The following is a 56674-nucleotide window of genomic DNA, read 5'->3' on the forward strand; positions in this document are numbered from 1 at the left end:
AACGACGCGCTGCTCCCCGAGCTCAAGCAGGGCGATTGGTCCGGCGCCGCCGTGGCCTTCGCCGACGGGCTGACCCAGTCGCAGGCCCCGGTGGACCTCACCTGGCTGTGGATCCTGCTGCTCGTCGTGGTCGTCGGGCTCATCGTCGTGGTCCTGGTCATCCGGACCCGCAACAAGCGCCGCACCGCCGCAGCGACGAAGGCGCAGGAAGCCTCGCTCGCCGACCTCGAACGCACCGCCGGCGGTGCCCTGGTCACCATCGACGACGAACTCCGCACCGCCGAACAAGAGGTCGGGTTCGCGAGCGCGCAGTTCGGCCCCGACGCCGCCAAGCCCTTCGCCGACGCCGTGCAGGCCGCCCAGCGCGAGGTCCGCAAGGCCTTCACGATCCGGCAGCAGCTCGACGACGAGATCCCCGACACCCCGCAGCAGCGCGCCGAGTGGGCGAACCAGATCATCGTCATCTGCGAACGGGCGCACGCCGCGATCGAGGAGCAGACCGAGGCGTTCGACCAGCTCCGCTCGCTCGAGGACGGCATCGAGGACGCCGCCGCGTCGCTCGCCCAGGCCGTGGCCGCCGCGCCGGCCTCGGTCGGAGCCGCCGCCGCCGCACTCGACCGCGTCCGCGCCCGCTACACCGGCCGCACCCTCGCCACCGTGGCGAACAACGTCGACCAGGCCCACCAGGTGCTCGCCTTCGCCACCGAACGCTCCAACGCCGCCACCGCGTCGATCGCGGCCGGCGACAAGGGCGAGGCGGTCGTCGCCGTCCGCGACGCCCAGCACGCGCTCGCCCAGGTGCAGCAGCTCACCGACGGCGCACTCGCCGCCGAGCAGTCCTTCGACGAGGCCACCGCCCGCGCCGAGGCGATGCGCATCGACATCCAGGGCGACGTCGCCGCCGCCCGCAGCCTGCGCTCGGGCGGGCCGGACCTCGCCGCCGCGGTCACGCGCGCCGAGGCCGTGCTCCGCCAGGGGCTCGACCCGAAGGACCCGGTGGCGGCCGTCGACGCGCTGACCCGGGCGAACACCGAGATCGACCAGGCCATCGCCGCGGCCCGGGGTGCCGAGGAACAGCGCCAGCGCGCCACCCAGGCGCTCGACGCGGCCCTGCGCGATGCCCGGAACCGGATCAGCCAGGCCCGCGACTACGTGTCCCTGCACCGCGGCGGCATCGGCCCGACCGCCCGGACCCGGCTGTCCGAGGCCCAGCGCGCCTACGACGACGCCGTCGAACTCGCCCCGAGCAACCCCGGCCAGGCGCTCAACGCCGCCCGCGCGGCCGAGCAGTACGCGGCCGCCGCGATGGACGCTGCCAACGACGACCTCGGCGGCTGGGGCGGCGGCGGCTTCTCCGGCGGCGGCCGCTTCTGACCCGACGCACTCCCCCGGCACCCAGAACCAGACACGACCCGACAACACCGTCCACAGGACTTCCACGAAAGGGAACAGCAATGGCCAAGCAGACCATCTTCGGACGCATCTCCACCCTCGTGCGCGCGAACATCAACCAGATCATCGACGACGCCGAGGACCCGCAGAAGATGCTGGACCAGCTCGTCCGCGACTACACGAACAACATCGCCGACGCGAAGACCGCGATCGCGCAGACCATCGGCAACGTGCGCCTGCTCGAGCAGGACCACGAAGAGGACAAGAAGGCCGCGGTCGAGTGGGGCCAGAAGGCCGCCAACGCCTCCGCCGCCGCCGACAAGTACCGCTCCGAGGGCAAGTCGGCCGAGGCGGACAAGTTCGACAACCTCGCCAAGATCGCGATCGGCAAGCAGATCGCCGCCGAGCAGGAGGTCAAGGACGCCGAGCCGAACCTGGCGTCGCAGAACGAGGCCGTCGAGAAGCTCAAGACCGGTCTCGCCGGCATGGAGCAGAAGCTCGAGCAGCTCCGCGCGAAGCGGGACAACCTCGTCGCCCGCTCGAAGACCGCCGAGGCGCAGTCCCGCGTCAACGACGCCCTCGGCAACATCGACGTGCTCGACCCGACGAGCGACCTCGGCCGCTTCGAGGAGAAGGTCCGCCGCGAAGAGGCGAAGGTGCTCGGCCAGCAGGAGCTGCAGTCGTCGAGCCTCGACGCGCAGTTCGAGAGCCTCGAGGACGTCGGCAAGGACGCCGAGGTCGAGGCACGGCTCGCCGCGCTGAAGTCCGGTGGATCCTCGAGCATCTGACGAACGCCCTGACGACGCCGGACCCCAGCTGACAGACTGAGACGATGCACTTCCTCGTGGTCGGTCAGTGGCAGGGTTCGGCGTCGTCGCGCGCGATGCGCCTCGGGGACGGCGCGTCGGCGATCGCGGCCGACCTCCCCCGGGCGTCCACCACCGTGGTCGACGTCCCGGCCGGAGCGGGTGACCGCCTCGAGACCGCCGTCGCCCGCTACACGTCGGTGCTCGCGGTCGCCGAACGCGTCGCCGAGGAAACAGCCGTCGCCACCGAACCGGTGCTCGTCGTGGGCGGTGACGGCGCCAGTGTCCTCGGCGCGACCGCCGCCCTGGCACCGGACACCGCGTTCGTCCGCATCTCCGGGTCCAGCGGGTACCGCGCACTCAACCGGGCGCAGCCCGTCGCCGCCGAGACCGCCGCCCTGCGCCTGCTGGTCGACCGCCCCGACGACCTGTTCCCCGGCCTGCCCGTGGTGCCGGCGTCCTCGGTCGTCGTCGCCGGGGTCCGCGGGGTCGAGGACGCCGAACGAGCCGCCCTCGACAAGGCCGGGATCGTGCACCTCGACGTCGACGCCGCCACCCCGGACGCCCTCGCCGCAGCGGTCGAGCGGACCGGTGCCGCATCGGTCTTCGTGCACGTCGACCTCGACGTCCTCGACCCGTCCGAGGTCGACGGGCTGCTCGAACCCGTCCCGTTCGGCCTCGACGGCGCAGCGCTCGTCGAGCGCATCCAGGCCGCGACCCGCGGCCGGCGCCTGGTCGGCGCCGCGCTCACCGGATTCGCCCCCGTCGACCCGGACCGGGCGGTGGACGACCTCGGCGTGATCCTGCGCGTCGTCGGAGCGGTGACCAGCGCCTCCCGGGTGGGCTGACCACGGGCACGACGCGACCGGCGGAACCCATGCCGGTCCGCGTACGCTCGGCAGCATGACGGACTACGACCTCATCGTGATCGGAGCCGGCGCTGTCGGCGAGAACGTGGCGGACTACGCCAGGAAGCGCGACCTGTCGGTCGCGATCGTGGAGGCCGAGCTCGTCGGCGGCGAGTGCTCCTACTGGGCGTGCATGCCCTCGAAGGCGCTCCTGCGCAGCGGACACGCCCTCGCCGCCGCCAAGCGGCTCGACGGTGCGAAGCAGGCCGTGACCGGCACGCTGGACGCCGCCCACGTGCTCGCCCGCCGCAACTCGTTCACCTCGGACTGGAAGGACGACAGCCAGGTCTCGTGGCTCGAGTCCGCCGGCATCGACCTGATCCGCGGGCACGCCCGCATCACCGGCCCGAAGACCATCGACGTCGACGGCGAGACGCACACCGCGCGCGCCGCCGTCGCGGTCGTCACCGGTTCCCTGCACACGCTGCCCCCGGTGCCCGGTCTCGCCGAGGCGAAGCCGTGGGGCACCCGCGAGGGCACCAGCGCCCAGCAGGTCCCCGAGAGCCTGCTCGTCATCGGCGGCGGCGTCTCCGGCTCCGAGCTCGCGACCGCGTGGGCGTCCCTCGGCGCGAAGGTCACCCTCGTCGCCCGGCACGGTCTGCTCGGCGGCATGGAGCCCTTCGCCGGGGAACTCGTCGCCGACTCCCTGCGCGAACTCGGCGTCGACGTCCGCACCGGCGTCAACCCGGTCCGGGTCGACCGCGACGAGCACGGTCTCGTCACCACGGAGCTCGACGACGGCACAACGGTCATCACGAGCGAGGTGCTCGCCGCCACCGGCCGCGCCGCCCACACGCGTGACCTCGGGCTCGAGACCGTCGGCCTGACCGCGGGCGACTGGCTCGACGTCGACGACACCATGCTCGTGCACGGCACCGACTGGCTGTACGCCGTGGGTGACGTCAACCACCGCGTCCTGCTCACCCACCAGGGCAAGTACCAGGCGCGTGCCGCCGGCGAGGCGATCGCGGCCCGGTACCAGGGCACGCCGCTGCACACCGAGCCGTGGGGTGCACACGTCGCCACCGCCGACCACGCAGCCTCGCCGCAGGTCACCTTCACCGACCCCGAGGTCGCGAGCGTCGGCCTGACCGAGGCGAAGGCCCGCGAGCAGGGGCTGAACGTCCGCGCGGTCGAGTACGACCTCGGTGCGATCGCCGGGTCCTCGCTGCAGGCCGACGGCTACACGGGCCGCGCGAAGATGGTCGTCGACGAGGACCGCGGGGTCGTCGTGGGCGTCACGTTCGTCGGCCAGGACGTCGCCGAGATGCTGCACGGCGCCACCGTCGCCGTCGTGGGCGAGGTCCCGATCGACCGCCTGTGGCACGCGGTGCCGGCCTACCCGACGATGAACGAGATCTGGCTCCGCCTGCTCGAGACGTACGGCCGCCCGGCCTGAGCGTGCGCAACCCGCTGCTCGACTCCCCCGTGTCCCGGGCGGGGTGGGTCTGCGCGACCGCCGTCGGGCTCGCCGTGGGCGTCCCCCTGTCGACCGGGCGGATCCGGGTGGAGGACGGGCTCGTGGTCTGCACGGGGCTGCCGCGCTGGGTGTTCCGGCGCGGAGGCACCTGCGTCGGGTCGGTGTACCTGACCCGCGACAACGACGGCCCGCGGGTGCTCCGGCACGAGCGGGTGCACGTCGAGCAGTGGCGCCGGTACGGCATGCTCATGCCGCTGCTCTACGCCGTGGCCGGGCGGGATCCGCTGCGGAACCGCTTCGAGGTCGAGGCCGGCCTGGAGGACGGCGGGTACCGCTGACGCGTGCGGGTGCGCGTGCGGGGCGGGGCGGGGCGGGTGCGGCGCGGGTGTGCTGCGGTCGCACGACACGCCGCGTGCGCGTCGTCGTGGTCGCGCGAACCGTCGCCCCGACGCCGGCCGGGCGGCAGATCGTGCGACCTCGGCGCGTCTGCCGGCCGGGGCTCCGTCGGTCGCAACACCCCACCTACCCCGCGGCGAGCGGTCGCAGACCGTCGCCTGCGGCGCCGCCAACCGACAGTTCGTGACCGCTCGGCGCCCGGCCCACGACGTGTCGTGACCACTCGGCGGCGGGGCAGCCAGGCGACGGAACGCGACCGGTCGACGGCCTGGAGGCGCGTGGCGGCGCCGCCCCGGGCCTCCAGGCCGCCGCGCCCCACCCCACCGCGCCAGCCCGCCGGTCGCAACACCCCGCCGGGCGCGCGGCGAGCGGTCGCAGACCGTCGCCTGCGGCGCCGCCAGCCGACAGTTCGTGACCACTCGGCGCCCCACCGACGACGAGTCGTGACCACTCGGCGGCGGCACGTGACCGAAGTCGCGCGACACGCCGCGTCCACGTCGCCGCGGTCGCGCGAACCGTCGTCCCGACGCCGAGCAGGCGGCAGATCGTGCGACCTCGGCCCGGCCCGGCGCCAGCCGCCCGGCGTCAGGCCGCGCGCCGCCGCGGCACCACGAGGGGCGTGCCGGTCTCGGGGTCGGGGACGACGACGCACGGCAAGCCGAAGACGTCCTCGACGAGGTCCGCGGTGAGCACCGACGACGGCCTCCCCGCTGCGACGATCGCCCCGTCGCGCATCGCGATGACGTGGGTGGCGTACCGGGCGGCCTGGTTCAGGTCGTGCAGCACCGCGACGACCGTGCGACCGGCGGCGTGCAGCGTGGAGGCCAGCTCGAGCACGTCGTACTGGTGCGCGATGTCGAGGAACGTCGTCGGCTCGTCGAGCAGCACGATGTCGGTCTGCTGCGCGAGCACCATCGCGATCCACACGCGCTGCCGCTGCCCGCCGGAGAGCTCGTCGACGCTCCGGTCGGCCAGTTCGACCGTCGACGTCTGCTCGAGTGCGGCCTGCACGGCCTGCCGGTCGGACCCGGAGGACGGGTGCAGCAGGTCCTGGTGCGGGAACCGGCCCCGGGACACCAGGTCACGCACGGTGATGCCGTCGGGGGCGATCGGGGTCTGCGGGAGCATCCCGACGCGCCGGGCGACGGCCTTCGGGCGGTACGAGTCGATCGGCGCCCCGTCGAGGAAGACCGTGCCGGCTCGTGGCTTCAGGGTGCGGGCGAAGGACTTCAGCAGCGTCGACTTGCCGCAGGCGTTCGGCCCGACGATGACCGTCAGCTCGCCGTCGGGGATGTCGACGTCGAGCGTGTCCACCACGACCCGGTCGTCGTAGGCCAGGGTCAGCCCACGGGCCCCCAGCGCGGTGGTCGGGACCGGACCGAGCGCGGTGCCCGCGGTCGGCATCAGTGCTCGGCCTTGCCGTGCCGCCAGTACCCCATGAACGCGACCTGCTTGCGGTCGATGCCGACGCCCCGCACCAGGTGGCGGCGGAGTTCCTTGACGCAGCCGGCCTCGCCCGCGATCCACGCGTAGACGGGGCGCTCGTCGACGGGCGCGGGCACGTCCCACAGCACCTGCTCGTCGACGTCGACGTCGGTGAGCTCGGCGGCCGGCTCGCACGCGGCGGCGGAGGACGGCGCGACGGTGGAGGCCCAGGCGTGCACCTGGTCGGTCATCCGGACCCCGTGGGTGGCGCCGTTGCGGGCGATCCAGCGGACCTCGACCCCGGCGGGCGCGGTGACCGGCAACCGGTCGGCGTCGGTGGGCACCTCGATGAAGACGTGGCCGACGGTCGAGACGTCGAGGGCTTCGAGGATGGCGCAGATGGCCGGTGCGGCGGTCTCGTCCCCGGCGAGCAGGATCCGGTTCGCGTGCCCGGGAGCGAACTCGGCAGCCCCGGTCGGCAGGTCCTCCGGCGACTCGGGGACCCGCGGCCCGACGATGCGCAGCTCGTCACCGACGCGGCAGGCCGACACCCAGCGCGACGCCGGACCGGTGTCGCCGTGCGCGACGAAGTCGATGTCGAGTTCGCGGGCGTCCGGCCGGAACGAGCGGACCGTGTACGTGCGGAGCGGGTTGCGGGCGTCGTCCGGCAGCGCGCGCCAGGCGGCGTACCAGTCCTCGTCCTCCGGCAGTTCGGAGAAGCCGATGCCGGGCAGGGGCAGCACGATCTTGATCCGCTGGTCGAGACCGACCGAGGAGAAGTCGGCGAGCGCGTCGCCCGTCAGTGTCACCCGGACGAAGTTCGGGGTGAGCGACGTGACGGCGGCCACGCGGACGAAGAAGACGCGATACCGGGTTGCCACGGAATCGAGTATGGCATGCCTTACCTAACGTCTCCAGGCCCCCGGAACGGTGCGAGGATCGTCCCCGTGTCCGAAGCCCCCGACGACGAATTCGCCGACCTGCCCGCCCTCGCCAGCGCGAGCGGCGTGACCACGCCGCTCCGCGCCTCCAGGCAGGTGGTCCGCACCGCGGACGGGCAGGAGACCTCCGCGATCCGGTGGGGCGACGACGGTCAGGAGGCCCGGATCACCTACCTGCACGGGCTCGGCATCGACGCCCACAGCTTCGACACCACGGCACTCGCCGTGGGCGAGCCGGCGGTCGCCCTCGACCTGCCCGGCCACGGCCGGTCGTCGTGGCGGGAGGACGCCGACTACGCGGCGGCCGCGACGGCGCCGAGCGTGCTCGCCGCGCTCGACGCGCTCGCGGTGCCGGCGGGCATCGTCGTCGGCCACTCGCTCGGTGCCATCCTGTCCGCTCGACTCGCGGCCACCGCGCCGGAGCGGGTGACCGGGCTCGTGCTCGTCGACATGTCGCCGGACTTCGCGCAGCGTGCGGTGGACCGGATCGCCCGCGCGCTCGAGGCGGAGGAGCCGTTCGAGTCGCTCGAGCAGGTCGTCGACCGGGCGATCGAGGCGCGGGTCGGCGACGACCGGCAGGTGCTGCTGCGCGAGGCCCGGCACACCACGGCCCTCGGTGCGGACGGGCGACTCGTTCGCCGCCACCACTTCCCGCACCTGCCCGCCGGGCGGACGTCGTCGGTGGGACGCTTCGCCGATGCGTGGCCGGACCTCGAGGCCCTGCGCGTGCCGATCCTGCTCGTCCGGGGTGACCGTGGGTACGTCTCCCCGAAGCTGCACGCCGGGTTCGCCGAACGCCTGCCGGACGCCGAGATCGTGACGGTCACCTCGCGGCACGCGGTGCAGAACCAGGCACCCCTCGAACTGGCGTCGGCGATCCGGGCATGGGCGGAGCGGCACGGATTGTTGCACCCGATCGAAGAACCGTCGCCGGACGGCACCAGCCGCCGGTACCCTCGTGCGAGCGCGAGGCCCGATCCCAGCCCTCGTGCCCGGAAGGAACCCACCACCCCATGAGTCCGCTCCTGCCCCGTCGCACCGCGCGCGCCTCGCGCATCGGGCGCGCTGCCCTCGCCACCACGGCCGTCGCCGTCGTCTCCGCCCTGGCGCTGACCGGCTGCTCCGGCTCGTCCGACACCACCGGCGGCAAGGACGCCACGGTGCGCGTCGGGCTGGTGCTCGAGCCGACGAGTCTCGACATCCGCACCCAGTCCGGGGCGGCGCTCGACCAGGTGCTCATCGACAACGTGTACCAGGGGCTCGTCGGCCGGACCGCCGACGGCGACATCCGCGACGTGCTGGCCTCGTCGCACGAGGTCTCGAAGGACGGCCTGACCTACACGTTCACGCTGCGGGACGGCACGACGTTCCAGGACGGCAAGCCGGTCACCGCGGCCGACGTCGTGTGGTCGCTCGAGCAGGTCAAGTCGAACGACTCGTACGTCGACTCGGCCAAGCTCGCGGGCGTCACGTCGATCACCTCGCCGTCCGAGGACTCCGTCGTGCTGCAACTCGCGAAGCCCGACTCCGACCTGCTCTGGAACCTGACCGGCCGCTCCGGCCTGGTACTCGAGAAGGCGGCCGACAACGACCTGTCCGACAGCGCCAACGGCACCGGTCCGTTCGAGGTCGCGAGCTGGAAGCAGGGCGACTCGCTCACCTTCGACCGCAACGAGGACTACTGGGGCACGAAGGCGAAGGTCGCGAAGATCGTCTTCCGGTACATCACGGACCCGTCGACCGCCGTCAACGCGATGGCGAACGGTGACCTCGACGTCCTGAACCCCGTCGACGGCACGCTCAAGAGCCAGCTGCAGGGCAACGCCGACATCGCGCTGCACAGCGGCAAGACGACCGACAAGTACACGCTCGCGTTCAACGACCGCAAGGCACCCTTCACGGACGAGCGCGTGCGCCGGGCCATCCGGCAGGCGATCGACGCGAAGGCGCTCATCAAAGCGATCGGCGGCACCGGCGTGGAGCAGGGCGGCCCGATCCCGGAGCTCGACCCCGGCTACGAGGACCTCACCGACATCGACGCGTACGACCCCGCGAACGCGAAGAAGCTCCTGGCCGCCGCCGGCCAGCAGGACCTGAAGCTGACGCTCACCTACGCGAACATCTACCCGACCACGATCGGCGACGTGCTGAAGTCGCAGCTCGCCGACGTCGGGATCACCCTGACGGTCAAGCGTGTCGACTTCGCCACCTGGCTGTCCTCGGTGTTCCAGGCGCCGAAGTCCGGCGAGCGGGACTTCGACCTGTCGATGGTCGACCACGTCGAGGCCCGTGACTTCGGCAACTGGGCGAACCCGGACTACTACTTCGGGTACGACAACCCGAAGGTGCAGGCGCTCTACGCCCAGTCGATCGCGGCGACCGACGAGGCCACCAAGACCGAGGCACTCCGGAAGGCGGCACGGATCGTCAGCGAGGACGCGGCCGGCGAGTGGCTCTACACGGCGACCGAGATCACCGCGGTGCGCTCCGGCGTGACGGGCTTCCCGGTGGACGGCGGCAACTCGCGCCTCGACCTGGCGAAGCTCGCGGTCAAGTGACCCGGAGCGGCCGCGGCGGGGTGTCCGTCCCCGTAGCATCGGTGTCGTGACCCGGTTCCTCATCGGGCGGGTGCTCCTGCTCGTCGTCGGCCTGCTCGTGGCGAGCGTCATCATCTTCGCCACGCTCCGCGTGCTGCCCGGTGACGTCGCCCAGGTCGTCGCCGGCACGCAGTCGACCCCCGCGCAGGTGGAGCAGCTCCGGCAGCAGCTCGGACTCGACCGGCCCGTCGTGGTGCAGTACCTCGACTGGATCGGCGGGGTGTTCCGTGGTGACCTCGGCCGCTCGCTGGTGACGAACGGTGCCGTCGCACCGGAGATCGCGCAGAAGCTCGCGATCACCCTGCCGCTCGCCGCGATGTCCCTGGCGACCGCGCTGGTGATCGGTGTCCCGCTCGGGGTGGTCGCCGCGGTGCTCCGTCGCCGCCCGGGTGGTGCGGTGATCGGGTTCGCGGCGCAGGCCGTCGCCGCCGTGCCCGTGGTGTGGGCCGGCATGCTCCTCGTCGCCCTGTTCGCGGTGACGCTGCACTGGCTGCCGACGCAGGGCTTCCCGCTCGACGGCTGGTCCGAACCCGGGCGGGCGTTCGCGTCGCTCGTGCTGCCCGCGCTGACGATCGGTGCCGTCGAGGGCGCCGTGATCCTCCGGTTCACCCGCTCCGCCACGTTGTCCGTCCTCGACGCCGACCACCTTCGCACCGCCGCCGCCGTCGGACTCACCCGCACGCAGGCGCTGCTCCGCCACGGCCTGCCGAGCGTCGCCCTCACGGTGCTCGCCGTGCTCGGGGTGCAGATCGCCGGGCTGCTCGTCGGGGCCGTCGTCGTCGAGCAGCTGTTCTCGCTGCCCGGGGTCGGTCGGATGCTCGTGACCGACGTCGGCCGCCGCGACATCACGAAGGTGCAGTCGGAACTGCTCGTGCTCACCGGGCTCGTGCTGCTGGTCGGGTTCGCCGTCGACGTCGTGCACCGCACCCTCGACCCCCGACAGCGCGAGGTGCAGGGATGATCCGCCGTCTGGTGGCCCGCCCGACCGGGGTCTTCGCCGTCGTCGTGCTGGGCCTGTTGCTCGTGCTCGCCGCCGTGTCGCTCGTCTGGACACCGCAGAACCCGTTCCGCGCCGACCCGTTCCACCAGTGGGAGGGGCCGAGCGCCGCGCACTGGTTCGGCACCGACGCCGCCGGCCGCGACATCGCGAGCTACCTGCTCGCCGGCACCCGCACCACCGTACTCGTCGCCGTCGGCTCCGGGGTGATCGCGAGCGTCGTCGGGATCGTCCTCACCGCGATCGGTTCGCTCACCGCCCGCTGGGTGCGCGAGGGCACCGCGGTCCTGCTCGACATCCTGGTGGCGTTCCCGACCCTGCTCACCGCGATGCTCCTGACCGCGGTGTTCGGCGGGTCGCTCGGCGTCGTCATCGTCAGCGTCGGGCTGTCCTTCGGCGTGACGATCGCCCGCGTGGCCCGCGGCGAGATCCGGCGGATCGCCCGCAGCGACTACGTGACCGCGGCGCGGGCGTCCGGCGTCGGCGGTGCCGGGGTGCTCTTCCGCCACCTGGTGCCGAACGCGGCGCCGCTGTTCACCGTGCAGCTGTCGCTCGCGATGGCCACGGCCGTGCTCGCGGAGGCCGGGCTGTCCTACCTGGGCTACGGCGCCGGATCGGACACCGCGTCGTGGGGCAGCCTGCTGTCCGACCTGCAGACCTACATCGGCGTCCACCCGTGGAGTGCGACCTGGCCGGGAGCCGCCATCGCCCTCGTCGTCGCGGCACTGTCGTTGCTCGGCGACGCGGTGCGTGATGCCTCGGACCCGCGGCTGACGACGAGCGACCGGAGCGCCGACCCGGCGACGACCACGCCGGGGGTGACCGCATGACCGACCACGCCCCCGGCCCCACCGGCGCAGCCGGCACCACCCACGCCACCGCAACCTCCGGACTCGAGGTGCGCGGGTTGTCGGTCCGCATCACGGGGCGGACGATCCTCGACGACGTCACCTTCACCGTGCCTCCCGGCCAGCGCGTCGGCGTGATCGGCGCGAGCGGATCCGGCAAGTCGATGACCTCGCTCGCCCTGATGGGCCTGGAGCCCACCGGCGCCGTCGTGACCGGCAGCGTCCGCCTGGACGGCACCGAACTCGTCGGCCTGCCCGACCGTGAGCGCGCGCGACACCGTGGATCGGGCATCGCGATGGTGTTCCAGGAGCCGGGCACCGCGCTCGACCCGCTGCGGCGGGTCGGCGCGCAGATCGCGGAGCCGCTCCGGCTCCACCGCGGGCTCGACCGACGCGCGGCACGCGCGGCAGCCGTCGACCTGGCGGCGTCCGTGGGCCTGCCCGACCCGGAGTCGCTGCTGCGGCAGTACCCGCACCAGCTGTCCGGCGGACAGCGGCAGCGGATCTGCATCGCGATGGCGATGGCGGGCGAGCCGTCGTACCTGGTGGCCGACGAGCCGACCACGGCGCTCGACGTCACGACCGAGGCCCGCATCCTCGACCTGTTCGAGCGCCTGCCGGCGGGCATGGTGTTCGTCACCCACGACCTCGCCGTGCTCGCGCGCATCGCCGACACCGCCGTGGTGCTCGACGCCGGCCGGGTGGTCGAGCAGAGTCGCGTCGCGGACCTGCTCGCCGCACCGCGGCACCCCGCTACGGTCGCGCTCGTCGACGCCGCCCGCGCCACCGCCAGGAGGACCGCCCCGTGACCCTCCCCGTCCTCGAGGCCACCGGTCTCCACCGCACCTACCGACTCCCCCGCCGCGGCCCGTTCGAGCCCGGGCCGGTCCGCACCGCCGTCGACGGTGTCGACCTGACGGTCGCCCCCGGCGCACGGCTCGGCATCGTCGGCGAATCGGGATCCGGCAAGTCCACACTGGTCCGGCTGCTCGCAGGCCTGGAGGCCCCTTCCGCCGGCACCGTCGCCGCCTCCGGCCGTCCGGTGGTCGCGTCCCGGTCCGCGCGTGCGTTGCGCTGGTTCCGTCGCGAGACCGGGGTGGTGTTCCAGGACCCGTACGCGTCCCTCGACCCGCGGATGCGCGTCGGCGCGATCGTCGCCGAGCCGCTGCGGGCCCTGCAGGTCCCGGGCTCGCACGACGACCTGGTCCGTGCCGTGCTCGAGCGCGTCGACCTGCCCGCCGACACGGTCGACCGGTACCCGCACGAGTTCTCCGGCGGGCAACGGCAGCGGATCGCGATCGCCCGGGCTGTGGTGCACTCGCCGCGGATCCTGTTCGGCGACGAGCCGATGAGTGCCCTCGACGTGGTCGTCCGCGCACGGGTGATCGAGCTGTTCCGGTCGCTCGCCGACGACCTCGGGCTGACGCTCGTGCTGGTGTCGCACGACATCGGCGTCGTGCAGCGGCTGTGCGACACGGTCGCGGTGATGTCCGACGGCCGCATCGTCGAGCACGGGCCGGTGTCGCTCCTCGATGCGCCGCAGCATCCGGTGACGCGGGCATTGGTTGCGGCGGCGCCGACGCTGCCGTAGCGGGCGCGGGGCGGGCGGCGGGGCGGGCGGCGGGGGCGGGGCACGCGTGCTCACGTCGAACGACACCGTCGACGTCGTACGACACCGACATCGTCGCCCGCCCGCGCGTGCAACCGTTGCGGACGCGTTGGTGCGACAGGATCGCTGTCGTACGACGACGACTTCGTCGCACCGGTTCGACGCACCTGACGCACGAGCACGCCGCGCGCGTCGGGCGGGACCCTCGCGACGACCCGGCCCCGGGCCTCCCGTCAGGCGGTCCAGGCGGCCGGGTGCCGCCGCTGCCAGCGCAACCGGCGCTCGAGCTGCGCGCCGATCGCGAGCAGGACGCGTTCGCCGCCGGGGCGCCCGATCAGCTGCACGCCCATCGGCAGCCCGTCACCGTCGGGGTGGTCGTCGTCGGTCACACCGACCGGCAGGGTGATCGCGGGGAGCCCGGACACGTTCGCCATCGACGTCCACGGCGAGTAGGCGCACTGGCGGCGGAAGTCCTCGTCCGGGTCGTCGCCGTACCAGCCGATGGGCCGCGGCGTCATCGCGAGGGTCGGCGTGAGCACCGCGTCGAACCGGTCGAACGCGCCGATGAGCGTCGTCGAGAAGGCGTCGAGCGTCGACATCGCCTCGAGGACCTGCGTGCCGGAGAGCGCCTGTCCGCGCGCCACGAGCCACGCCACGAGCGGGGTCAGCGACGACAGGTCGATGCCGGGCACCTGCGGCAGGCGGGCGGCCGAGCTCTCCCACGCCACCCGGAACGCGCCGGCGTACGGCACGCGGGGCATCCGGACGTCCTCGACGCCGTGCCCGACCTCGCCGAGCACCCGCACGGCGGTCTCCACGGCGGCCCGGGCCGCGGGGTCGACGACCACATCGACGGTGTCGTCCCACGGCGAACCCTCGAGCACCCCGACGACGAACCGGCCCTCGCCGCGGACGGCCGCCGCGGTGAACGGCCCCTCGCCGACGTCGGGGGTGACGAGCGCGTAGGGCGACGGCTCGGGCAGCCCGGTCGGCGCGACCAGCGCGTCGAGGAGCATGCCCGCATCGGCGACGGACCGGGTGAGCGGCCCGGCCACGGACAGGCCACCGACGCCGGAGCGGCCGGGCATCGACGGCACGCGGCCGCGGCTCGGCTTCAGGCCGACGAGCCCGGTCGCCGCGGCGGGGATCCGCACCGATCCGCCGCCGTCCGACCCGACCGCGGCGGGCACGAGTCCGGCGGCGACGGCGACGGCCGCTCCGCTCGACGACCCGCCCGGCGCGCGCGCGGTGTCGTAGGGGTTCCGCGTCACGCCGAGCCGGGTCTCGGACGACGAGGACATGCCGAACTCCGGTGACGCGGTCTTGCCGAGGCTGACGGTGCCGGCCGCGTCGAGCGCGGCGACGAGCGAGTGGTCGGCCGACGCGGGACGCTCCGGCAGGCTCGCGGTGCCGTTCCGCGTGGGGACCCCGGCGCGGTCGTACAGGTCCTTGTCGGCGGACGGGAGGCCCCACAACGGTCTCGACGTCGGCACCAGGTGGCCGAGGCGATCGGCTCGGGCCCGGGCCGCGTCCGCGGTGACCGTCACGAAGGCGCCGAGTCCGGCGTCCAGGCGTTCCACGCGGGACAGGTAGTGCTCGGTGACCTCGAGGGCGGTCGCCTCGCCCCGGCGGATCCAGTCCCAGAGTTCCTGTGCGGAGAGGTGGTGGAGTTCGAACACGGCTCCGAGCCTAGGCGGCGGTGGCCCGTATCCTTCGACGGTGGACACCACTCTCCCCTCCGGCACGACGAAGCGCCGGATCGAACTCCGGCTCGTCCGGCCCCTGTTCGCCTGGTTCGCCCGGCCGACCGTCACCGTCGACGGGGTGGGACACCCGGCGCAGTGGGGCACCGGCACGTGGGCGGTGCCGGACGACGGCGACACGGTGATCGGCGTGTACCTGTTCAACCGCGCGTGGCGGTTCGGGGCGGCCTCGGTGTCGGTCGGCGGCGCGACGGCGCTCGAGTACCGGGGTGGCCTGCTGCCGGTGGGTGCGGGTCGGCTGGTACCCAGGGGCTGAGGGTCGCGCCCGGCCGGGCAGGGTCTGCTCGGGCGGCTACTCGAACATCTCGGCGAGGAGCGCGTGCGGGTCACCGTCGACCACGTGCGCCGATCGTCGCTCCGGCCAGTGCGTCGTGGCGTCGTCCGGCCAGCACGGCACGACGTGGAGGTGCAGGTGCGGCACGCTCTGACCGGCGTCCGGACCCGATGCCTGCAGCACGACGGTCCCGGTCGCGCCGAGGGCCCCCTTCATCGCGCGGGCGACACGCTGCGCCAGAGCCGTCGTGGCGGCGAGCGCCGCGGGTCCTGCACTGAGCAGGTCAGCCGTGTGCTCGACCGGCACGACCAGGGTGTGGCCCGGAGCGAGCGCCGAGTCGGGCAGGGGTGCGAAGGCGACGGCGTGCTCCTCGCGCTCGACCCACACGGCGGGTTGGTCACCGGCGATCACGGCACAGAAGACGCAGGAGTCCATCGGCCCAGTCTGCTGCACGTGGGGTGCCGCTCCCGCGTGGGACGATGGGCGCATGACCGCCACGCTCGTCGCCAAGGGCCTGTCCGGCGGGTACGCCGCTCGCACGCTGTTCGACTCCCTCGACCTGACGGTGGCGCCGGGCGACGTGATCGGGGTCGTCGGCGTGAACGGTGCCGGCAAGTCCACGCTGCTCCGGCTGCTGGCCGGGGTCGACGAGCCGCTGGCTGGCACGGTCTCCCTGGCCCCGACGGACGCGTTCGTGGGGTGGCTCCCCCAGGAGCACGAGCGCATCGCGGGCGAGACCGTCGCGGCGTGCCTCGGGCGGCGGACCGGCTGCACCGAGGCGACGGTGACGATGGACGCAGCGGCTGCGGCGCTCGGGGACCCCGATGCCGGCGACGCAGCAGCCGACCGGTACTCGGCGGCGCTCGACCGCTGGCTCGCCGCAGGGGCCGCGGACCTGGAGGACCGGATCCCGGCGGTGCTCGCCGACCTCGGCCTCGAACCCGGCACCGGCGACTCCGGAGCGGACGGCGTCGGCCCGGACTCCCTGATGACCGCGCTGTCCGGTGGGCAGGTCGCCCGCGTCGGGCTCGCCGCGCTGCTGCTGTCGCGGTTCGACATCGTCCTGCTCGACGAACCCACCAACGACCTCGACCTGGACGGCCTCGACCGGCTCGAGGCGTTCGTGCGCGGGCTGCGCGGCGGGGTGGTGCTCGTCAGCCACGACCGCGAGTTCCTGGCGCGCTCGGTGACCTCGGTGCTCGAGCTCGACCTGGCGCAGTCGTCGAACCGGCTGTTCGGCGGTGGGTACGACTCGTTCCTCGAGGAGCGGGAGATCGCCCGGCAGCACAAGCGTGACGCGTACGACGAGTTCGCGTCGACGAAGGCCGACCTGGTCTCGCGGGCACGGACGCAGCGCGAGTGGTCGAGCCAGGGTGTCCGGAACGCGATGAAGAAGAGCCCGGACAACGACAAGATCCGCCGTCGTGCCGCCTCGGAGTCGAGCGAGAAGCAGGCGCAGAAGGTCCGGCAGATGGAGTCCCGCATCGCCCGGCTCGACGAGGTCGAAGAGCCGCGCAAGGAGTGGCAGCTCGAGTTCACGATCGGCAGCGCACCCCGGTCGTCGGCCGTCGTCGCGACGCTGTCGAACGCCACGTTCACCCAGGGCGACTTCACCCTCGGCCCGGTCTCGCTGCAGGTCGACGGCGGTGACCGGATCGGCATCACCGGACCGAACGGCGCCGGCAAGTCCACCCTGCTGCGGGCGCTGCTCGGCAAGCAGGCGCCGACGACGGGCACGGCCTCGCTCGGGTCCAGCGTCGCGGTCGGCGAGGTCGACCAGGCGCGTGCGGCGTTCACCGGTGACCAGCCCCTGGCAGCGGCGTTCGAGGCGATCGTCCCCGAGTACACGACCGCCGACGTCCGGACGCTGCTCGCGAAGTTCGGGCTGAAGGCGGACCACGTCGGCCGACCGGCCTCGGCGCTCTCCCCCGGCGAGCGCACCCGGGCCGGACTCGCGCTGCTGCAGGCCCGCGGGGTGAACGTGCTCGTCCTCGACGAACCGACCAACCACCTGGACCTCACCGCGATCGAGCAGCTCGAGCAGGCACTGGAGTCCTACGACGGGACCCTGCTGCTCGTCACACACGACCGGCGCATGCTGGAGACCGTCCGACTCGACCGGCAGTGGCGGGTCGATGGCGGCACCGTCACCGAACGCTGACGGGTCTACCGAGGGGGGAAGCACCATGCGACGCAACACCTGGATCGCGACGACCGCCGGGGTGGTGGTGCTCGCCGTCGCCGCCGTCGTGGTGGGCGTGACCCTCGGGGCGCCGGCACCGGAGCCGACCCGTGCGGCCCGGGCCACGATGACACCGACCCCGAGCGCCACGCCGAAACCGAGGCCGACGCTCGCGGCCGTCCCCGCTGCACCGTCCGACGCGGCCCTGGCCGCGCTGCCGTTGGCGTTCCACGACGCCGTCGTGCCGCAGTTGCTCGACGGCGGGGACGTGGAGCCCGAGGACACGTGGCAGATCGCGACCCCGCGCACGCAGCTCGTCGCCCTGTACGCGAGCCCGTCGAGCCGCGCCCGGCCGGTGGCGACCCTGTCCCACCTGGTGTCGACGATCAACCGACCCGCGGCGACCGCGGTGTGGGGTCGCTCCCCCGGCAAGGACGGCGGGATGCTCCTGGTGTCGACGCCGTCCCGCAACCGCACCCCCGGTGACGGCGGCGACCCGGACGCCCCGAGCGCGACGTTCGCCTGGGCCCGGGCCGCCGACTTCACCGTGACGCGCACCGACCGGATGATCACGGTCGACGTCGCGGCGAGCACCGTGTCCGTCGTCACCCGGTCGGGCAAGGTCACCGCGACCGAGCCCGCGCGGCTCGGCACCCCGGAGGACCCGACACCGGCCGACACCGCCACCTACGTCGAGGCGGCGTACGTCGACACCCGCGTCGCGTACACGCAGGGCAACCCGATCATCCTGACCGGGGCGCACTCGTCCCGGATCCCGTCGTACGGCGGCAACGCTGCGCTCACCGCGTTGCACTACTACCCGGACCCGACCGGTAGTTCGCACGGCTGCGTCCGGATCTCGGCGGAGATGACGAAGACGCTCGCGGCGCTGCCCGTCGGCACCCCGATCCGGTTCAGCTGAGCACCGGCACCACCCGATCAGCTTCTCGGAGTCCGCACCAACCCGAGCCGTGCCACGACTTCGGCACTCTCCTCTTCCGGGGTGCGGTCGGCAGCGATCGTCACGTGGGCCTCGTCGGGCTGCGGCGGCTCGAGCGTGGCGAGCTGCGACTGCAGCAGCGACGTCGGCATGAAGTGCCCGGAACGCTGCGACATCCGCTCCTCGATGAGCGCACCGTCACCGGCCACGTGCACGAACACCACCCCGGGGGCCCGCAGCACGTCGCGGTACGAGCGCTTCAGGGCCGAGCAGGTCACGACGCCGTTCGTCCCGGCGGCCAGGTGTCCGCGGATCCAGTCGGCGACGACGTCGAGCCACGGCCAGCGATCTTCGTCGGTGAGCGGGGTGCCGGCGTGCATCTTGTCGACGTTCGCCGGCGGGTGCATCGCGTCGCCCTCGGCGAACTCCCACCCGACCTGCTCCGCCACCATGGCGGCGACGGTCGACTTGCCGGACCCGGAGACCCCCATCACGACCAGGACGCGGGCATCCAGCCCGGCGTCGGACGCACCGGCAGCAGCGGCCGCACCGAGGTCTGCGCCGCTCATCGGATGAACACCCCGGCCAGCAGGACCCCGAGCAGACCGAACACCGAGATGAGGCACTCGAGCACCGTCCACGTCTTGAACGTCTGCCCCACCGTGGTGCCGAGGTACCCCTTCACCAGCCAGAACCCGGCGTCGTTCACGTGCGACAGGAACACGGAGCCTGCACCGATCGCGAGCACGAGCAGCGACGTCATCGGCGTCGACAGGTCGGCGGCGATCGGCGCCATGATGCCGGCGGCGGTCACGGTGGCGACCGTGGCCGACCCGGTCGCCACGCGGACCAGGGCCGAGACGACCCAGGCGACGAGCAGCACCGAGACGCCGGAGTCCTTGACGGCGTCAGCGATCACGCCGCCGATGCCTGTGTCGATGAGCACCTGCTTGAAGCCACCGCCGGCACCGACGATGAGCAGCACCCCGGCGATCGGGGGCAGGGCGCTCTCGAGCGACTTCGACACCGCCGAGCGGTCCATGCCGCCGCCGATCGCGAAGAAGACCATCGCGTAGACGGCCGCGATGCCGATGGCGATCATCGGCGAGCCGAGGAAGTCGAGCAGGCTCACCCACGAGCCGGCGGCCTCGGGGGCGGTGGCCTCACGGATCGCCTGGGCGAGCATGAGCACGACCGGCAGCAGGATGCCGATCAGGGCGACGGTGAACGACGGGCTGCGCGGCTCGCTGATCACGCGCGTGAAGTCGCTCTTGCCGTTGGGTAGGGACGCGGTGTCCTGCGTGGCGGGGCCGCGCCGGGCCTCCCGTCCGGGGTGTGCCGGGTCGTCGGCGAAGGCGGCGGACCCGGAATCCGACCCCGAACCCGGGCCGGCGGTGGCGACCGCCCCGCGCGACCCGAACATGTCCGGGACGGGGATGTCGACCCAGCGGGCCGCGAACCGGGCGAAGAGCGGCCCGGCCAGGATGATCACCGGGATCGCCAGCACGATGCCGAAGGCGAGCGTGGTGCCGAGGTTCGCACCGACGGTGGAGATCGCGACGAGCGGGCCGGGGTGCGGCGGGACGAAGGCGTGCATCGTCGACAGTCCGACCAGGGCGGGCACGGCGATCTTCATGATCGGCACCTCGCTCCGCTTGGCGACCAGCACGATGATCGGGATGAGCAGGACGAGGCCGACCTCGAAGAACATCGGCAGCCCGATGAGCGCACCGATCAGGGCCATCGTCCACGGCAGCGCCGCCTTCGACGACTTCCGCACCAGGGTGTCCACGACGCGGTCCGCTGCGCCGGAGTCGACGAGCATCTTGCCGAACATCGCCCCGAGCCCGACGAGGATGCCGACGCTCGTCATGGTCGCGCCGAAGCCGTCACCGAAGCTGGTGACCGCCTTGTCGGGAGCGAGCCCCGCGCCGATGCCGACGCCGAGTGCGCCGATCGTGAGCGCGATGAACGGGTGCACCTTCAGCCAGGTGATGAGCGCGATGATCACCACGATGCCGACGAGCGCCGCGATGATCAGCTGCGGGATCGAACCGGACGGGTCGACCGTCTCGGTGGTGCCACCCGCGGCGAGCAGGTGGTCCGGGAGAGCGTGAGGCATCAGCGCCCCTTCCTGGAGTCGCTGCTGCGCGGCTCCGTCGCCTTAGTGTCGAGGGTGGACTGGCGCGACGAACGCCGACCCTTAATAATCTGATTAATCAGACTATACGACGTCGTCCCGCGCGCCAACCGCCCGTCCCCGGAGTCTGCCGCTTCGATGGGACCGGCGTCACGACGACCGCGTGACCCGTACTGCACGGAGGAAACGATGCCCACCGCACGCGGACTGCACGCCCACGTGCTCGACACCCTGGGCCAGCGGATCGTCGACGGCGACCTGGCCACGGGTTCCGTCGTGCGACCCGAACTGGTCGCCGACGAGTTCGGGGTGTCCCGCTCCGTCGTCCGCGAGGCCCTGCGCGTCCTGCAGTCCCTCGGCCTGGTCGAGCCCCGGCAGCGGGTCGGCACGCTCGTCCGCGACATCACCGCGTGGGAGCTGCTCGCCCCCACCGTGATCCGGTGGCGCGGTACCTCACCGGCGTACTTCGTGCAGCAGCGGGAGCTCGTCGAACTCCGGCTCGGCGTCGAACCGGTCGCGGCGTCCCTGACCGCCGGCTCCGCGGGCGCGGACGCCGTGCTCGCCGCCGCCGAGGACATGCTCGACGCCTGCGGACGCGAGGACAGCCGCGCCTACCTGGAGGCCGACGTCCGCTTCCACCGTGCACTGCTCACCGGGTCGGGGAACGCCGTGTTCGCGCACTTCGCCGGCACCGTCGAGGCGCTCCTCCGCACCCGCACGTCGGAGTCACGCGACCCCATCACGCGCTGGACGCGCGAGGCGGCACTCCGGCACCAGGCGGTCGGGCGCGCAGCGGTCGACGGTGACGCGGACGCCGCCGCGGCGGCGGCCACCGCGCTGCTCCGCGTGACGCGGGACGAGTTCATCACCGAGGCGCCGGCGGGCTGACGCGACCGGGCGACGGCCTGGAGGCGCATGCCGGGGCCGCCACGGGCCTCCCGTCCGCCCCGCGGCCGCGTCTCGAGCGTGACGCGCGTCGACCGCGTCGGCTCCGTCAGCGTCGTCGCGCGAACAGTCGCGGGCCGCGCAGGCGGAGCCGCATCGTGACCGTGCCGAGCCAGCGGTCGTACTTGTAGCCGACCTTGCCCATCCGGCCCACTTCCTCGAAGCCGAGCCGCTCGTGCAGCCGGATCGACGCCTCGGCCTGCCGGTCCGCGATGACGGCGACGACCTCGCGCACGCCGGCCGACCGGCACTCGTCGAGCAGCGCCTCCATCAGCGCACGACCGAGTCCCTTGCCACCGGACGCGGCGCCGAGGTAGATCGAGTCCTCGACGACGTGGTTCGAGCGGTCCCGCGGGTTCCACGCGTCGACCAAGGCGTAGCCGAGGATCTGCCCGGCGGGGTTCTCCGCCACCAGGAACGGCAGGCGGCGCTTCCGGATGTCGTCGTAGCGCTTCTTCCACGCGGCGTACGTGAACGCCGCCGGGTCGAAGGTCACCGACGAGTTGCGGACGTAGTGCGTGTGGATCTCGCGCACGTGGGGCAGGTCCCCCACCTCGGCCGCACGGATGCGGTACTCGAAGGCCGTCTCGGTCGCCGCCGGGGCACGCAGGTGTCGCGGCAGGACCCGCCGTCGCTGGTATTCCTCCTCGAGCACGTGCCGAGCCTACTGAGCGGGCAGCGTCCAGTCGACGGGCGGTGCGCCCTGCGACTCGAGCAGCGCGTTCACCTGCGAGAACGGGCGGCTGCCGAAGAACCCGCGCGACGCGCTGAGCGGGCTCGGGTGGGCCGACGCGACGACCGGGGTGTCGCCGAGGAGCGGTCGCACCGAACCGGCCTGGGCGCCCCAGAGCACGGCGACGAGCGGGGTGCCACGGGCGACCAGGGCGCGGACGGCCTGGTCGGTCACCGACTCCCAGCCCTTGCCGCGGTGGCTGCCCGCCTCGCCCGCCTGCACGGTGAGCACCCGGTTGAGCAGCAGGACGCCCTGGTCGGACCACGCACGCAGGTCGCCGTGCGGCGGGGGCGTCACCCCGAGGTCGTCGGCGAGCTCGCGGTAGATGTTCGCCAGGCTCCGCGGCACCGGACGCACGGCCGGGTCGACGGCGAAGGACAGACCGATCGGGTGGCCGGGCGTCGGGTACGGGTCCTGCCCGACGACCAGCACCGTGACGGCGTCGAACGGGCTCGTGAACGCGCGCAGGACGTCGCCGCCCGCGGGCAGGTAGTGGCGACCGGCCGCGGTCTCGTCGCGGAGCCACGCGCCGATCCGGTGCACGTCGGGCTCGACCGGCGCGAGGGCATCGGCCCAGCCGGGGTCGACCAGGTCGGCGAGTGGCCGTGGTTCCACGTCGGCTACGCGCCCATGGTGGCGACGGCCACCGACTCCTCGCCGGCCATCACGCGCCAGACGCTGCCGGTCCCGCGGACCTCGAGCGCGCCCTCGCCGACGACGAGCGTGGTGTCCTCGTCGATCGCGAGTCCGGCGGTGACGAACTCGGCCTCGGCGCTGGCGATGAGCCGCGCGAGCGTGCCGGCCTGCACCGCGTGCACGTCGATGGTCAGGTCGACCAGGCCGAGGCCCTCGCGGAGCTCGACCTCGTCCAGCCCCTCGGACGCCGCCTCGGGGCAGATCTCGACGCCGCCGATGCGCCAGCCGCCCACCAGGGCACGGTCGGCGGCGATCATCGCACCGGCCGAGTAGCCGAGGTAGGGCAGACCGTCGGAGACGAGCAGCCGGAGCTGGTCGACGAGCGGGGCGATCGCCGCCAGGTAGTCGGGGGTGACGCCGCCACCGATCACCAGGGCGTCGACGTCGCTCAGGACGGTGGTGTCGAAGACCTGACCGGCCGCGACCTCGGTGACGAGCACCTCGGCCGTGCGCGGGCCGCCGAGGACCTCGGCGATGTCGGCCGTCGACGACGGGCTGCCGCCGTCCGGGCCCGCCACGGACAGCAGGGCGATGCGCGGGACGCTCCGGCCGACCGCCGCCGAACGGGCGGTCGCCTCGGCGAGGAACGGCGCTGCGGCGTCCGAGGCGGCGAAGAGACCGCCGCCGACCAGGTGGATGCTCACGACTCGGCCGTCACGGGGGCGAGGGCGCTCCACGGGAACGTGATCCAGCCGTCGACCCGGCGCCACACGTGGTCGGGCTCGAGGACGGTGCCGGGCTTCGAGTACAGGCAGGCGCTCCGGACGTCGGCACCGGCGTTCCGGATGATGTCGACGACCAGGCGCAGGGTGCGGCCGGAGTCCGACACGTCGTCGACGACGAGGACCCGCTTGCCGGCCAGGCTCGGGGCGTCGAGGGCGGGGGCGAGCACGACCGGCTCCTCCAGCCGCTGCTCGACGTCGGTGTAGAACTCGACGTTGATCGAGCCGCACTCCTTGGTGCCGAGGGCGTACGCCACGGCGCCGGCGATGATCAGTCCGCCGCGGGCGACGGCGACGACGACCTCGGGCTCGAAGCCGCTGGACAGGACGTCCTTGGCGAGCAGGCGTGCGGCGTCACCGAACTCGAGCCAGCCGAGTACCTCGGGCCCGCTCGTCACGGTCACGGTGGACGGAGCCGCGGGCTCGGGTTCGCTGCTGATCGGCATCCGACCACGGTACCGGCAGGGAGCCCGCGCCCGCGACCCGCGGCAGCAGCCCGGGCGCTGCGCGGGTCCTGCGCGGGTCGGCTCAGCGGGGCGTCAGCGGGCCGCGCGCCAGCTTGTGCTGCGCCGACTGCGCCACCGGCCGGATCGTCACGAGGTCGAGGTTCACGTGTGCCGGCAGCTCCACCGCGTGCACGATCGCCTCGGCGACGTCGTCGGCCACGAGCGGCTCCGGCACGTCGTCGTACACCGCGGCGGCCTTCTGCTCGTCGCCGCGGAACCGGGTGAGCGCGAACTCGTCGGTCTTCACCATGCCCGGCGCGATCTCGACGACACGGATCGGCTCGCCGTTCAGCTCGAGCCGGAGCGCGCCGACCAGGGCGTGCTCGGCGAACTTCGCCGCGTTGTAGCCGCCACCGTTCTCGTACGCGACGAACCCGGCGGTGCTGGTCACCGTGACGATGTCCGCTCCCCCGGACTCCCGAGCGCGGTCGCGCAGGTGCGGCAGCAGCGCCGAGACGACCCGCTTCGTGCCGATCACGTTGACCTCGAACATGGCGCGCCAGTCGTCGACGTCGGACTCCTCGACGCTCGCCGAACCGAACGCCCCACCCGCGTTGTTCACGAGCACGTCGGCGCCGCCGAGGTCCGCGACCCGCGCGGCGAGCGCCGCCACGTCGTCGGCGTCCGTGATGTCGGCGACCAGGGTGTCGGCCCCGGTCTCCGCGGCGAGCGCCTCGAGCTTCGCGGCGCGACGGGCCACGGCGAGCACGTCCCAGCCCCGCGACCGGAACAGCCGGACGGTGGCCGCCCCGATGCCCGAGCTCGCTCCGGTGACGACTGCGCGCCGTGCTGCCATGTGATCTGCCTCCTGCGTCGGTGACCGGGGCACGTGGTTGCCCGGTCCGCCCACCGTACCGAGCGGGACGGTTCCGGCACCGCACCGGGCCGTCCAGATCACGATCCGGTAACGTGACCAGCGATGACGACGGATGCCGCCCCTCCCGCCCCCTCGGCCCCGGCGACGCAGCTCGAGCCCGGTCGAGCCCCGCGCCGGATCCCGATGTGGGACACCGCGCGGTTCGTCGCGGTCACGCTCGTGGTCATCGGCCACGCGATCCAGCGGCAGACGCCGGCGAGCGAACACGCCCTGGCGCTCTACACGTTCATCTACGCGTTCCACATGCCGGCGTTCGGCGTGATCAGCGGGTACTTCTCGTCGGCGGACACCCCGACGGCGAAGCGCATGCGCCGGACGATCACGGACATCGTCGTGCCGTACATCATCATGCAGACGATCTGGACCGTGGTGCAGGGCATCGTCGAGGGCGGCAAGGACTTCAACCCGACGCAGCCGACGTGGACCCTGTGGTTCCTGCTGGCCCTGGGCATCTTCAAGCTGATCCTGCCGTACCTGGCGCAGCTGCGGTGGCCGCTGTTCTGGGCGGTCGTGTTCAGCATCGGCGTCGGCTACTTCGACAACGTCGACTCCACGCTCTCGCTGTCCCGCGCGATCAGCCTGCTGCCGTTCTTCCTGCTCGGGTGGCAGGTCAAGCAGTGGGGTGTCTTCGACCGCTGGTACGAGGCGTCCCGCCGCACCGTCGTCCGGGTGCGGATCGCCGCCGTCGTGGTGTTCGCCGCGTGGGCGGTGTCCTGCGCGGTCTGGATCCCGCAGTTCAAGGAGTTCGACCTGCACCACTGGTTCTTCTACGACGACTCGTACTCGGGGCTCGGCGAGGACGCCTGGTGGGCGGGTGCGGTGCGCTTCGGCCTGATGCTGCTCGCGACCCTGCTGACGGCGTCGTTCCTGGTGCTCATCCCCCGTCGGAACATCTGGATCACCCAGTTCGGCGCGGCGACGATGTACGTCTACCTCCTCCACACGTTCGTGCTCTACCCGATCCGGGAGTCCGGCGTCCTGGCCGGCGAGCACTCGGCCTGGCCGTTCGTGCTCCTGATGGTCGTCATCGCGTGCGCCGTCAGCCTCTTCCTGGCGCAGCCCTTCGTGCGGCGCGGGATGCGGTGGCTGCTCGAGCCCAAGGTCGACTGGCTGTTCCGCCGCGACGGGTGAGGGCCGTCCACGAACGGTGCGAGGTTCCGTCCGTGGTGCAGGGGGCGCAGGCTCGCACCGAGTCCGCAACCTCGCACCACAGGTGACCTCGCACGGTGCGACCCAGCGTCGCGCTCCGCGGACGGGAGGCCCGGGGCGCGTCGGGCGCGCGCGTTACGTCCCGAGGCGGGTGCGGTGGTGCGGGCCCGGCCACCTGCGTACCGTGACACCCGACGCACAGCCGCGCCGCGCCTCCAGGCCGAGCGCAGGGCGACCCGACGACCAGCCGCACCGGACAGGAGCACCAAGATGACCGAGCACGACGCCGCGCAGTGGCAGTTCGAGACCACCCAGGTCCACGCCGGCGCACAGCCGGACCCGACCACCGGGGCCCGAGCGACGCCGATCTACAAGACGACCTCGTACGTCTTCGCGAACTCGGACGAAGCGCGCGACCTGTTCGCGCTCGCCAAGCCGGGCAACATCTACTCCCGGATCATGAACCCGACGAACGACGTCGTCGAGCAGCGGATCGCCGCGCTCGAGGGCGGGTCCGGGGCCCTGCTCGTCGCGTCCGGCCAGGCTGCCGAGACCTACGCGGTGCTGAACATCGCGGGGGCGGGTGACCACATCGTGTCGTCGTCGTCGATCTACGGCGGCACGTACAACCTGTTCAAGTACACGCTGGCGAAGCTCGGCATCGAGACGACGTTCGTCGAGGACCAGGACGACCTCGAGGAGTGGCGCCGCGCCGTCCGCCCGAACACGAAGCTGTTCTTCGCCGAGACCATCGGGAACCCGAAGATCAACGTCCTCGACATCACGGGCGTCAGCGACGTCGCCCACGAGTCCGGCGTCCCGCTGATCGTCGACAACACGATCGCGACGCCGTACCTGATCCGTCCGTTCGAGCACGGCGCGGACATCGTGGTGCACTCGGCCACGAAGTTCCTCGGCGGCCACGGCACGGTCATCGGCGGGATCATCGTCGACGGCGGGAAGTTCGCCTGGTCGCAGCACGCCGACCGGTTCCCGGAGTTCAACACGCCCGACCCGTCGTACCACGGCGCGGTCTTCGCCGAGGCCGTCGGCAACGAGCTCGCGTACATCGTGAAGGCCCGGGTGCAGCTGCTCCGCGACCTCGGTGCGTCGAACTCGGCGGACACGGCGTTCGCGCTGCTGCAGGGCATCGAGACCCTGTCGCTCCGCATCGAGCGGCACGTCTCCAACGCGCAGGAGATCGCGGAGTGGCTCGACCAGCACCCCGACGTCGCCACCGTCGCCTACGCCGGGCTGCCGACGTCGCCCTGGTACGCGGCCGCGAACCGGTACGCGCCGAAGGGCGTCGGCGCCGTGCTGTCGTTCGAGCTCAAGGGCGGGGTCACCGCGGGCAAGGCGTTCGTCGACAACCTGCAGCTGTTCTCGCACCTGGCGAACATCGGCGACGTCCGCTCGCTCGTCATCCACCCGGCGTCGACCACGCACTCGCAGCTCACCCCCGAGCAGCAGCTCACCACCGGGGTGACGCCCGGCCTGGTGCGCCTGTCGGTCGGCATCGAGAACATCGCCGACCTGAAGGCCGACCTCGAGGCCGGGCTCGCCGCGGCCCGGGCGATCGCGCAGGAGAGCCAGCGCGCGTAGCGTTCGCCCGTCCGGGGGCACCGACTCGGAACGACAAGGTCGACGTCGCACGACGTCGACCTTGTCGTTTGCCCGCCCGTGCAACAGTTGCCGACGCGGCGGTGCGACTTCCTCGATGTCGTACGACGTCGACGTTGTCGCACCCGCCCACGCACCAACCCGCAGATGCCCGGACCCGCCCGACGCGCCCACGGCCCGGACACCCGGCCACGCGCCGGGCGTGACGTAACACGGCGGCGGCGACCCGCGCCTCCCGGCAGACTGGACGCACGATGGACTGGCAGACGACCCCCGAGGACTCCGTGCCGTCCACCCTGGTGCCCGGCACCGAACTCGGCACCCTCGGCAAGCCGCCCGTGACCGGTGCCTGGCGTCCTGGTGACCACCCGGGTGCACGCCACTTCGAGTCGCTCGGCGAGCAATGGGTGCGCGGCGGCCGCCTGCCGTCCGTGCGCGTGGCCTACGAGACGTGGGGCACGCTCAACGCCGCCCGCGACAACGCGGTGCTCGTCCTGCACGCCCTGACCGGGGACTCGCACGTGACCGGTGCCGCCGGCCCGGGCCACCGCACCGCCGGCTGGTGGGGCGACGTCGTCGGCCCCGGCCGGGCGATCGACACCGACCGGTGGTTCGTCATCGCGCCGAACATGCTCGGCGGCTGCCAGGGCACCACCGGGCCGTCGTCGGTGTCGCCGACGGGCGCGGAGTGGGGCTCGCGGTTCCCGTTCGTGACGGTGCGCGACCAGGTCGAGGTGCAGGCGCAGCTCGCCGACCGGCTCGGCATCGAGACCTTCGCGGCCGTCGTCGGCGGGTCGATGGGCGGCATGCACGCCCTCGAGTTCGCGGTCTCGCACCCGGCGCGCGTGCAGCGGCTGGCGGTCCTTGCGTCGACGGCGCAGACCACCGCCGACCAGATCGCGGCGAACTCGCTGCAGCGGGCGGCGATCCAGATGGACCCGGCGTTCGCCGGCGGCGACTACTTCGAGGCCGAGGCCGGCGAGGGACCGCACCGGGGGCTGTCGCTGGCCCGGCGGATGGCGCTCATGACCTACCGCGCGTCGGACGAGCTGAACAGCCGCTTTGCGCGGTCCTGGCAGAGCGACGTCTCCCCGCTCGGCGACGACGGCCGGTTCTCGGTGGAGAGCTACCTCGACTTCCACGGCAACAAGTTCACGCGGCGGTTCGACGCCTCGAGCTACGTGACCCTGACGTACGCGATGGACTCGCACGACGTGGGCGCCGGGCGCGGCGGGGTGTCGGCGGCACTCGGGTTGGTGACCGCGCGGACACTGGTCGTGGGCATCTCGAGCGACCGACTGTTCCCCGTCGAGGACCAGCACCGGATCGCCGCGGGCGTGCCGGACGCGCTCGACGGGGACTCCGCCGCGGTGATCGAGAGCGAGTTCGGACACGACGGGTTCCTCATCGAGCACGAGCAGGTCGGGGCGCACCTGCGGCGGTTGCTCGGCTCCTGAGCGGGCCCGCCTGCCACCACGGCGCGCCGAAGACCCCCCTACGGGTGGCGCGCGTGGAATGATGGCGTGGAGCTCGGCACTGACCGACGCTCGGTTTCCCGCACCGCCCAGATCGTCACCAACCAGGACATCGATGGACTTCATCGCACAGGAACGCGACCGCTTGCTGCGGTCGGCGACCCGTGTCGTGGGCATCGTCTGCGCGCTCGTCAGCGTCGTGGGCATCCTCTCCGCCGCCGCCGTGCCCACGCTGCCCCTCATCGGCGCACTCCTCTGCATCGCCGCGATGATCACCGCGCTCGTGTGCTTCGGCCGCGGCGGTGAAGTGTGGTGGACCGCCGCCATCGTCGTCGCCGGGCTCGCCACGATGGTGCTGCTCTTCACCGGCGTCGACGACTCGGCGAGGCCCCTCGTCGCCAGCGCCGTCATGCCCCTGGCCGCAGGCGGGCTCTCGGCACCGCTGATGGCCCAGCGCGGGCACCCGGTCGGTCTCGGCATCACGATCGCCGGGGGCGGCGCCGTGGTGGTGCTCATGGTCTGGGGCTCGGGCTCGCTCCTGTCGACCCCGGTCAGCGGCGCACTGCTCGGGTGGATCCTGATGGCCGTCGTGGCGATCTGGATCTCACGCAGCATCCCCCGCGTCGCCCGTCGCATCTACAGCATCGGCACCGCCCACCGCGCCGAACGGCAGGCCAGCGAGACCGAGGCGCAGCGCCGCCAGGGTGCCCGCCTGCTGCACGACACGGTGCTCGCGACCCTGACGCTGCTGGCGCACTCCGGCGTCGGCGTCTCCGAGCAGGCGATGCGCGAGCAGGCCGCCGAGGACGCCCGACTGCTGCGGCACCTGCGCCTCGGTGCGACCCCGCAGCCCTCGCAGTCCGGTGACTACTCGCTCACCCGCGAAGAGGAATCGCCGCTCGGACAGACCCTCGAGTCGGTCAAGCAGCGCTTCGGCCGGATGGGGCTCGAGGTCAGCTGGCACGGCACCGGGCAGGTCCTGCTGCCGTCGAACGTGCTCGACGCGTTCCTGCTCGCGCTCGGCGAGTGCCTCGAGAACGTCCGTCGGCACGCCGGCGTCGGCGAGGCCCACGTCACGATCGTCCACGACAACGAGGTCGTCCGCGCGATGGTCACCGACTCCGGCGTCGGCTTCGACCTCACCACCGTCAGCGCCGAACGACTCGGCTTCAAGGAGAGCGTCGTGAACCGGCTGCGCGAGGTCGGCGGCGACGCCAAGCTCTTCTCCGCGCCGGGATCCGGCACCACCGTCGTCCTGGAGGCACCGCGATGACCCGGGTCCCCGAGGACACCATCGGCCGCAGCCTGCCCGGCGAGACCGCTCCACCAGCACCCCGGACCCGCCGCGAGGCGCGCGAGCGGTACCGCACGAGCGAACGGCGCCAGGCCCGAGGGCTCCCGTCGACGTCGACCGGTGCCCGGTCGCTGCGCCAGGCCGCCAAGCCCGGCGCGTCGCTCGGTGCCGGGTACCTCGGCCTCGGCGCCGCGGTCCTCACCGCGATCGAGGCCGTCGCCGGCATCGCGTTCTTCCTGGTGCGCTGGAACGAGTACTCCGACCCGTGGTTGCCCGCGGTCGCCTGGGGGCTCTACGTCGTCGCCGCCGTCGGGGTCGGACTCAGCGTCCTGACCTACGGCGAACGGCTGACGGGTCCGGCCTTCGCGTTGATCTGCGTCGTGCTGGCGTGCGTGGTCACGCTCGACTTCATCGGCATCTGGCCCGAGCACGACATCGCGCACACCGCGACCGCGTCGATGGCCGCCGGGTTCGCCCTGCTGCCGATCGCCACGCTCCGACCCGCCCGCGAGGTCGCAGCCGCCATCGGTGCGCTCGGCATCGCGTTCATCGTGATGGCCGTCGTGTCGACGCCGATCACGCACGACACCATGCCCGGCATCGTGTCCCTGCTGTCGCTCGTCGTGGTGCCGCCGTCGCTCGCGCTGTACGTCGTGCAGCGGTTCCGCCAGCTCGTGCAGCGCGAACTCGACCGGGTGCTCGTGCAGAGCAACGTGCAGGCGCCGCAGTTCGCCGTCGGCATGCTCGCCTCGGACGAGCTCGCCCGGCTCGACCTGGCCGCCGAGAAGCTGCTCGACGCCGTCGCCAACGGCACCGACCCGCTGCCGCTGTCCGACGCCTCGAGCTCCGTCGCCGCGTCGCTCGCCACCGAGCTCCGCCTGCACCTGATCGAGGGCCGTCGCGAGACCTGGCTCTACCACGCGATCACCGAGTCCGACCACCTCGGTCGCTCGGTGAGCGTCGCCGACCCGACCGCCCTGGCGGGGCACCTCTCCCCCACGCAGCGCGACGGGCTGCTGCAGGCGATCTGGCAGATGGTCGGCGACGGCCGCACCGCGCAGCCCGGCATGCCCGTCGTCTCCGTCACCCTCGGCCCGATCGGCTCCGACGGTCACCCGGTCAGCGACGACACGATGGACGTCCCCGTCGTCATCGAGTCCCGCGGGGTGCCCCGTCGCAGCCTCGGCCCGACGGCGTGGAGCGCCCTGCAGCGCATCGGCCCGTACACCGAGACCGTCCGTGACGGCGCGCTGCACATCGTCGCGCACTGCGTCGTGAACCGACATCCGTCGATGTAGCCGCCGGACACCCGCACGCCTGACCGACTTCCGGCCCGCATCCTCCTAGGATCGGCCGAGCAATCCGCACCGAGAAAGGACGCCAGCATGGCGACTCCAGAGGAACCGATCCGACTCGCACTGGTCGACGACCACAGGATGCTCCTCGGCGCGCTCACGGAGTGGATCCGGAACGCGGCCGACGACATCACCCTGGTGGCCGCCGTCACGACCTGGCCCGAGCTCCTGACGAGCCCGGCGTTCCCGGTCGACGTGGTGCTGCTGGACCTGGACCTCAAGGACTCCATCCCGGTGTCGCTGAAGATCTCGACGCTCAAGACCGCGGGCGTCAAGACCGTCGTGATGAGCACGTACTCGGAGCCGAACGTCGTGCGCGAGGCCCTCGGCGCCGGCGCCCTCGGGTACCTCGTCAAGAGCGAGGACGCCGACATGATCGTCGAGGCGATCCGCTCCGCCCAGCGCGGCGAGCAGTACGTCTCGGCCGAGCTCGACCTCGCCATCAACAGCGGCGACGTCGGCGGTGTCCCGAAGCTCAGCGCCCAGGAGCGTCGCGTGATGGCGCTGTACGGCGGTGGCGAGCCCGTCAAGAGCGTCGCCTACCAGCTCGGCATCTCCGAGGAGACCGCGAAGAGCTACCTCAAGCGCATCCGCGAGAAGTACCGCGTCGCCGGCTTCGACGTGGGCACGAAGGTCGCGCTGCGGAAGCGTGCGATCACCGACGGCATCATCGTGCAGGACGGCAGCCCCCTGGGCCTGTAGCGCGCGCTGCGCGTTGCGCGTTGCGCTTCGTGAGCAGCAATGGTCGGGTCCCGTCACGGGACCCGACCATTGCTGCTCACCATGTGCGGTGGCCGCGCCATACGACGGACGGGAGGCCCGTGGCGGCGTCGCCACGGGCCTCCCGTCCGGTGGGTGCGTGCGCGCACCCCGCGTGTCAGGCCGTCGGGACCGGTGCGGTGATCGGACCGGTGGACGGCGACGAGGAGCGGACCGCCGCGCGACGGGTGCTCCGCCGCTCGACCGCGTAGCTGACCATCGTCACCAGGACGCCGAGCAGCGCGAGGCCGATGCCGAGCCAACCCGGTGCGAGGAACCCGAAGCCGGCCGCGATGACCGCGCCGCCCAGGGCCGCACCGATCGAGTTGCCGATGTTGAACGCCGAGTGGTTCAGCGCCGCCGCGATCGTGCGGGCATCCCCCGCGACGTCCATCAGGCGCGACTGCACCGCCGGCGGGATCGCCGACGAGGTCGCCCCGAGCAGGAACGCGCCGAGCAGCATGCCCCAGAGCCACTGCGCCGTCAGGACGGTGATGAGCAGGGCTCCGATGAGCGAGAACATACCGACGTAGATCGTGCGCTTCACGCTGTGGTCGGCCAGGTGTCCGCCGAGCACCCCGCCGACGACCATGCCGATGCCCACGACGACGAGCACGATCGGCACGAACGACTCCGGCATCCCGGTGACGTTCTGCACGAGCGGGGAGATGTACGAGTACACCGCGAAGAAGCCGCCGAACCCGACGGCACCGAGGCCCATCACGATCCACACCTGCGGCACGCGGAACGCCCGGAGCTCACGGCCGATCGTGGCGTGCTCGTCGCGGGCGCTCTTCGGCACGAAGGCCGCGACGGCCAGGAACGTCAGGGCGAACAGCGCGGCGACGACACCGTAGGCGACCCGCCACCCGGCCACCTGTCCGACCCACGTGATCGCCGGGACGCCGACGACGTTCGCGACCGACAGGCCGAGCAGCACCATGGCGATGCCCTTGCCGCGCTTGCCCGGGCCCATCATGTCGCCGGCCACGATCGACGCGATGCCGAAGTAGGCGCCGTGCGGCAGCCCCGCGACGAAGCGGGCCACGAGCACCAGGCCGAACGAGGGCAGTAGCGCGCTCGCGATCGTCGCGACGACGAACCCGACGAGCAGCACGAGGATCAGGCCCTTGCGCGGGAACCGGGCGGACATCGCCGCGATGGTCGGCGCGCCGACCACCACCCCGAGGGCGTACGCGCTGACGAGCCAGCCAGCATGGGCGATCCCGGCGTCGGGGTCGATGCCGTACTGCTCGGGGAGCAGGGCCTGCGCGATGTTCGGCAGCAGCCCCATCGCGACGAACTCGGTCGAGCCGATGGCGAACCCGCCGAGGGCGAGCGAGATGAGCGCGAGGGTGCGACGCGCAGGCGTGAGCTGTGACATGGGGCCTGTTCTCGTGCGGGCGGAGCGGGACGACGGTGCAGCACCCCACCGGACGGGGCGGCCGTGATGTCCTGGTCTGTCGAGTGTAGACCGCTCCAACGAACCAGCGAAAGCCCGCGGGAGCTCAGGCCGCCTGGCGCTCCGGGGTGCGGGTCCGTGCGGTGGTCTGCTCGGGCAGCTCGTCGCGGTGCACCCATCCGGTGCCGCACTCCGCGCAGCTCGCCCAGGCGTTCTCCCCCTGCTCGTCCGTGTCGATGACGACCGTTCGCAGGTCGCAGTCGGGGCACCAGCCGTCGTGCATCATCACGCGCTCCTCGTCGTCTCGCAGGCCACCCGAAGTGGCTCGATGCAGACCATGAGACACCCGACCACCGACATCCGAGGGACCGATGCGGCGTGTCGGGCGACGCTGCGGTGCAGGATGACGACGTGTCCACCGTCACGACCGTCCTGGCCTCCTGCGCCGCCGGCGCGCCCGCGAACTGCGAGGACGTCACCGACCCGCTCGGGATCGTCGTCGTCGTGGTGTTCGCGGTCGCCGGCCTCGTCCTGCTGACGGTCGCCGCGGTCCTCGGGACCGACCCCCGTCGCCGCAGGCGTCCGCGTCGGCGCCGCTGACCGCTACTCGCCGAGCGCCGCCTCGAGCCGTTCGAGCTTGCCGTCGATCTCGCCGGTGTGCCCGGGGCGGATGTCGGCCTTGAGCACGAGCGACACCCGGGTGCCGTACTCCCCGACGGCCTCGGTGGCGCGCTTGACGACGTCCATGACCTCGTCCCACTCCCCCTCGATCTCGGTGAACATCGACGAGGTGCGGTTCGGCAACCCGCTCTCGCGCACCACGCGCACGGCGGCCGCGACGGCGTCGTGCACGGACCCGTCGGACGTTGCAGCGGGACCACCGGACGGAGCGACGGAGAAGGCGACGATCATGCGTCCATCCTGCCCGGCTCGGGCTGGTCGCGCACGGACGACGACGAGCGCGCCGACACCCGTCCGGACCCCGCAGCCCGCCCCATCCGCACCAGTGCGACCACGCTCCACACCAGGATCGCGACCTCGAGCACGTTCCGGACCGTGAGCACCACGAGGATCCACGGCTGCACACCGAGCAACTGGTCGTAGTAGCCCGGGTAGATCACCTGCGTGAGCAGGGCCATCGGCAGCGCGGTCACCGCGATCGGCGCGAACCGGCGCGCACTGGGGGTGCCGGCGGCGAGCCCCCACACGATCGGCACCGCGAACCAGCCGATGTACTGCGGCGACCCCACCTTGTTCGTCGCGATGAGCGCCGCGACGAACAGCAGCGCCAGGACCGGCGCGAGCTCGGCCCGACGGGCACCTCGGCGCGCAGCCCAGAGCGCGAGCACGACCCCGGCCACCACGACGACGGCCATCAGCGGCGTCGACACCGCGGCGGCGGCGGACGTGCCGGCACCGGACACCTCGAAGGTCAGGATCTCCTGGTCGTAGAACACCGCCGCTCCGGGGACGCCGAAGGCTGCGGCCCACATGAAGGGCGTCGCGAGCGGTGACTCGATCTGCAGCCCACGGCCGGTCTGCTCACCGACGAAGGACAGCAGGTACGGCGCACCGCCCCACAGCACGTCGACGAGCACGATCAGGGCGCTCAGCACCAGGGCCCCGGCGAGCACACCCCGGCGGTGTCCGCGACGCAGGAGCAGCAGCACCGCGACGAGCGCCGCGGGCCACACCTTCGTCCAGGCACCGGCGGTGAAGAGCGCGGACGCGACGGCCGGCCTCGAGGCCACGAACGCCACGCCCACCAGCGCGAACACCGTCGCGACGGTGTCGATCCGACCGAGCGCGATCGGCCCGAGCGCGAGCAGGAACAGCAGCCACCACCAGACGACCCGCACCCCGTGCACGCGGAAACGGTCGGACGATCCCACACGCGCCCGGAACCGCCACAGGAACGCGCACGCCGCGGCGTCGAGCAGCACCATCAGCAGCAGCCAGCCGGTGCCGATCGACGCGACGCCCCCGAGCGCCGCCGCGGCCATCGGCACGATCGCCAGGATCGGGTACACCCAGGCGCCGTCGATGCCGACCCAGAAATCCGCGGTCCGCCCGGTCTCGATCCAGCGGCTGTAGGTGATGGTCACGTCACCGAGCGGCAGGTTCGCCGACACGAGGGTCAGCCACCACAGGAACCCGTGCACGGCGACGAACGCCAGGACGAAGCCGGCGAGTTCGAGCCACCGGGTCGAGGTCCTCTGCACCGGACGAGCGTAGCGGCCGGACCGGGGGCGATGGCCGCCACGGACTCAGGGTCTCCCGAGCATGACGTGTCACCGTTCTGCCCGTGACCTCCGACACCCCGCGCAAGCGCCGCAAGGCCGTCATCTGGATCTCCGTCATCGCCGTCGTCGTCGTCCTCGGCGTCGTGGGCGCGGTGGTCTTCACGAACGTCTACACGAGCACCGAGAACGCGAAGGCCTCGGCCGCGCCGTCCGTCGCCGCCACCCGCGAGGCCTCCACCCTCGACGACACGGACCTGTCCGGCGAGTGGACGGTCGGCGGCGACTCCGAGGCCGGGTACCGCGTCCACGAGGTCCTGAACGGCTCCGACGTCACCGTCACCGGCCGCACCGACAGCGTCGCCGGCACCGCGACCGTCGAGGGCACGAGCATCACCGCCGCGAAGATCACGGTGCAGGTCGCCGACATCACCACCGACTCCGACCAGCGCGACGCCTACTTCCGCGACTCTGCGATGGACGCGGCGGCCTTCCCCGAGGCCACCTTCGAACTCACCGGACCGATCGCCGACGCGGTCCCGAGCGGTTCCGACACGACGACCGTGACGGCTCCGGGGAAGCTCACCCTGCACGGCGTCACGAAGGACGTCACCGCGAAGCTGCAGGTCGGCCTGAACGGCGACGGCGTCGACATCTCCGGTTCGGTCCCGATCACCTTCTCGGACTACGGCGTGCAGGCCCCGAGCCTGGGGTTCGTCAAGGTCGACGACGCCGGTTCCGTCGAGTTCCTGGTGCACGCGACCCCCGCGAGCTGACGTCCACGACGCGCGTCACGCCCGTGACGTGACCGCCGACGGCCTGGAGGCGCGGTGCCAGCTGGCACCGCGCCTCCCGGCCGTCCGTCGTCGCGTCCGGGGCCGCTCCCGCGCAGGTCACGCGCGTTGCGTCCGCAACCGGCGACACGGTCGTCGTCGTACGACGTCGACCCTGTCGCTGCCGCGCGTCCGCAACGGTGCGCCTGCGCAACGAACGACGACGTCGATGTCGTACGACGTCGACACCGTCGTTCCGCGTCGGTGACTACCCGCGCGCGTCCCCGTCCACGACCAGGTCCCGCACGACCCCCGGCAGCTCGGCGATGAGCGTCGTCATCGGGAACGGCCCGCCGCCGGACGCCCGCCGTGCCGCGAGCCCGTGCACCACCGCGGCCGACGCGGCCAGGTGCGCGAGGTCCGACGGCGTGAGCGACGAACCGGCCGCCTCGACGGACCCCTGCCGCGCGGCGACGAGCGCTCCGAGGACCCCGCCCAGCACGTCCCCGGCACCGGCCGCCGCGAGCCACGGCGTCGCCGAGGACGCCACGAGCCGCACCGAGCCGTCCGGGGTGACCACGTGGGTCCGCTCCCCCTTGAGCAGCACGACGCTGCCGGTCCGCTCGGCCGCCCGGAGCGCCGCGGCGGCCGGGTCCTGCTCGATCTCGGCGCGATCGACCCCCAGGAACGAAGCGAGCTCACCGGCGTGCGGGGTGAGCACGGCGAGCGGCCCGAGGTCGACGAGCGGAATCGCCCCGGCGTCGACGACGACCGGCACGCCGTCGTCAGATGCGTGCGAGAAGCCCGACGCGGTCGTCTCGTCCAGGTCACCGAGCGACGGCGCCGAGATGCCGGAGCCGACGAGCCAGGCCTGCACACGGCCGACGCCGGACACGACCTCGGGGCGGCGGGTGAGCACGTGGTCGGTGGCGCGTGCGGGTCCGACGTACCGGACCATGCCGACGCCGGTGTGCACGGCGGCGTCGACCCCGAGCACCGCGGCGCCAGGGTACTGGTCGGACCCGGTCGCGATGCCGAGGACCCCGCGGCGGTACTTGGTGGACTCCCCCGTCGGCGCGGTGACCCACGCGGCGGCATCGGACGGTCGGACGGGCACGAAGTCGTTCACCGGCCCCACGTTACGGTGGAGCACATGAGCCTGTTCCTGCCTGGTCGCGTGGTGGTCTTCGACTACGGCGAGGTGATCAGCCGGACGCCGCACGCCTCGCGGGACGCCCTCGTGGCCGCCACCGGGGTCCCGGCCGACGAGCTGTTCCCGGTGTACCAGGAGCTCCGGCACGACCTGGACCGCGGCGACCTGTCCGTCGTGGCGTACTGGCGTGCCATCGCGGAACGGACCGGACGGACCTGGAGCATCTCCGAGATCCACCGGTTCTGGGCGATCGACTTCACCGGGTGGTTCGAGGTCGAGCCGGAGACGCTCGAGATCGTCGAGGAGCTGCACGACGCCGGTACCCGTGTCGCCCTGCTCTCGAACGCGGGCTTCGACTTCGGTGACCCGTACCGCCGCTCCCCGATGGGCTCGTTGTTCGAGACCGTCGTGGTGAGCGCCGAGGAGCACGTCCTGAAGCCCGCGGCATCCATCTACCGCGACACCTGTGCGCGCTTGGGAATCGACCCGGGTCAGATGGTGTTCGTGGACAACAGGGCCGAGAACGCCACCGGTGCGGAAGCGATCGGGGCGGTCGGCCACCACTACACGTCGCCGGCGTCGCTGCGGTCGTTCCTGACGGGACTGGCCGAGGCGCCGGCACCCGTCCTCTGAGGAGCCCGCGTGACGCACGCCCTGTTCGACCCGATCACCGTCCGTGACCTGACCGTCCGCAACCGCATCTGGGTCTCCCCGATGTGCCAGTACTCGGTGGACCAGCAGGACGGCGTCCCGACGCCGTGGCACCTCGTGCACCTGGGCGGCTTCGCCAAGGGCGGCGCCGGCGCGGTCGTGGTCGAGGCGACGGGCGTCGTGCCCGAGGGACGGATCACCCCGCAGGACCTCGGGCTGTGGAACGACCAGCAGCGCGACGCGTTCAAGCCGATCGTCGACTTCCTGCACGAGCAGGGGGCCGCGGCGGGCATCCAGCTGGCGCACGCCGGCCGCAAGGCGTCGACCCACCGCCCCTGGGACACCACGCACGGCACCGTCCCCGCCGACCAGGGCGGCTGGACGACGGTCGCGCCGTCGGCCGTGGCCTTCGACGGCTACGACGTCCCACGCGAGCTCGCGGTCGAGGACATCCGGGTCGTCGCCCTCGCCTTCGCGCAGTCCGCCCGCCGCGCCGTGGAGGCCGGGTTCGACCTGGTCGAGATCCACGCGGCCCACGGCTACCTGCTGCACCAGTTCCTCTCGCCGCTGAGCAACCAGCGCACCGACCAGTACGGCGGCTCGCTCGAGAACCGTGCCCGCGCGCTGCTCGAGGTCGTGGACGCCGTGCGCGCCGAGGTCGGCCAGGGATTCCCGATCGTCGTCCGGTTCTCGGCCACCGACTGGGTCGACGGCGGGCTCACGCTCGACGAGACCACCGTCGTCGCCCGCTGGGCCGCCGAGCACGGCGCCGACCTGGCCGACGTGTCGACCGGCGGCAACGTCGCGAGCGCACCGATCCCGGTCGGCCCCGGCTACCAGGTGCCGCACGCCGCGGCGATCAAGCGCGACGCCGGCATCCCGACGATCGCCGTGGGCATGATCTCCGAGGCGTTCCAGGCCGAGCAGATCGTCGCGACCGGCCTGGCCGACGTCGTGATGATCGGTCGCGAGATGCTCCGCGACCCGTCGTTCGCGCTCCGTGCCGCCGTCGAACTCCGCGTGCCGGTCGACTACGAGCCGCAGCAGTACCACCGCGCGCGGATCACGGCCTAGGCGCGGTCGGTTCTGTACGGATTCACGGTTCAGCGACCGCGCAGGCAGTACGATTGGCAGCACTGTGGACGATCCCCCGAATAGTTCTTCGCCTCACTCATCCGCCGCTCACTCGGTGAGCTGCACGTCATCCCTGTGCGCGAACGGGGGTGAATCATGAGTCCGATCGACATCGTCATGCTGATCGGCGGCATCCTGCTGACCCTCGGCACGGGTGTCTTCGTCGCGTCCGAGTTCGCGCTGGTCAACCTCGACCGCGCCGACGTCGAAGCGCGGCGCGACCGCGGTGAAGCCGGCCTCGCACCGGTCATCGGCGCGCTGAAGGTCACCTCGACGCACCTGTCCAGCGCACAGCTCGGCATCACGCTGACCACGCTGCTGACCGGCTACCTGCTCGAACCCTCGATCGCGAAGCTGCTCGAGGCGCCGTTCCTGGCGATGAACCTGCCGGAGGGCATCGTCGAGACCGTCGGCTCGATCGTGGCGCTCGTCATCGCGACCCTGCTGTCGATGATCCTCGGCGAGCTCGTGCCGAAGAACTTCGCGCTCGCGCTGCCCCTGCAGACCGCCAGGCTCGTGGTGCCGCTGCAGATCGCGTTCACGACGGTCTTCAAGCCCGCCGTCGCACTGCTGAACGGCACCGCGAACGCCGTGCTCCGGTCGCTGGGCATCGAGCCGCAGGAGGAACTCTCCGGTGCCCGCAGCGCCGAGGAACTCACCTCGCTGCTGCGCCGCTCGGCGTCCGAGGGCTCGCTCGAACAGGACACCGCGACGCTCCTCGAGCGCACCATCTCGTTCTCCGAGCTGAGCGCCAGCGACGTGATGACCCCGCGCCCGCGGCTCTCCACCATCCGCGTGTCGGAGTCCGCCGAGGACGTCATCGCCCTCGCCCGCAAGACCGGCTTCAGCCGCTTCCCCGTCATCGAGGAGGACGCGGACGACGTCGTCGGCATCGTGCACGTCAAGCAGGCCGTCGCCGTGCCCCGCGAGAAGCGTCCGGAGGTCCCCGTCGGGGCCCTCATGACCGACGCCGAACGCGTGCCGGAGACCATGCCCGGCGACACCCTGCTCGCCGAGGTCCGCGGTCGCGGCTACCAGATGGTCATCGTCGTCGACGAGTACGGCGGTACCGCCGGGGTCGTCACGCTCGAGGACCTGATCGAGGAGATCGTCGGCGAGGTCTCCGACGAGCACGACCGCGCCCGCATCGACGTGGTCCGCTCCCGCGACTGGCTGACCTTCCCCGGCCTGCTGCGTCCCGACGAGCTCGAAGACCGCGCCGGCGTGAAGGTGCCCGAGGAGGGCCCGTACGAGACCGTCGGCGGGTTCGTCATGTCGACGCTGGGCCGCCTGCCCGTCGTCGGCGACGAGGTGCCCCTGGACGGCGGGGTGTTCCGAGTCGAGCGGCTGGACGGCCGTCGGATCGACCGCATCCGCTGGACCCCGACGCGCCCGTCGACCGACACGGCGGCAACCGCGATCATCATCCCGTCCACCAAGAGCACCCCGACCACCACGAAGGCCTCGGCCACCACGACGAAGGGCAGCACCCGATGAGCTCCGACTGGTGGGGGATCTTCTGGCTCGTCGTCCTCTTGATGGGCAACGCGTACTTCGTCGCGGCCGAGTTCGCGGTCATCTCCGCACGCCGCTCGCAGATCGAGCCCCGCGCGGAGGAGGGCTCGAAGGCCGCGCAGATGACGCTGTGGGCGATGGAGCACGCCACCCGCATGCTCGCGACGACCCAGCTCGGCATCACGGTCTGCTCGCTGCTCATCCTGAACGTGTCCGAGCCGGCGATCCACCACCTGCTCGAGGTCCCGCTGCACCTGACCGGCTGGAGCGCCGAGGTGATCGGCACCGTGGCCTTCGTGTTCACGCTGCTGCTCGTGTCGTTCCTGCACGTGGTCTTCGGCGAGATGGTGCCGAAGAACATCTCGTTCTCGATGCCGGACCGCGCCGCACTGCTGCTCGTCCCGACGCTCTGGTACATCGGCCACGGCCTGCACTGGGTCATCGTCGGCCTGAACGAGGTCGCGAACGCCGTGCTGCGGCTGTTCCGCGTCGAGCCCAAGGACGAAGCGGTGAGCGCCTTCACGGTGGAGGAGGTGCAGACCATCGTTGAGCAGTCCCGCCGCGAGGGCACCCTGACCGACGACGGCAAGCTCGCCCTGGCGTTCGAGTTCACCGAGAAGAAGGTCCGTGACGTCGCCGTGCCGATGGCCGAGCTCGTCACGCTGCCCGACGACGCCACCCCCGCCGACGTCGAGCACGCCGTGGCACAGCGCGGGTTCTCCCGCTACGTGCTCGTCGGCGAGGACGGCTCCCCCACCGGCTACGTGCACGTGAAGGACGTCATCGACCTGCGACCGGACGAGTTCGACGATCCGGTGCCGCCGAAGCGCATCCGCCAGCTCATCTCGCTGTACACCGAGATGGACCTCGAGGACGCGCTCGCGACCATGCGGGCCGCCGGCCGCCACGTGGCCCGCGCCTTCGACGCGGACGGCCGCACGATCGGCGTGCTGTTCCTCGAGGACATCCTCGAAGAACTGGTGGGCGAGGTCGAGGACGCGACCCGACGCCGGTAGACCCACCGGCAGGCGGACGGGAGGCGCGGTGCCAGCTGGCACCGCGCCTCCCGTCCGTTCGTGGTCGCGACCAGGGCGACGCGCCCCGTCCGCGCTACCAGCTGACGGGCAGGGGCTTGCCTTCCTCGTACCCGGCGGCGGACTGGATGCCGACCAGCGCGCGCTCGGAGAACTCGGCGAGGGACGACGCGCCCGCGTAGGTGGCGGAGCTGCGGACGCCGGTGGTGATCATGTCGAGCAGGTCCTCGACGCTCGGGCGCTCCGGGTCGAGGTAGATCGTCGACGACGAGATCCCCTCGGCGAAGAGCGCCTTGCGGGCCCGCTCGTACGGGTCGAGCCGCTCGAAGCGCTCGCGGACGGCCTTCGCCGAGGCCATGCCCCAGCTCTCCTTGTACGCCTTGCCCGCGGCGTCGCGGCGCAGGACGCCGGGGGCCTCGAGCGTGCCGGCGAACCACGAGCCGATCATGACGGCGGACGCCCCGGCTGCCAGCGCCAGGGCGACGTCGCGCGGGTAGCGCACCCCGCCGTCCGCCCAGACGTGTGCGCCCAGCGAGCGGGCCGCCGCGGCGGTCTCGAGCACCGCGGAGAACTGCGGACGACCGACGGCCGTCATCATGCGGGTGGTGCACATGGCGCCCGGTCCGACGCCGACCTTGATGATGTCCGCTCCGGCCCCGACCAAGTGCGCGACGGCGTCGGCGGTGACGACGTTGCCGGCGACGAGCGGGATGCCGAGCTGCAGCGACGCGACCGTGCGGAGTGCGCGGAGCATGCCGTCCTGGTGACCGTGCGCGGTGTCGAGGACCAGGACGTCCACGCCCGCGGCGGCCAGCGCCTTGGCCTTGGCGGCGACGTCGCCGTTGATGCCGAGCGCGGCGGCGACCCGGAGCCGGCCGGAGGCGTCGACGGCGGGCGTGTAGATGTCGGAGCGGATCGCGCTCGTCTGGCTCGTGGTCCCGACGACCCGGCCGTGCCGCATGACCGGCGCGAAGTCGACCTCGGCGGCCGAGAGCACGTCGTACACGTGGCGGGGTGTGCCGGCGTCCTCGGCGTCGATCGCGGTCGAGGCGCCGTGCAGCAGGTCACCGACGACGGCGTCGGGGCCGGCGGTGCCGAGGCGGGTCGCGGGCACGCAGCCGAGGTACTCGCCGTCGGCGTCGCGGACGACCACACCACGGCCGGCCACCGGCAGGAGCTGCTCGAGGGCCTCGGCGACGGTGGTCTGCGCACCCATGTCGTAGGCGGTGTCGAAGTCGACCGGCTGGTCCTTCACCCAGCGGATCGCGGCGTCGAGGTCCTGCAGGTGCATGTCCTGCGGCAGCACGCCCAGACCACCGCGGCGGGCCAGGGTGGCGGCGAGCCGGGGGCCGGTGACGGAGTTCATGTTGGCGCTGACGATCGGGATCGTGGCACCGCTGCCGTCGTTCGCCGCGAGGTCGACGTCGAAGCGGCTCGTCACGCCGGAACGGCTCGGGACGAGGAAGACGTCGGAGTAGGTCAGGTCGTGCGTCGGCCGCGTCTCGTAGAACCTCATGCGCTCCACTGTACGGCTCCCGTCAGGGCCCCGACCGGGTGCTCGGGGACTGCCGACTCGCGCCGCGGCTGACACGGAACGGACATGTCGGAGCGGCTAGGCTTGGCACCTGTGCGGCGCAGGGTTGCTCCGCACGACACACACGAGCATCTATCGACGGAGAGTGGGCGATCGGCTGTGTCGAGCCATCTGACCGGAACGGACGAGACCGCGGGCGAATTCGGGGCGAACGAGTGGCTCGTCGACGAGCTCTACGAGCAGTTCGTCACGGACAAGGAGTCGGTCGACAAGTCCTGGTGGCCGGTCCTCGAGAGCTACCACCGCACGCAGGTCGCTGACGCTTCGGCTCCGGCGGGGGCCCCCGGGCAGCAGGTGCCGGCTGGGCAGCAGGCCCCGGTTTCGCAGCAGGCACCGACCCAGCAGCAGTCGTCGACGCAGCAGCCGGCCACCGGGGACACCCCGGGCGAGGCGAAGTCGGGCCCGATCCAGGCGAAGACCACCTCGCGCCAGCCGGCACCGCAGCCGATCCCGGCCGAGGCGAACGACGCCGCCGACGACCACGAGGAGACCCACGAGGACGTGGCGACCCCGCTCCGGGGCATGGCGAAGACGCTGGCGTCGAACATGGACGCCTCGCTGACGGTCCCGACCGCCACGAGCGTCCGGACCATCCCGGCGAAGCTGATGATCGACAACCGGATCGTCATCAACAACCACCTGCGGCGCGCCCGCGGCGGCAAGATCTCCTTCACGCACCTGATCGGGTGGGCGATGGTGCAGGCGCTCAAGGACTTCCCGAGCCAGAACGTCTTCTACGAGGAGCGCGACGGCAAGCCGTTCGTCGTCGCCCCGGCGCACGTGAACCTCGGCATCGCGATCGACGTCCCGAAGAAGGACGGCACCCGCTCGCTCCTGGTGCCGAGCATCAAGCGAGCAGAGACCCTGACGTTCGGCCAGTTCCTCTCCGCCTACGAGGACCTCGTCAAGCGCGCCCGCGACAACAAGCTCACCCCGGCGGACTTCCAGGGCACGACGATCTCGCTCACCAACCCGGGCGGCATCGGCACCGTGCACTCGGTCCCCCGTCTGACGAAGGGGCAGGGTTCGATCATCGGTGCCGGCGCCCTCGAGTACCCGGCGCAGTTCCAGGGCTCGGCGTCGAAGACCCTGGTCGAGCTCGGCATCGGCAAGACCATCACCCTGACGAGCACCTACGACCACCGTGTCATCCAGGGCGCCGGTTCGGGCGAGTACCTCAAGCACGTGCACGAGCGCCTGATCGGCGAGCACGGCTTCTACGACGGCATCTTCGCCGCGCTCCGGATCCCCTACAAGCCGATCCAGTGGGCGAACGACATCAACGTCGACCTGGCGCACCGGGTGAACAAGACCGCGCGCGTGCAGGAGCTCATCAACAGCTACCGCGTCCGTGGACACCTGATGGCCGACATCGACCCGCTCGAGTACCGCCAGCGCACGCACCCCGACCTCGAGATCGAGAGCCACGGGCTGACCTTCTGGGACCTCGACCGCGAGTTCGTCACCGGCGGCCTCGCCGGCACCACCTCGGCACCGCTCCGCGACGTCCTGGGGATCCTGCGCGACGCCTACTGCCGCACGGTCGGCATCGAGTACATGCACATCCAGGACCCGGAACAGCGTCGCTGGGTGCAGGAGCGCATCGAGGTGCCGTACTCGAAGCCCTCGAAGGAAGAGCAGCTCCGCGTCCTCGGCAAGCTCAACGAGGCCGAGGCGTTCGAGACCTTCCTGCAGACCAAGTACGTCGGCCAGAAGCGCTTCTCGCTCGAGGGCGGCGAGTCCACCATCGCGTTCCTCGACACCCTGATCCAGCACTCCGCCGGAGCCGGGCTGGCCGAGGTCGCGATCGGCATGGCCCACCGCGGCCGCCTGAACGTGCTGACGAACATCGCCGGCAAGACCTACGGGCAGATCTTCCGTGAGTTCGAGGGGTCCTCGCTGCCGGGCACGGTGTCCGGTCAGGGCTCCGGCGACGTGAAGTACCACGTCGGCACCGAGGGCGTGTTCCGCACGTCCGACGGCTCGAGCATCCCGGTGACGATCGCCGCGAACCCGTCCCACCTCGAAGCCGTCGACGGCGTGCTCGAGGGGATCGTCCGCGCCAAGCAGGACCGCGAGGCCCCCGGCAGCTTCGGTGTGCTCCCCGTGCTCGTGCACGGTGACGCGGCGATGGCCGGCCAGGGCGTGGTCGTCGAGACGCTGCAGATGTCGCAGCTCCGCGGCTACCGCACCGGCGGCACGGTCCACCTCGTCATCAACAACCAGGTCGGGTTCACCACCCCGCCCGAGTCCGCGCGCAGCTCGGTGTACTCCACCGACGTCGCGAAGACGATCCAGGCGCCGATCTTCCACGTGAACGGTGACGACCCCGAGGCCGTCGCCCGCGTCGCCGAACTCGCCTTCGCGTACCGCGAGGAGTTCCACCGCGACGTCGTGATCGACCTGATCTGCTACCGCCGTCGTGGGCACAACGAGGGCGACGACCCCTCGATGACGCAGCCGCTGATGTACAACCTCATCGAGGCGAAGCGCTCCGTCCGCACGCTGTACACCGAGGCCCTCGTCGGCCGCGGCGACATCACGCAAGAGGAGTACGACGAGGCGCACCGCGACTTCCAGGACCGCCTGGAACGCGCCTTCGCCGAGACGCACGAGGCACAGACCGGCACCATCCCGGTCATCGAGGTCGACGACGACGGTGCGGTGCAGGGGCTCGAACGCCCGGCCGCGCAGCGCGACGACTCCGAGGTCGAGGTCCACGAGACCGCCGTGTCCGAGGAGCTCGTCCGGGCGATCGGCGACGCGCACAGCAACCCGCCCGCCGGGTTCTCGATCCACCCGAAGCTGCAGCAGCTGCTGACCAAGCGCACCGAGATGACGCGCAACGGCGGCATCGACTGGGCGATGGCGGAGCTCATGGCGATCGGCTCGATCCTGGTCGAGGGCAAGCCCGTCCGCCTCGCCGGACAGGACGCCCGACGCGGCACCTTCGTCCAGCGCCAGTCGGTGTTCCACGACCGGGTGAACGGCCAGGAGTGGCTGCCGCTGTCGAACCTCACCGAGGACCAGGCCCGGTTCTACGTGTACGACTCACTGCTGAGCGAGTACGCGGCGATGGCCTTCGAGTACGGCTACTCGGTGGAACGACCCGAGTCCCTCGTGCTCTGGGAGGCGCAGTTCGGCGACTTCGCGAACGGCGCCCAGATCGTCATCGACGAGTTCATCTCGTCCGCCGAGCAGAAGTGGGGACAGCGCTCCGGCCTCGTCCTGCTGCTGCCGCACGGGTACGAGGGCCAGGGGCCGGACCACTCGTCGGCGCGCATCGAGCGCTACCTGCAGCTGTGCGCCGAGGACAACATGATCGTCGCGCGTCCGTCGACCCCCGCCTCGTACTTCCACCTGCTCCGCCGGCAGGCCTGGGCCCGTCCGCAGAAGCCGCTCATCGTGTTCTCCCCGAAGGCGATGCTCCGGCTCCGCCAGGCGACGAGCGCGGTCGAGGACTTCACGACGGGAACGTTCGAGCCCGTGCTGGACGACGCGCGGATCTCCGACAAGAGCGCCGTGCGTCGCGTGGTGCTGCACTCCGGCAAGGTGCACCACGACCTGCGTGCCGAGGTCGACAAGCGCGGCGTCACCGACGTCGCACTCGTCCGCCTCGAGCAGCTCGCCCCGCTCCCCCTCGACCGCATCCTCGAGGTCCTGGCGGGCTACCCGGACGCCGACGTCGTGTGGGCGCAGGAGGAGCCGGAGAACCAGGGCGCCTGGCCGTTCGTCTGCATGAACCTGTCGCCGCACCTGGGCGGTCGGCCGTTGTCCGTCGCGGCCCGCTCGGCGAGTGCCGCGCCGGCCACGGGCTCCTCGAAGCGCTCCGCGCAGGAGGCCGCCGACGTCATCGACACGGCACTGAGCGCGTCGGCCTAGTCGCGAGCAAGCGCCCCGTGCGGGAGTCCGAGGGACTCCTGCACGGGGCGCTTCGACGTTCGCCAGGTCGGCGGCGCTACGCGATCTTCGTGTACCGCACCCCGGCGTCGTGGTACCCGCGCTTCTGGTAGAACCGGTGCGCGTTGTCCGTCGCGGCCGCACTGACGGCGCTGAGGCGACGGGCGCCCTGCTCGACCGCCCATGCTTCGAACGTGCCGATGAGCGCCGAACCGGTGCCGAGCCTCCTGGCCGTGTCGTCCACGACCAGCAGCAGCAGCTGCGCCGTCGGCTCGTCGCTGGCGTACGCCCACGTGACCTGCGCGCCGGCGACCGCGACGACCCGGCCGTCGTCTCCGCGGACCACCCACGTGCGGTGCCCGGCTTCGGGGGTGAGCCGGTCGAGGCGGGCGCGCATCGACGCGTCGTCGACGTCGTGACCGAGCAGGCGGACGAGAGCGGCGACGTCGGCGACGTCCGTGTCGGACCAGGTGGTGGTCGACTCGACGGAGAGGGTCATGTCGGCCAACCTACCCGGGCCGTCGGTCGTGTTGCGACGGGGTTCCATAACAACTGATATTCATATACGCTGCTGTCATATCACCCGCCGGGTGAACCAACCGACAGGACAGCCATGCACATCACCTCCCGCCACGGCCGCACCGCCGCCTGGATCGCCTTCCCGCTCGCCGTCGTCGCGAGCGGCGCTCTCATCGCCACGGCCTCGTACGCCGCCTTCTCGAGCAGCACCGACAACGCCGCGAACAGCTGGCGCACCGGCGCCGTCTCCCTCAGCGACGACGACCAGGGCGTCGCGCTGTTCGACGTCGAGGACCTGGTGCCCGGGTCCGCCGGCTCGAACTGCATCACCGTGACGGCGAACACCACCAACGCCTCGACCGTGAAGCTCTACGCCGCAGACGGAACCGACGCCGACTCCCTCGCCGAGCACGTCGGACTGACGGTCGAGCGCGGCAGCCTCGGCACCCCCGGCGACTGCAGCACGTTCACCACGACGACGACCGTGCACGACGGGACGCTCGCCGGCCTCATGGCGTCCGAGTCCTTCGGCACCGGCGTCGACGCGTGGCAGCCCGCGACGGGCACGGCGAGCACGACCTACCGCTTCAGCTACGACCTGAGCGAGGGCGCGCCGAACACCGTGCAGTCGTCCGAGGCCGGCACCACGTTCGTGTGGGAAGCGCAGACGGACTGATCCCCGTCCCCGTCCCCGTCCCGATCCGTCCCGCCAGAACCGCCCGTCCCGCCCGTCCCGCCCGACCCGAGGAGCAGCCGATGCCGAACGTCGCCACCCGCCGTCACGTCCGATGCGTCGGCGACCTGCCTCGGCTGCTCCTCGCGGTCTCAGCGCGGACGGTCCTCTGGTCGGTGCTGCTGCTCGCACTGTGGGCGTCGCTCCCCGCGGCGCTCGGGTGGCACGTCACGACGGTCGTCTCCGACTCGATGGCCCCCGGCATCCGGACCGGTGACGTCGTCGCTGCGATGCCCGTCGGACCGGACGACCTCGAGGCCAGACGGGTGCTGCTCGTCGAGGACCCGGACCACCGGGACCGACTCCGGCTGCACCGGCTCGAGCGCGTCGAACAGGACGGGGCCCTGCGTCTGCGCGGGGACGCCAACCCGACTGCCGACCGAACGGCCGTCGCTCCGGACGCCGTCCTCGGTGTCGGCGTCCTGCGCTTCCCGGGCGTCGGGCTCCCCGGAGTCTGGGTCCGCGAGCGGTCCTGGACCATGCTCCTGCTCGCCGCCGCTGCCGCCGCGGTGCTCGTCGTCGCCGCTCGCGCGGACCGGGGGGTCATCGCCGGGCTGCCGTGCCCGCGGTGCGGTGCACCCCGATGGGACACCACCAGTCCGGCGGTCGCCCCCGGGGTCGCGTCCGCGCAGAGCTCCTCGTGGGCGCTGCCGACCATGGCCGCAGTCGCAGTCACGGCGGTCGCCCTGACCGTGGTCGCCGGAGCCGGGTTCAGCGGCACGACCGCCACCGCATCGTCACTCCGGACACAGTCGTTCCCGTGCTTCGCTCGACCGCTCGACGCGCCCGTGCTGGCGTGGGACTTCGACGAGAAGGGCGGGAACGCCGTCCGGGACACCAGCGGCCACGGCGCGGACGGCACCGGGCGACTCGGGCCCGTCCGGAACGACGGCCCGTGCTCCGGGAACCCCTCGATGCACTTCGAGACCGACGACAGCCGGGTGGCGACGAACACCCCGACGGCAGCACCCCAGGTCTTCTCGATCGAGGTGTGGTTCCGCACCGACCGCGCCGGTGGCCGGATCCTCGGATTCAGCTCGAGCCAGGACTCGGCCTCGTCCTACAAGGACCGACACCTGTACGTCGGCGCCACCGGCCAGCTCATGTACGGGGTGCAGGGACCTGCGAACGGCTTCCGGTTCGCGACCGGATCGACAGCACGGGTGGACGACGGACAGTGGCACCACGCGGTCGGCACCCTGCGGGTCGGTCGCGCCGAGCTGTGGCTCGATGGCGTGCTCGTCGGCACGCGGACCGACGTCAGGGGCGCGCACCAGTACGACGGCCACTGGCGGGTCGGGCGTGAGTCACTCGCGCCCTGGCCCGGCCAGCCCACCGACTACACGTTCCGCGGCGACGTCGACACCGTGCGGGTGTACGACCGGGTCCTCGACCCGGACGCCATCGCCGCACACCACCTGGCCGGCCGCTGATCGCCGGCCCGGCGCGGCGTCAGTGCGTCGCCTGCTCCACCCGGATCCGCGCGAGGATCTCGCTGCGCAGCTGGTCGGGAGCGGTCTCCTTGCAGGCACGACGCACGGTCTCCATGAGCACGACGCCGACGCGGTGCTCGGTCTGGCAGTCCTCGCAGCCGTCCATGTGCTCACGGATGTCCGCAGCGTCCTCGTGCCGGAGCTCGTCGTGCAGGAACTCCTCGAGCTCGGCCTTCGCCTTCGAGCAGTCGCAGCCGCTCATCGTGCGTCCTTCCGTCCGGTGCGACCCGTGGCCGCGGTTGCCTTCGTCGTCTGTGCCGCGCCTCGTCCCCGTCCACGCATCGTCGCCGTCGACGCTGCGTCCGGGACGATGCCGGTCTCACGGGCGTGGTCCGCCAGGAGCCCACGGAGGAGCCGGCGGCCACGGTGGAGGCGGCTCATGACCGTCCCCACGGGGGTCTTCATGATGTCGGCGATCTCCTGGTACGAGAAGCCTTCGACATCGGCGAAGTACACGGCCATCCGGAAGTCCTCCGGGATGGCCTGCAGTGCGTCCTTCACGGCGGAGGACGGCAGGTGGTCGATCGCGTCGGCCTCGGCGGACCGGGCGGAGATCGACTGGGTGACGCTCTCCGCGCCGCCCAGCTGCCAGTCCTCGAGCTCGTCGATGGTGCCCTGGTACGGGTTCCGCTGGTTCTTGCGGTACGTGTTGATGAACGTGTTCGTGAGGATCCGGTACAGCCAGGCCTTCAGGTTCGTGCCCTGCTTGAACTGGCGGAACGCGGCGAAGGCCTTGACGAACGTCTCCTGCACCAGGTCCGACGCGTCGGCCGGGTTGCGGGTCATCCGCATGGCCGCACCGTAGAGCTGGTCCATGAAGGGCAGGGCCTGGTCCTCGAACAGGGACCGCAGCTCCGCCTCGGAGACGGTCTTCGCGTCCACCGGCTCGTCTGCGGCGTCGTCGAGGGCTTCGTGCTCCTCTTCGACGGCGTCGAGCTGCACCTCGGTCTCGTCGACCAAGTGGTGCGGAGCTGCCTGCGGTTCGTCGGTCGTCATCGCCGCCAAGTCTAGGCCGAGCGTGCCGAGCGTCGTCGGCACAGCGGTCAGCACGGTCGCCGTGCCGGTCCGCTCTCGTGCGAGTGTTGCTGTCGCCACTGATCCTCCCGGTGCGTTCAGTACCCTGGTGAACCGATGGCAGACACGACGCATTCCCACAGCGGGGCCCAGCCCGCCGACCCCTGGATCGCCCCGGTCGCAGGGGGTCCGCTGCGCGGTGACGTCGCGCTGCCCGGGTCGAAGTCGCTGACGAACCGGGAGCTCGTGCTCGCGGCCCTCGCGGACGGCCCCTCGACGATCCGGCTCCCGCTGCACTCCCGTGACTCGGCGCTGATGATCGCGGGCCTCCGTGCGCTCGGCGTCGGCATCGAGGAGCTCGAGCCGGCGGCCGGCACCGCCCCGAACCCCTACGGCCCGGACCTCCGGATCACGCCCGCCCCGATGCACGGCGACGTCCGCCTGGACTGCGGGCTGGCCGGCACCGTGATGCGCTTCCTGCCGCCGCTCGCCGCCCTGGCCGTCGGTCCCGTCACGGTCGACGGCGACCCCTACGCCCGCAAGCGGCCGATGCACGCCATCGTGCAGGGACTCGTGGACCTCGGTGTGGACGTCACGGACGACGGCGGCGGTTCGATGCCGTTCTCGTTCACCGGCACCGGCTCGGTCCGCGGTGGCGCCCTGACGATCGACGCGTCGGCGTCCTCGCAGTTCGTCTCCGGCCTGCTGCTGTCGGCGCCCCGCTTCGACGAGGGCCTGCACCTCACCCACGTGGGCGAACGCCTGCCGAGCATGCCGCACATCGAGATGACCGTCGCGGCGCTCCGCGCCCGCGGCGTCCGGGTCGACGAGCCGTCGGTCGGCGAGTGGGTCGTGCACCCCGGCCCGATCGGCGCGCGTGACGTCACGATCGAGCCCGACCTGTCGAACGCCGCGCCGTTCGCGGTCGCCGCGCTCGTCGCCGGCGGCACGGTGCGCATCCGCACCTGGCCCACCGAGACGACGCAGGTCGGTGCCGACCTCGAGACGCTCCTGCCCCTGTGGGGGGCGAGCGTGGCCCGTGACGGTGACGACCTGGTCGTCGACGGCGGCGTCGGGATCCGCGGTGGGGCCTCCTTGCCGGGTCTCGAGCTCGACCTGAGCCGCGGCGGCGAACTCGCTCCGGCGCTCGTCGCGCTGGCCGCGCTGGCGGACGGACCGAGCGAGATCACCGGGATCGGCCACCTGCGGGGGCACGAGACGGACCGCCTGGCCGCGCTGGCGGCGGACCTCAACCGGTCTGGAGGCGCGGTGCACGAATTCGACGACGGCCTGCGGATCGAGCCGGCGCCGCTCCACGGCAGCGCCTGGGGCGCGTACGACGACCACCGGATGGCGACCGCGGGGGCGATCGTGGGCCTCGTCGTCGACGGCGTCGCCGTCGACGACATCGGGTCGACCGCGAAGACGCTGCCGCAGTTCCCGGAGCTGTGGGCCGCGCTCGTGGCGTCCTCGGTGTCCGCTGCACCGGTGAGTGGGGACTGACGCATGAGCTGGTGGGACGACGCCGACGGTGACGACTCCGACGCGGACGAGCCGTACGGGCAGTACGACGAGTCGAGCGTCCGGGTGCGTCCGAACCCGAAGGGCAACCGACCGCGCACGAAGACCCGGCCGACGTACGACGATGCCCCCGTCGGATGGGTGACGAACGTCGACCGCGGGCGGTTCGGCGTGCTGATCGACGACCACGTCATCACCGCCACGAAGGCCCGCGAGCTCGGCAAGAAGTCCGTCGTCACGGGTGACCACGTGTCGCTCGTCGGGGACGTCTCGGGCGACCCCGGGTCGCTCGCGCGCATCGTCAAGGTCGCCGAGCGCACCACCCTGCTGCGACGGAGTGCCGACGACTCCGACGAGGTCGAGCGCGTCATCGTGGCGAACGCCGACCAGATGCTCATCGTGGTGGCCGCCGCCGACCCCGAGCCGCGCACCCGCCTGATCGACCGGTACCTGGTGGCCGCGTTCGACGCCGGCCTCGACCCGATCCTCTGCATCACGAAGACCGACCTCGCCGACCCGGCTGCGTTCCTGGCGCACTTCGCGTGCCTGGATCTGCGGATCGTGACGAGCCGATCGGACGACGTCCCGTTCGAGGCGCTGCACGAGCTCCTCGACGACAAGGTGACCGTGACCGTCGGGCACTCCGGTGTCGGCAAGTCGACCCTGGTCAACGCCCTGACCGGGTCGACGCGCGCGATCGGCGTCGTGAACTCCGTGACCGGTCGCGGGCGGCACACGTCGTCCTCGTCGATCGCGCTGCGGGTCCGCGACGGCGGGTGGATCATCGACACGCCGGGTGTGCGGTCCTTCGGCCTGGGGCACGTCGACCCCGCGAACGTCTTCCGGGCGTTCGCGTCGCACGCCGTGCCGGTGCTGCCCGCGCGGGACGGCATCCCGTTGGCGCAGGCGCACGACTGGGAGATCGTCGACCGGGTGCAGGACGGGGAGCTCGGGCCGACCGGCGTGGAGCGGCTCGACTCGTTCCGGGCGCTGCTGACCGGGATGGGCGCGTCCGACCCCGGTTCCGAGTAGCCCGGCGGGCGGTGCCGGGGTGGCGGCCGGTGGTCGGCGGCTGGTCGGTCGGTGGCTGGTCACGACACCCCGCCGTATGTGCGCCGAGGGGTCACGAACTGTCGGCTGGAGGGGCGGCACCCGACAGTTCGTGACCGCTCGAGCGCCGGCGCGCGGTGAGTCGTGACCACTCCGGTTCCCGCTCGCACTGTGACCCCTCGCACCGCGCCCCCTCGCACCGCGCCCCTCGCACCGTGCGAGGGGCGCACGAATGGTGCGAGGTTGTGCACTCCGTGCGGGTTCGCGGGCCTCGCACGGAGTGGGCAAGCTCGCACCGGACGGCGCCTCGGCACCAGCCTGGCGTCGACAAGCACGCATCGGGGTTGTACAGTTGCGGTCGTGTCTGAAGTTGCAAAGTACAACTTTGCGCCGACCCCCGCTGTCGACGCCCCGTCCCCGAGCACGACGACGACGTCGCACGCGCACCACTCCCCCACCCACAAGTCCCCACGAGCCCCGAAGCCGCAGCGGTCCGACAGCGTCCTGCGCCCCGCCGGCCTCGGTCGCGTGCTGCTGACGTTCGCCTCGCACATCCTCGTGCCGCTGTTCCTGGCCGCCGGCATGGGCCTGGCCTACCTCGGTGCCTTCCACGCCCCGGCCCCGCAGGAACTGCCCGTCGGCATCGTCGGCCAGGGCGCGGCCACCCAGGTGTTCGCCCAGACCGTGACCGACCAGTCCGACGGTGCCCTCGTTGCCCACGTCGTCGCATCGACGAAGGCTGCCGAGCAGCAGGTGCGCGACCGCGACCTCGCCGCCGTGTACGCGCCGACGGCGACGGGCGCCACGCTCTACGTCTCGACCGCCGCGTCGGAGACCACCGCGAGCGCCGCGCAGAAGGTCTTCCTGCCGATCGCCTACGACCAGCACGTGCCGTTCCGGGTCGTCGACGTCGTGCCCACGGGCGACCAGGACACCACCGGCCAGGGGCTGTTCTTCCTGCTCGTGGCCCTGAGCGTCGGCGGGTACGCGTCCGCGATCGCCGTGGCCTCGGTCGCGACGAAGCTCCGTGCCGTGTGGACCGCGGTCATCGGACTCGCCACCGCGGGGGTCGTCGCCGGCATCGGTGTGATCGTCGCCGGACCGATCTACGGCGTCATCACCACGCACCACTGGCAGGTGTTCCTGTTCGCCTGGCTCTACGACGCGATCATCGTCGCACTCGGCGTTGGGCTGCACCCCGTGCTCGGCCGGTGGACCACCCCGATCCTCACGATGCTGTTCGTGATGCTGAACTTCACGTCGTCCGGCGGGATCTTCCAGCCGGCGTTCCAGCCCGGGTTCTTCGCCGCCCTGCACACCTTCTGGAGCGGTGCCGCGTGGCTGCAGGCCGCACAGGACCTGCAGTACTTCCCGGACGCCTCGCTCGGGCGTTCGTCGCTCGTGCTCGCCCTCTGGCTGGCCGCCGCGCTCCTGCTCTGCGTCGTCGTGCACGGACTCGTCGCCCGCCGGACCCGCATCGCCCGCGAGCGCGAGGTCACCCGGCTCGAGGAAGAAGAGGTCGTCGCCGCGTAGCGACGGTAGGTTGGGCGACGTGGACCTCAGCGCCGACCTCGACTTCGCCCGCTCCCTCGCCGACACCGCCGACGCGATCAGCCTCGAGCGCTTCCGTGCCGCAGACCTGCACGTGACGAAGAAGGCCGACAGCACGCACGTCACCGACGCCGACCAGGCCGTCGAACGTGCCCTGCGCGAGCGGCTCGCCGCCGAGCGACCGGACGACGCGTTCCTCGGCGAGGAGACGACGGCGGACACCGGGGCCGAGGCCGTCAGCGAAGGACACCGCCAGTGGGTGGTCGACCCGATCGACGGCACCGCCAACTACCTGCGCGGCGTGCCGGTGTGGGCGACCCTCATCGCGCTCGCGGTCGACGGCCGCCCGGTGCTCGGCGTCGTCAGCGCCCCCGCCCTCGGCAAGCGCTGGTGGGCGGCCGAGGGCTCCGGCGCGTTCTCGATGGACGGACCGCTCCGGGTCTCCGGGGTGTCCGAGCTCGCCGACGTGAGCCTGAGCTACAACAGCATCCAGCAGTGGGACGACGACGACCGCCTCGAGCCGCTCGTCGATCTGTCGCGTCGGGTCTGGCGGACCCGGGCCTACGGCGACATGTGGTCGTACATGATGGTGGCCGAGGGCGTCCTCGACGTCGCCGGCGAACCGGAC

54 protein-coding genes (2 of these 54 cut by a window edge) are annotated in these 56674 nt (G+C 72.4%); 34 read left to right on the top strand and 20 right to left on the bottom strand.

All coding sequences use genetic code 11. From position 1 onward, the window contains the following. The 5 genes from DEI96_RS10555 to DEI96_RS10575 all read left to right on the top strand — a co-directional run. Nucleotides 1–1374 carry the 3' portion of a TPM domain-containing protein gene (locus tag DEI96_RS10555; RefSeq protein ID WP_181440579.1) on the top strand. Its footprint begins 369 nt before the window's first position, so only the last 1374 of its 1743 coding nucleotides appear in the window; its start codon lies off the left edge, out of view; it ends in the stop codon at nt 1372–1374. An 80-nt stretch (nt 1375–1454) separates the two neighbouring features. Beyond that, the gene (locus DEI96_RS10560; protein ID WP_110859024.1) at nt 1455–2180 is read left to right on the top strand and encodes a PspA/IM30 family protein; all 726 of its coding nucleotides are present in this window, start codon (nt 1455–1457) and stop codon (nt 2178–2180) included. A 44-nt stretch (nt 2181–2224) separates the two neighbouring features. Then, on the top strand, nt 2225–3046 hold the full coding sequence (locus DEI96_RS10565) for an arginase family protein (RefSeq protein ID WP_027465799.1): 822 nt from the start codon (nt 2225–2227) through the stop codon (nt 3044–3046). Between the two features lie 55 nt (nt 3047–3101). After that, nucleotides 3102–4505 carry a dihydrolipoyl dehydrogenase family protein gene (locus tag DEI96_RS10570; RefSeq protein ID WP_027465800.1) on the top strand — a complete coding sequence of 468 codons (1404 nt, stop codon included), beginning with the start codon at nt 3102–3104 and terminating at the stop codon, nt 4503–4505. A 2-nt stretch (nt 4506–4507) separates the two neighbouring features. Next, nucleotides 4508–4864, top strand: coding sequence for a Fe-S oxidoreductase (locus tag DEI96_RS10575; RefSeq protein WP_181440580.1), 357 nt, complete (start codon nt 4508–4510; stop codon nt 4862–4864). A 643-nt stretch (nt 4865–5507) separates the two neighbouring features. Here DEI96_RS10575 and DEI96_RS10580 read toward each other — a convergent pair. Together DEI96_RS10580 and DEI96_RS10585 are read right to left on the bottom strand one after the other, a co-directional pair. Beyond that, nucleotides 5508–6326 carry an ABC transporter ATP-binding protein gene (locus DEI96_RS10580; RefSeq protein WP_111024540.1) on the bottom strand — a complete coding sequence of 273 codons (819 nt, stop codon included), beginning with the start codon at nt 6324–6326 and terminating at the stop codon, nt 5508–5510. Beyond that, entirely contained in the window at nt 6326–7228 is a 903-nt protein-coding gene (locus DEI96_RS10585; protein ID WP_258372950.1) for a siderophore-interacting protein, read from the bottom strand. The genes DEI96_RS10580 and DEI96_RS10585 overlap by 1 nt, the downstream gene beginning before the upstream one ends. Nucleotides 7229–7294: 66 nt before the next feature. Between DEI96_RS10585 and DEI96_RS10590 the strand changes: the two genes are divergently transcribed. Genes DEI96_RS10590 through DEI96_RS10615 form a run of 6 tightly spaced genes read left to right on the top strand, consistent with a single transcriptional unit; the run spans nt 7295 to nt 13321 of the window. After that, nucleotides 7295–8305 carry an alpha/beta fold hydrolase gene (locus tag DEI96_RS10590; RefSeq protein ID WP_181440581.1) on the top strand — a complete coding sequence of 337 codons (1011 nt, stop codon included), beginning with the start codon at nt 7295–7297 and terminating at the stop codon, nt 8303–8305. Next, the gene (locus DEI96_RS10595; protein WP_111024543.1) at nt 8302–9846 is read left to right on the top strand and encodes an ABC transporter substrate-binding protein; all 1545 of its coding nucleotides are present in this window, start codon (nt 8302–8304) and stop codon (nt 9844–9846) included. Before DEI96_RS10590 ends, DEI96_RS10595 begins: the two co-directional genes overlap by 4 nt. A 46-nt stretch (nt 9847–9892) precedes the next feature. Continuing rightward, on the top strand, nt 9893–10846 hold the full coding sequence (locus DEI96_RS10600; RefSeq protein ID WP_071404591.1) for an ABC transporter permease: 954 nt from the start codon (nt 9893–9895) through the stop codon (nt 10844–10846). Continuing rightward, nucleotides 10843–11712: an ABC transporter permease gene (locus DEI96_RS10605; RefSeq protein ID WP_111024544.1), complete on the top strand. Its 870-nt coding sequence runs from the start codon at nt 10843–10845 to the stop codon at nt 11710–11712. The genes DEI96_RS10600 and DEI96_RS10605 overlap by 4 nt, the downstream gene beginning before the upstream one ends. Then, complete coding sequence (locus tag DEI96_RS10610) at nt 11709–12539, top strand: ABC transporter ATP-binding protein (RefSeq protein WP_111024545.1); 831 nt, start codon at nt 11709–11711, stop codon at nt 12537–12539. Before DEI96_RS10605 ends, DEI96_RS10610 begins: the two co-directional genes overlap by 4 nt. Further along, nucleotides 12536–13321 (top strand): ABC transporter ATP-binding protein, encoded by a 786-nt coding sequence (locus DEI96_RS10615; protein WP_111024546.1) that lies wholly within the window; start codon nt 12536–12538, stop codon nt 13319–13321. The genes DEI96_RS10610 and DEI96_RS10615 overlap by 4 nt, the downstream gene beginning before the upstream one ends. A 251-nt stretch (nt 13322–13572) precedes the next feature. Here DEI96_RS10615 and DEI96_RS10620 read toward each other — a convergent pair whose 3' ends face one another. Continuing rightward, nucleotides 13573–15018 carry an amidase gene (locus tag DEI96_RS10620; protein ID WP_111024837.1) on the bottom strand — a complete coding sequence of 482 codons (1446 nt, stop codon included), beginning with the start codon at nt 15016–15018 and terminating at the stop codon, nt 13573–13575. 40 nt (nt 15019–15058) lie between these two features. Here DEI96_RS10620 and DEI96_RS10625 point away from each other — a divergent pair, with 40 nt between their 5' ends. Beyond that, nucleotides 15059–15358: a hypothetical protein gene (locus tag DEI96_RS10625; RefSeq protein WP_110864030.1), complete on the top strand. Its 300-nt coding sequence runs from the start codon at nt 15059–15061 to the stop codon at nt 15356–15358. Between the two features lie 36 nt (nt 15359–15394). Here DEI96_RS10625 and DEI96_RS10630 read toward each other — a convergent pair whose 3' ends face one another. Continuing rightward, on the bottom strand, nt 15395–15811 hold the full coding sequence (locus DEI96_RS10630) for an HIT family protein (protein WP_111024836.1): 417 nt from the start codon (nt 15809–15811) through the stop codon (nt 15395–15397). Nucleotides 15812–15863: 52 nt separating this feature from the next. On the opposite strand from DEI96_RS10630, the gene DEI96_RS10635 reads away from it, so the two are divergent. Both DEI96_RS10635 and DEI96_RS10640 read left to right on the top strand, forming a co-directional pair. Further along, nucleotides 15864–17537 (top strand): ABC-F family ATP-binding cassette domain-containing protein, encoded by a 1674-nt coding sequence (locus DEI96_RS10635; RefSeq protein ID WP_111024835.1) that lies wholly within the window; start codon nt 15864–15866, stop codon nt 17535–17537. Nucleotides 17538–17562: 25 nt separating this feature from the next. Next, nucleotides 17563–18480 carry a L,D-transpeptidase gene (locus DEI96_RS10640; RefSeq protein ID WP_111024834.1) on the top strand — a complete coding sequence of 306 codons (918 nt, stop codon included), beginning with the start codon at nt 17563–17565 and terminating at the stop codon, nt 18478–18480. A 17-nt stretch (nt 18481–18497) separates the two neighbouring features. Here DEI96_RS10640 and DEI96_RS10645 read toward each other — a convergent pair whose 3' ends face one another. Beyond that, nucleotides 18498–19067, bottom strand: coding sequence for a gluconokinase (locus tag DEI96_RS10645; protein ID WP_111024833.1), 570 nt, complete (start codon nt 19065–19067; stop codon nt 18498–18500). After that, nucleotides 19064–20620, bottom strand: coding sequence for a GntP family permease (locus DEI96_RS10650; protein ID WP_111024832.1), 1557 nt, complete (start codon nt 20618–20620; stop codon nt 19064–19066). Before DEI96_RS10650 ends, DEI96_RS10645 begins: the two co-directional genes overlap by 4 nt. Before the next feature lie 207 nt (nt 20621–20827). Here DEI96_RS10650 and DEI96_RS10655 point away from each other — a divergent pair, with 207 nt between their 5' ends. Then, a complete protein-coding gene (locus DEI96_RS10655; RefSeq protein ID WP_071404579.1) occupies nt 20828–21526 on the top strand; it encodes a FadR/GntR family transcriptional regulator in 699 nt (232 codons plus the stop codon). Between the two features lie 106 nt (nt 21527–21632). Here DEI96_RS10655 and DEI96_RS10660 read toward each other — a convergent pair whose 3' ends face one another. The 5 genes from DEI96_RS10660 to DEI96_RS10680 form a co-directional block, all read right to left on the bottom strand. Then, entirely contained in the window at nt 21633–22238 is a 606-nt protein-coding gene (locus DEI96_RS10660) for a GNAT family N-acetyltransferase (RefSeq protein WP_027465815.1), read from the bottom strand. A 9-nt stretch (nt 22239–22247) separates the two neighbouring features. Next, on the bottom strand, nt 22248–22931 hold the full coding sequence (locus DEI96_RS10665; protein WP_111024831.1) for a uracil-DNA glycosylase: 684 nt from the start codon (nt 22929–22931) through the stop codon (nt 22248–22250). Between the two features lie 5 nt (nt 22932–22936). Next, nucleotides 22937–23656, bottom strand: coding sequence for a Type 1 glutamine amidotransferase-like domain-containing protein (locus DEI96_RS10670; RefSeq protein WP_111024830.1), 720 nt, complete (start codon nt 23654–23656; stop codon nt 22937–22939). After that, nucleotides 23653–24180 (bottom strand): phosphoribosyltransferase, encoded by a 528-nt coding sequence (locus tag DEI96_RS10675; protein WP_051596753.1) that lies wholly within the window; start codon nt 24178–24180, stop codon nt 23653–23655. Before DEI96_RS10675 ends, DEI96_RS10670 begins: the two co-directional genes overlap by 4 nt. An 82-nt stretch (nt 24181–24262) precedes the next feature. Beyond that, a complete protein-coding gene (locus DEI96_RS10680; protein WP_111024829.1) occupies nt 24263–25036 on the bottom strand; it encodes an SDR family oxidoreductase in 774 nt (257 codons plus the stop codon). Between the two features lie 123 nt (nt 25037–25159). Between DEI96_RS10680 and DEI96_RS10685 the strand changes: the two genes are divergently transcribed. From DEI96_RS10685 to DEI96_RS10710, 6 genes are all read left to right on the top strand, one after another. Beyond that, complete coding sequence (locus DEI96_RS10685; protein ID WP_111024828.1) at nt 25160–26248, top strand: acyltransferase family protein; 1089 nt, start codon at nt 25160–25162, stop codon at nt 26246–26248. Nucleotides 26249–26536: 288 nt separating this feature from the next. Further along, nucleotides 26537–27868: a bifunctional o-acetylhomoserine/o-acetylserine sulfhydrylase gene (locus DEI96_RS10690; protein WP_071404574.1), complete on the top strand. Its 1332-nt coding sequence runs from the start codon at nt 26537–26539 to the stop codon at nt 27866–27868. A gap of 272 nt (nt 27869–28140) precedes the next feature. Next, a complete protein-coding gene (gene metX / locus DEI96_RS10695) occupies nt 28141–29343 on the top strand; it encodes a homoserine O-acetyltransferase MetX (protein WP_111024827.1) in 1203 nt (400 codons plus the stop codon). Between the two features lie 133 nt (nt 29344–29476). Then, nucleotides 29477–30634, top strand: a complete 1158-nt coding sequence (locus DEI96_RS10700; RefSeq protein ID WP_111024826.1) for a sensor histidine kinase — start codon at nt 29477–29479, stop codon at nt 30632–30634. Next, the gene (locus DEI96_RS10705) at nt 30631–31953 is read left to right on the top strand and encodes a hypothetical protein (RefSeq protein ID WP_111024825.1); all 1323 of its coding nucleotides are present in this window, start codon (nt 30631–30633) and stop codon (nt 31951–31953) included. The genes DEI96_RS10700 and DEI96_RS10705 overlap by 4 nt, the downstream gene beginning before the upstream one ends. 87 nt (nt 31954–32040) lie before the next feature. Beyond that, nucleotides 32041–32712, top strand: a complete 672-nt coding sequence (locus DEI96_RS10710; protein ID WP_017888182.1) for a response regulator transcription factor — start codon at nt 32041–32043, stop codon at nt 32710–32712. A gap of 175 nt (nt 32713–32887) precedes the next feature. On the opposite strand, the gene DEI96_RS10715 is transcribed toward DEI96_RS10710, so the two are convergent. Beyond that, nucleotides 32888–34153 (bottom strand): MFS transporter, encoded by a 1266-nt coding sequence (locus DEI96_RS10715; RefSeq protein ID WP_111024824.1) that lies wholly within the window; start codon nt 34151–34153, stop codon nt 32888–32890. Between the two features lie 124 nt (nt 34154–34277). After that, a complete protein-coding gene (locus DEI96_RS10720; protein WP_111024823.1) occupies nt 34278–34457 on the bottom strand; it encodes a hypothetical protein in 180 nt (59 codons plus the stop codon). Between the two features lie 125 nt (nt 34458–34582). On the opposite strand from DEI96_RS10720, the gene DEI96_RS10725 reads away from it, so the two are divergent. Further along, entirely contained in the window at nt 34583–34771 is a 189-nt protein-coding gene (locus DEI96_RS10725; RefSeq protein ID WP_146246971.1) for a hypothetical protein, read from the top strand. Nucleotides 34772–34774: 3 nt separating this feature from the next. Here the strand turns inward: DEI96_RS10725 and DEI96_RS10730 are convergent, their stop codons facing one another. Next, the gene (locus DEI96_RS10730) at nt 34775–35083 is read right to left on the bottom strand and encodes a thiamine-binding protein (protein ID WP_071404568.1); all 309 of its coding nucleotides are present in this window, start codon (nt 35081–35083) and stop codon (nt 34775–34777) included. Further along, on the bottom strand, nt 35080–36393 hold the full coding sequence (locus tag DEI96_RS10735) for a glycosyltransferase 87 family protein (RefSeq protein ID WP_111024821.1): 1314 nt from the start codon (nt 36391–36393) through the stop codon (nt 35080–35082). Before DEI96_RS10735 ends, DEI96_RS10730 begins: the two co-directional genes overlap by 4 nt. 83 nt (nt 36394–36476) lie before the next feature. Here DEI96_RS10735 and DEI96_RS10740 point away from each other — a divergent pair, with 83 nt between their 5' ends. Then, nucleotides 36477–37187 carry a YceI family protein gene (locus tag DEI96_RS10740; protein WP_111024820.1) on the top strand — a complete coding sequence of 237 codons (711 nt, stop codon included), beginning with the start codon at nt 36477–36479 and terminating at the stop codon, nt 37185–37187. 265 nt (nt 37188–37452) lie between these two features. On the opposite strand, the gene DEI96_RS10745 is transcribed toward DEI96_RS10740, so the two are convergent. Further along, nucleotides 37453–38313: an ADP-dependent NAD(P)H-hydrate dehydratase gene (locus tag DEI96_RS10745; protein ID WP_111024818.1), complete on the bottom strand. Its 861-nt coding sequence runs from the start codon at nt 38311–38313 to the stop codon at nt 37453–37455. Nucleotides 38314–38337: 24 nt separating this feature from the next. On the opposite strand from DEI96_RS10745, the gene DEI96_RS10750 reads away from it, so the two are divergent. From DEI96_RS10750 to DEI96_RS10765, 4 genes are all read left to right on the top strand, one after another. Beyond that, nucleotides 38338–38970 carry an HAD family hydrolase gene (locus DEI96_RS10750; protein WP_146246970.1) on the top strand — a complete coding sequence of 211 codons (633 nt, stop codon included), beginning with the start codon at nt 38338–38340 and terminating at the stop codon, nt 38968–38970. Between the two features lie 9 nt (nt 38971–38979). Further along, nucleotides 38980–40062, top strand: coding sequence for an NADH:flavin oxidoreductase/NADH oxidase (locus DEI96_RS10755; protein WP_111024816.1), 1083 nt, complete (start codon nt 38980–38982; stop codon nt 40060–40062). A 156-nt stretch (nt 40063–40218) separates the two neighbouring features. Further along, the gene (locus DEI96_RS10760) at nt 40219–41619 is read left to right on the top strand and encodes a hemolysin family protein (RefSeq protein WP_071404734.1); all 1401 of its coding nucleotides are present in this window, start codon (nt 40219–40221) and stop codon (nt 41617–41619) included. Further along, on the top strand, nt 41616–42653 hold the full coding sequence (locus tag DEI96_RS10765; protein ID WP_027465832.1) for a hemolysin family protein: 1038 nt from the start codon (nt 41616–41618) through the stop codon (nt 42651–42653). The genes DEI96_RS10760 and DEI96_RS10765 overlap by 4 nt, the downstream gene beginning before the upstream one ends. 94 nt (nt 42654–42747) lie before the next feature. Here DEI96_RS10765 and guaB1 read toward each other — a convergent pair whose 3' ends face one another. Next, complete coding sequence (gene guaB1 / locus DEI96_RS10770) at nt 42748–44187, bottom strand: GMP reductase (RefSeq protein WP_111024815.1); 1440 nt, start codon at nt 44185–44187, stop codon at nt 42748–42750. Nucleotides 44188–44364: 177 nt separating this feature from the next. On the opposite strand from guaB1, the gene DEI96_RS10775 reads away from it, so the two are divergent. Then, entirely contained in the window at nt 44365–48147 is a 3783-nt protein-coding gene (locus DEI96_RS10775) for a multifunctional oxoglutarate decarboxylase/oxoglutarate dehydrogenase thiamine pyrophosphate-binding subunit/dihydrolipoyllysine-residue succinyltransferase subunit (RefSeq protein ID WP_181440597.1), read from the top strand. 76 nt (nt 48148–48223) lie between these two features. On the opposite strand, the gene DEI96_RS10780 is transcribed toward DEI96_RS10775, so the two are convergent. After that, entirely contained in the window at nt 48224–48664 is a 441-nt protein-coding gene (locus DEI96_RS10780; protein ID WP_181440596.1) for a GNAT family N-acetyltransferase, read from the bottom strand. Between the two features lie 114 nt (nt 48665–48778). Here DEI96_RS10780 and DEI96_RS10785 point away from each other — a divergent pair, with 114 nt between their 5' ends. Both DEI96_RS10785 and DEI96_RS10790 read left to right on the top strand, forming a co-directional pair. Beyond that, the gene (locus DEI96_RS10785) at nt 48779–49360 is read left to right on the top strand and encodes a hypothetical protein (protein WP_111024813.1); all 582 of its coding nucleotides are present in this window, start codon (nt 48779–48781) and stop codon (nt 49358–49360) included. 80 nt (nt 49361–49440) lie between these two features. Beyond that, entirely contained in the window at nt 49441–50850 is a 1410-nt protein-coding gene (locus DEI96_RS10790; RefSeq protein ID WP_111024005.1) for a LamG-like jellyroll fold domain-containing protein, read from the top strand. A 19-nt stretch (nt 50851–50869) separates the two neighbouring features. Here the strand turns inward: DEI96_RS10790 and DEI96_RS10795 are convergent, their stop codons facing one another. Beyond that, on the bottom strand, nt 50870–51112 hold the full coding sequence (locus DEI96_RS10795) for a zf-HC2 domain-containing protein (protein ID WP_027465838.1): 243 nt from the start codon (nt 51110–51112) through the stop codon (nt 50870–50872). Beyond that, nucleotides 51109–51960 carry a sigma-70 family RNA polymerase sigma factor gene (locus DEI96_RS10800; RefSeq protein WP_111024012.1) on the bottom strand — a complete coding sequence of 284 codons (852 nt, stop codon included), beginning with the start codon at nt 51958–51960 and terminating at the stop codon, nt 51109–51111. The genes DEI96_RS10795 and DEI96_RS10800 overlap by 4 nt, the downstream gene beginning before the upstream one ends. A gap of 81 nt (nt 51961–52041) precedes the next feature. Between DEI96_RS10800 and aroA the strand changes: the two genes are divergently transcribed. The 4 genes from aroA to DEI96_RS10820 form a co-directional block, all read left to right on the top strand. Beyond that, on the top strand, nt 52042–53427 hold the full coding sequence (aroA, locus tag DEI96_RS10805; RefSeq protein WP_111024004.1) for a 3-phosphoshikimate 1-carboxyvinyltransferase: 1386 nt from the start codon (nt 52042–52044) through the stop codon (nt 53425–53427). A 3-nt stretch (nt 53428–53430) separates the two neighbouring features. Then, nucleotides 53431–54477, top strand: coding sequence for a ribosome small subunit-dependent GTPase A (rsgA, locus tag DEI96_RS10810; protein ID WP_110864004.1), 1047 nt, complete (start codon nt 53431–53433; stop codon nt 54475–54477). 378 nt (nt 54478–54855) lie between these two features. Further along, a complete protein-coding gene (locus tag DEI96_RS10815) occupies nt 54856–56028 on the top strand; it encodes an ABC-2 transporter permease (protein ID WP_146245672.1) in 1173 nt (390 codons plus the stop codon). A gap of 19 nt (nt 56029–56047) precedes the next feature. Beyond that, nucleotides 56048–56674 carry the 5' portion of an inositol monophosphatase family protein gene (locus DEI96_RS10820; RefSeq protein ID WP_111024011.1) on the top strand. Its footprint extends 162 nt past the window's final position, so the window shows 627 of its 789 coding nt (coding positions 1–627); the start codon lies at nt 56048–56050; its stop codon lies beyond the right edge, outside the window.

Source organism: Curtobacterium sp. MCLR17_031, assembly GCF_003234775.2.
Lineage (GTDB): Bacteria > Actinomycetota > Actinomycetes > Actinomycetales > Microbacteriaceae > Curtobacterium > Curtobacterium flaccumfaciens.

What these genes read in the sequence shown, in the direction of transcription:
- DEI96_RS10705 (WP_111024825.1), top strand. Translation starts at nt 30,631, where the DNA reads ATGACCCGGGTCCCCGAGGACACCATCGGCCGCAGCCTGCCCGGCGAG.
- DEI96_RS10650 (WP_111024832.1), bottom strand. Translation starts at nt 20,620, where the DNA reads ATGCCTCACGCTCTCCCGGACCACCTGCTCGCCGCGGGTGGCACCACC.
- DEI96_RS10675 (WP_051596753.1), bottom strand. Translation starts at nt 24,180, where the DNA reads ATGCCGATCAGCAGCGAACCCGAGCCCGCGGCTCCGTCCACCGTGACC.
- DEI96_RS10720 (WP_111024823.1), bottom strand. Translation starts at nt 34,457, where the DNA reads ATGATGCACGACGGCTGGTGCCCCGACTGCGACCTGCGAACGGTCGTC.
- DEI96_RS10610 (WP_111024545.1), top strand. Translation starts at nt 11,709, where the DNA reads ATGACCGACCACGCCCCCGGCCCCACCGGCGCAGCCGGCACCACCCAC.
- DEI96_RS10715 (WP_111024824.1), bottom strand. Translation starts at nt 34,153, where the DNA reads ATGTCACAGCTCACGCCTGCGCGTCGCACCCTCGCGCTCATCTCGCTC.
- metX (WP_111024827.1), top strand. Translation starts at nt 28,141, where the DNA reads ATGGACTGGCAGACGACCCCCGAGGACTCCGTGCCGTCCACCCTGGTG.
- DEI96_RS10570 (WP_027465800.1), top strand. Translation starts at nt 3,102, where the DNA reads ATGACGGACTACGACCTCATCGTGATCGGAGCCGGCGCTGTCGGCGAG.
- DEI96_RS10710 (WP_017888182.1), top strand. Translation starts at nt 32,041, where the DNA reads ATGGCGACTCCAGAGGAACCGATCCGACTCGCACTGGTCGACGACCAC.
- DEI96_RS10605 (WP_111024544.1), top strand. Translation starts at nt 10,843, where the DNA reads ATGATCCGCCGTCTGGTGGCCCGCCCGACCGGGGTCTTCGCCGTCGTC.
- DEI96_RS10795 (WP_027465838.1), bottom strand. Translation starts at nt 51,112, where the DNA reads ATGAGCGGCTGCGACTGCTCGAAGGCGAAGGCCGAGCTCGAGGAGTTC.
- DEI96_RS10630 (WP_111024836.1), bottom strand. Translation starts at nt 15,811, where the DNA reads ATGGACTCCTGCGTCTTCTGTGCCGTGATCGCCGGTGACCAACCCGCC.
- DEI96_RS10680 (WP_111024829.1), bottom strand. Translation starts at nt 25,036, where the DNA reads ATGGCAGCACGGCGCGCAGTCGTCACCGGAGCGAGCTCGGGCATCGGG.
- DEI96_RS10655 (WP_071404579.1), top strand. Translation starts at nt 20,828, where the DNA reads ATGCCCACCGCACGCGGACTGCACGCCCACGTGCTCGACACCCTGGGC.
- aroA (WP_111024004.1), top strand. Translation starts at nt 52,042, where the DNA reads ATGGCAGACACGACGCATTCCCACAGCGGGGCCCAGCCCGCCGACCCC.
- DEI96_RS10730 (WP_071404568.1), bottom strand. Translation starts at nt 35,083, where the DNA reads ATGATCGTCGCCTTCTCCGTCGCTCCGTCCGGTGGTCCCGCTGCAACG.
- DEI96_RS10560 (WP_110859024.1), top strand. Translation starts at nt 1,455, where the DNA reads ATGGCCAAGCAGACCATCTTCGGACGCATCTCCACCCTCGTGCGCGCG.
- DEI96_RS10750 (WP_146246970.1), top strand. Translation starts at nt 38,338, where the DNA reads ATGAGCCTGTTCCTGCCTGGTCGCGTGGTGGTCTTCGACTACGGCGAG.
- DEI96_RS10595 (WP_111024543.1), top strand. Translation starts at nt 8,302, where the DNA reads ATGAGTCCGCTCCTGCCCCGTCGCACCGCGCGCGCCTCGCGCATCGGG.
- DEI96_RS10640 (WP_111024834.1), top strand. Translation starts at nt 17,563, where the DNA reads ATGCGACGCAACACCTGGATCGCGACGACCGCCGGGGTGGTGGTGCTC.
- DEI96_RS10580 (WP_111024540.1), bottom strand. Translation starts at nt 6,326, where the DNA reads ATGCCGACCGCGGGCACCGCGCTCGGTCCGGTCCCGACCACCGCGCTG.
- DEI96_RS10760 (WP_071404734.1), top strand. Translation starts at nt 40,219, where the DNA reads ATGAGTCCGATCGACATCGTCATGCTGATCGGCGGCATCCTGCTGACC.
- DEI96_RS10700 (WP_111024826.1), top strand. Translation starts at nt 29,477, where the DNA reads ATGGACTTCATCGCACAGGAACGCGACCGCTTGCTGCGGTCGGCGACC.
- DEI96_RS10635 (WP_111024835.1), top strand. Translation starts at nt 15,864, where the DNA reads ATGACCGCCACGCTCGTCGCCAAGGGCCTGTCCGGCGGGTACGCCGCT.
- DEI96_RS10690 (WP_071404574.1), top strand. Translation starts at nt 26,537, where the DNA reads ATGACCGAGCACGACGCCGCGCAGTGGCAGTTCGAGACCACCCAGGTC.
- rsgA (WP_110864004.1), top strand. Translation starts at nt 53,431, where the DNA reads ATGAGCTGGTGGGACGACGCCGACGGTGACGACTCCGACGCGGACGAG.
- guaB1 (WP_111024815.1), bottom strand. Translation starts at nt 44,187, where the DNA reads ATGAGGTTCTACGAGACGCGGCCGACGCACGACCTGACCTACTCCGAC.
- DEI96_RS10685 (WP_111024828.1), top strand. Translation starts at nt 25,160, where the DNA reads ATGACGACGGATGCCGCCCCTCCCGCCCCCTCGGCCCCGGCGACGCAG.
- DEI96_RS10645 (WP_111024833.1), bottom strand. Translation starts at nt 19,067, where the DNA reads ATGAGCGGCGCAGACCTCGGTGCGGCCGCTGCTGCCGGTGCGTCCGAC.
- DEI96_RS10790 (WP_111024005.1), top strand. Translation starts at nt 49,441, where the DNA reads ATGCCGAACGTCGCCACCCGCCGTCACGTCCGATGCGTCGGCGACCTG.
- DEI96_RS10565 (WP_027465799.1), top strand. Translation starts at nt 2,225, where the DNA reads ATGCACTTCCTCGTGGTCGGTCAGTGGCAGGGTTCGGCGTCGTCGCGC.
- DEI96_RS10765 (WP_027465832.1), top strand. Translation starts at nt 41,616, where the DNA reads ATGAGCTCCGACTGGTGGGGGATCTTCTGGCTCGTCGTCCTCTTGATG.
- DEI96_RS10780 (WP_181440596.1), bottom strand. Translation starts at nt 48,664, where the DNA reads ATGACCCTCTCCGTCGAGTCGACCACCACCTGGTCCGACACGGACGTC.
- DEI96_RS10785 (WP_111024813.1), top strand. Translation starts at nt 48,779, where the DNA reads ATGCACATCACCTCCCGCCACGGCCGCACCGCCGCCTGGATCGCCTTC.